The organism is Acinetobacter sp. V115_6 (assembly GCF_031799025.1).
Classification (GTDB): Bacteria; Pseudomonadota; Gammaproteobacteria; order Pseudomonadales; family Moraxellaceae; genus Acinetobacter; species Acinetobacter pittii.
In genome coordinates, this window is the sequence record NZ_JAVQNO010000021.1 from 288,358 (window position 1) to 346,028 (window position 57,671).

Here is a 57,671-nt window from a genome sequence, read left to right on the forward strand (position 1 = left end):
ATGCCAATCAGAAAGTGAGCTTTCATAGTAGTTTGCTGGATTATCTGCCGATGCACCTTCTACAGTTGTTGCGTCAAATTTTGCATGCTTTGGATTTAACCAACTCCACTCTTTGCCCACTTGTAGAGATTTACTTGGTTTATATTCCACGTCTTTTAAAAGTTGAGGTTTAGAAATAATTTTCATGACGAAGTTCCTTAAAAATTAATAAGCATTACTGATAGCAATACTTTGTTTTTTAATCGTTTTATAGATAAATAAAAGAATGCCCAAAGCTAACCAGAAACATCCAAAAATCAGTGAAGATGAGTCAAGATTAAGCCAGAGGCAAATAATGCTGATTACAGAGATAAGCGGTAAAAATAGGTTTAGAAATTTGTTTTTAAAACCTGCGCGCTGTTTATCTTTAATATAAAACTTCATAAAAACAGAGAAATTTACGGCTGTAAAAGCGACTAGGGCACCAAAGCTGATGAGGCTTACGACTTGGGCTAAATCTAGAAAAACCGCGGACATTGAAATAAGACCAACAAACAAAACCGAAAAAAATGGTGTACCTAATGAGATATGAATTGTCCCAAAATACTTTTTAGGGAAAATATTATCGGTACCCATTATATACAGTAAACGTGAAGCACTGGCATGAGAGGCAAGGCCAGAGGCGACAGTGTTCATAATTTGTCCGCATAAGAATACAGATTGGAAAAAAGCACCACCCACGTAAAGCACAATTTCAGGCAATGCTTCAGATGGATGCTGAAAGCGTAGATTGTTTGGAAAATAAAGTTGAATAAACCAAGCTGCTGTGAAGAAAATCAGTCCACCTGCAAGAGTCGTTAACATGACTGCGCGGGGAATATTTTTGGTGGGTTGTTTGGTTTCATTAGAAAGCGTGGTAACCGCATCAAAACCTAAAAATGAAAAGCACAAAACTGAGGCACCCGCAACGAGGGGGAGTAAAGATTGGTGCTCGTGCCAAAGTGGCGCCAAAGTAAGCACATGCTCATAACCTTGAGTCGAGCCAATACCCTTAATCACTAAATAAACAAAAATGACCATGAGTATGATAGGGGCAAATACAAACAACAGGCTTAAATTGGCGAGTAATCGAATGCGGAAACAATTCACTAAAGTGACTAGGCTTGCTGATACAAGCACCCAGAACCAGTAAGGCAGGCTTGGGATAAGGGCTGTGAGATAAATCGCAGCTAGCAAAACATTAATGAGGGGTAATAACAAATAGTCGAGTAGCGAACACCAACCGACAAAAAAACCACTTTTAGGCCCTAAACTTTCAGCGGTATAACTATATGCCGAGCCTGATTTTTCTGAATTTTGACTAAACCTTGCATAGCTCCAAGCGGTGAGTAGCATGGCGCCAAGTGCGAGTAAATATGCCAGTGGTACGTGTCCATTGGTAATTCCAGAGACAATACCGAAAGTATCAAACACCGTCATAGGGGTCATGTAGGCAATACCAATAATCGTGACTTGCCAAAGTGACAGTTTTTTTAAGGAAGACGTTTTATTTTCCATGTCATTTCAACCTCAAATTCGTTGTTTTGCTTTTCATCCGGAAAAGCGATGCTATTTTTGAGCCAAAACTTCCCCTAGACTTGAATAAACACGTCTATTTGGAGAAAGTTTGTACAAAAGTGGGTGGCTGTTTCGCCTTGGTGATGCCCTAAAGCAAGATCAAATACTTATATCTTTGATATAACTCTAGATCACGACCAATTGAAAAGATTGACACGGTCGTGAGAGAACCTGCTCGGGACTTTGGCCTTTAAATAATGTGCCTGTTCTGATGGTGATGTCATTTGAAGTAATCACTCGAGAAGAGTCGTTAATCACAATTGCTTTTTGTTTAATGTTTCTAAGCTTGGGCATAAGAATTTTTTCGAGTGCAGAAACTAAAATATCGGTAGCAATCACACCGATAAATTGATCACGAATCATGACCGGATGGGCAAGGGTGATGGTGTATGCACCATTGCAAATGTAGTCAACATAAGGCCCATGAATGCACGGACTCTTATTTTGAGCAGGTTTATGGAACCATTCAAAAGAGCGAAAATCTAAAAAGCGCTGAGCATTTTGATAGTTTTCAAGTTTGGCTTGTTGCAACTGATCTTCTTTTTTATACCACCATTCGAGTGTCCAATAATCTTGCTCTTCTTGCGTTGCAGGGCTATAACTTGCAAAACCAATACCCTGACTGTAATGGCTTTCCTGTAAGGCCTTTTTAATTTCCTTTTGCAAAGCTGAGCGCTCTGAACCTGAAAGCTTAATGTCTTTTGTTTTTTCAGGTTCATGTTTTGAAAGAATTTTGCTCGCTTTAGTTGCTAGCTTTTCTGTAATGGCTGTCGTTTCTTCAACCACCGTCTTTAACAAATTTTGAAGCTCTTCTATATCTAAATGTTGGGTCATTCCTATAACTCCTAAAATTCCGTATTTCTCACTCGATATTTTATAAGTGCTCTACTTTATTGTTTTTATTCAATAGATAACTTATATCGAAGCATTTGGTCTGTTAGCATCGAAATGATTTTTCGCGCTTGAATAACAGCATCATCTTCATTGCCTTGAACAAAAGATGATAAAAGTTGGTGGTATTGTGCGACCACCAATTGATGAAATTGATCATCTTGATAAAGCACAGCAATGAGCGGTGCCCATTCGGCTTGTATGGTTAACTCTTGATTTGCCAGTCGAGCTGATTGAGCAAAAGAGGTAAGTGTTAACAAACAACGTAAATCAAGTTGGGCACGTGTGTCTGGTTCAACGGCCTGTTCAAATTGATCAATAAGCTCTTTGATTTTACCCAGTTCATATTCAGTAGTTCTTTGTGCTGCCAAATATGCACCATGACTTAAAATTGCACTATGAAACTCGCCTAAATCAGCTAGATATTCATTGGAAGCTTGACGCAGAGGGTGCTTATTTAAGAGTAAATCGGAAGGTAACTCGCAAACAAAGCTTCCGCCGTTTCGCCCGCGTCGTGTATCAATTAAACCTTTTACGCGTAAAGTATTTAAAGCTTCACGGACTGTAATGGGTGACACTCCCATTAAGCGAGCTAGATCCGCCTCGTTAGGAAGCTGTTCATTGCTTTTGAGCAATCCAGAGATAATTGCATTTTCCAAGCGTTCTACAACTTGTTCCGATCGAGTTGCCTGAGCGATAGGTGCAAAAATTATCGTATATGCTGACATGGCGAATTCTCTAAAAGCTAAGTCAGAGACTTAGCTTAATGAAACGGATAAATGATTAAAACACGCCATATTGATGGACTGCCTGTTCATCTTCAGGCACAGCTGGTATTGCATCCCAAAGTTCAACAATTTTGCCATTATCGACTCGCCATAATTCAAAATAGGCATGTCGATTTCCGGCAATACTTCCTTCGGAATGTGTCAAGACAAATTGACCATCAGCAATGGAGCGATGCGTTTTGGAGTATACCAAACCTTGTCCTTCATTACGGATATTGTTCAAAAAATCAATGACTGCTTTAACACCATCGCCAATGTCTGGACTATGTTGAATGAACTGATCGTCGTGAGTGTATTCTTTAAATGCCTCATAATTGCCATCAATTAATGACTTCTTAAAGAACGAGGTCACAATCTCACGATTTTTCTCTGGATCATGGTGAGTGACGATTTCAGTCGGACCATCTAGTTGGGTTCTACCACTCACATTGGGTGCAGCTTCTGCCACCAGACCATCCCAATGTTCCACAATTTTGCCATCTTTCACTCGGTAAATATCAAAACCGACTAAAGGGTTTTCATCTAATCCTTGAAAGCGGCCATGAATTGCAACCAAGTCACCATCTGCCAATACACGCACAGCTTCATGTTGCATGTCGGGGCAGTCTTCTACCAATTGGCGAAGGCCTGAAATGCCATTTGCAACGAGTGGTGAGTGCTCTATAAAGTCTTCAGAAAAATAACGGTCCAAAGCAGTGGTGTCGTGCAAATTAAAGAGCTCGTGATGGGCTTTAGTCACCAAGTCTTTCATTTCTTGTTTATTCATTTTGATCTCCTTTCAAAACTCATTGTTATTATTCGTTTGAACTCATCACATGTTTAACGCGAGTATATTCTTCAAAACCATAGCCAGATAAATCTTTACCGTAACCTGATTTTTTGAAACCGCCGTGTGGCATTTCTGCGGTTAAAGGAATATGGGTGTTAATCCAAACTGTACCGAAATCGAGTTCACGAGACAGACGAGTTGCGCGGGCATGGTCTTTGGTCCAAACACTTGAAGCTAGGCCATATTCAACATCGTTGGCTTTTTCAATCGCATCATTTTCATCTGTAAATTTTTGAACGGTAATCACTGGTCCAAAAATTTCATTTTGAATTGCTTCGTCGTGTTGTTTTAAGCCACTAATAACAGTCGGTTCAAAATAGAAGCCTGGACGGTCTGCCTGTTTCCCGCCCGTTTCAACTTTAGCGTGAGCAGGTAAGTTGTCGATAAACGCTTTAACGTTTTTCAATTGGTTGGCATTGTTAAGTGGGCCATAAAGCGCGTCTTGATCATCGGGTTCACCAAAACGGGTATTTTTTGCAGCTTCAACCAACTTGCTTAAAAATTCATCATGAACAGATTCAGCCACAATGACACGTGTTGCTGCAGTACAGTCTTGGCCTGCGTTGAAATAGCCCGTTAATGCAATCATTTCAACTGCTTTATCGAGGTCAGCATCTTCAAAAACCACTACAGGCGCTTTACCACCCAGCTCAAGATGCGCTTTCGCCAGATTTGCTGCGGCAGAAGCTGCAACTTGTAATCCCGCACGAACTGAGCCTGTAATCGAAACAAGTGCAGGGGTTTTATGTGATACAACTTTTGAACCCACCTGAGCTTGACCTAACACTACGTTAAATGCACCTTTAGGGAAAAATGGTGCAGCAATTTCTGCCAGTAAAAGCGTACTTTCAGGCGTAGTATCACTTGGTTTAAGTACTACTGTGTTACCTGCGGCTAAAGCTGGAGCAATTTTCCAAACAGCCATCATGAGTGGATAGTTCCAAGGTGTAACTTGTCCAACTACACCGACAGGTTCGCGGCGAATAGAAGAGGTTAAACCTTCTAAATATTCACCTGAAGCAGTGCCATTGAGTAGGCGAGCAGCACCTGCAAAGAAACGAACCTGATCTGCTGATGCACCTACTTCCTCAGATGCGATTAAATGTTTTAACTGACCCGTATTACGACTTTGCGCTTCAATCAAACGATCAGCATTTGCTTCAATAGCATCTGCTAAATTCAGTAATGCTTTTTGACGAGTCGAAGGTGTACTGCGTCCCCAAATTTTAAATGCTTCTTTTGCAGCGGCATAAGCTGCATCAACTTCTGCCTCGGTTGCATTCGGTGATTGTGCATAAACTTCACCAGTCACTGGGCTTACCAAGTCGAAATAATCATTTCCTTTGCTAGCAACATATTCGCCGTTAATGAAGTGTTGTAGTTGAGTTTTAGCCATTTTTTATACCTTGTCCTTAGGTTTTAACATATAACATATAATACTATATGTATTATGTTTTAAATTTTCTGTCAAATGCTTTGATGAGGGGATTGAGTGAAAAAAGTTGGAATTTAAATCAAATTGGATTTTAAGTTTTTGATTTGATTATTTAAAAAATATTAAAAATTTGTGAAGATTTTTAATTGTTCTCTATTGATTCACTACTACAAGATAGTTCTGAACCTTTTTAGAGAGGGGAGGATGGAAGTTTTTGGAAAGGTAACATCATTTTCAAAAAGTTAAGTGAATTACTTCAGCTTTATATTTTAACTTTGTAGTTTTATTCAAAGATATTTTATATTTTAATGAGGATAATGAGTTAGAAATTCATTTAAATTCATATGATAAAATAAGTTTAGTAAAGATTTCTTTCTTATTAATAATTTATTGAAAGAAAAAATATCATTTTAAATGAGAATAATATATGGAAACTATGTATTTGGTATATCATGTTAGAGATAAAATAAGAAAAGATCCTAATTATATAAAAAAAGTTCAGGCTTTAACTTTAAATGAATTAAGACCAATGCATGGATTGAAAGGCACATATGGGCTATATGGTTCGCTTGAGTGGTTAAATAATTTAGAGTCGGGGACAATTCCACGTCAAGAAATATCAGGAACAATTCGGCGTATTTATACAACTGATATGGATAATGGCAACATACCAGACACTATGGATATCGAATTGAAAGATATTGGTAAAATTGTGAAGCAAGGTATTTTTTTAAATAATGAATCTGATATAAATCTCTTTATGGCAGGGAAGAGGATAGAGATTATCTATTATATAGAGGATATGAAAGCAATTGATCATGCAACTGGTAAAAATGTAAAGCATAAGTTTGTTCTTGAAATGAAAATTTCAAACTGATCATAGATAGTCTTTCAATATATTCTACAGAAAGAGATATCCTGTTCTGTAGAATAATATATTGAATATGTTTGTAGGTTATTAGCTTGCAAAAATAAGAAAACCTTTCATCTCAGGTCTTATGACTCGCAAGCAGAATGCTGGTTTCACTGTTATAAATACCTGAAATGTTCCTGATTCTCTCTAAAACTTTGTCGAAGTTTTCTAAAGTATCAGAGCGTAGCTCGACCAAAATGTCCCATTTGCCATTCGTTTTATGTAGACATTCCACGGCACTTTCTAGGCGTAGTTCTTTAATTACAGACTGCGCTTTGGTCCCTTCAACCATAATGCTCATCCATGCACGGATGACGTTCCGTTCCGCATTGGGTTTAAACCGTACCGTATATCCAGTAATGATGCCCGAAGACTCCAAATACTCCATTCTCTTTTTAATAGTTGCCCGTGAAACGTGAACTTTTTCGGCTAACTCTGTAACAGACATCCGTGCGTTATCTTTAAGCAAACCTAAAATAATTTGATCAATGTTATCCATATTGTAATTGTCAATTATCAGATTGGTAAAAATTAATTCATTTTTGACTGAATTACAAATTTTGTGAATCAATTTGATTTTGAATAATAGGGGCATCGGTTAAGCCTAATAATTCAATTTAATGGACTAGATAAGATGAATAATTTTGCAGTTTCTCGTAATGACTTTAACGAGTGGATGGTTCCAGTTTTTGCACCGGCAAATTTCATTCCGGTACGTGGCGAAGGTTCACGTATTTGGGATCAAGAAAATAAAGAATATATTGATTTTGCAGGCGGGATTGCAGTAAACGCATTAGGTCATGCGCATCCAGTGACAGTAAATGCTTTAACAGAACAAGCAACAAAACTTTGGCATGTAGGTAACGGTTATACAAATGAACCCGTTCTACGTCTTGCAAAACAACTCACCGAAAATACATTTGCAGATAAGGTTTTCTTCTGTAACTCAGGTGCAGAAGCAAACGAAGCTGCTTTAAAACTGGCTCGTAAAGTTGGACTCGACAGTGGTGTTGCTGGCAAAAGCGGCATTGTGGCATTTAACAATGCGTTCCACGGCCGTACCTTATTTACCGTTTCGGCGGGTGGTCAACCTAAATATTCACAAGACTTTGCACCTCTTCCAAATGGTATCAACCATGTTGCCTTTAATGATTTAGAAGCTGCAAAAGCGGTGATTAATGAGCAAACATGTGCCGTGATTGTTGAGCCAATCCAAGGTGAAGGCGGCGTTATTCCTGCCGACATCGAATTTTTAAAAGGTTTACGTGCACTGTGTGATGAATTTGGTGCGTTACTTATTTTTGATGAAGTGCAAACTGGCGTAGGCCGTACAGGCGCACTTTATGCCTACATGAACTCTGGTGTTATTCCAGATGTGTTAACGACTGCAAAAGCACTAGGCGGTGGTTTCCCGGTGGGTGCAATGTTAACAACAGATAAGTTTGCTCCGCATTTTTCAGTGGGTACACATGGTACAACTTACGGTGGTAACCCGTTAGCAAGTGCAGTTGCTGGTGCAGTATTTGAGTTTATTAATACGCCTGAAGTGCTTAATGGTGTCAAAGAACGTCATGACTACTATAAAAAAGCTTTAAATCAATTAAATGAAAAATATGAAGTCTTTAAAACGATTCGTGGTGAAGGTTTACTGATTGGTTGTGCCTTAAAAGACAAATTTGCAGGTAAAGCAAAAGATATTAATAACCTTGCGGGTGAAGAAGGTTTACTGAGTCTGATTGCTGGTCCAAACGTTGTACGTTTTACGCCGTCTTTAATTATTCCATTTGCTGACATTGATGAAGGTTTGCAACGCTTTGAACGTGCACTTGCTCGCTTTGTTGAAATTCAAAAGGATGAACAAGCAGCATGATGATTATTCGCTACATCGAACCTAAAGATGTTAACGATCTTTACCTGTTGGCGCAAAAAGCGGGTTTTGGTTTGACATCTTTGCAGCCAAATATGGAAAAACTTGCTGCTCGTATTGAGCGGGCGTGTAAAACGGTCGCAGGTGAACTCCCAAAGGCAGATCAGGTTTATTTATTTGTTTTAGAAGATACTGAACTCAACAAAGTCGTCGGTGTTTGCGGTATTGAAGTCGCACTTGGTTTAAAAGAGCCTTGGTACAACTTTCATGTAGGAACTCAAGTTCATGCTTCAGAACCTTTAAGTGTTTATAACGCTTTACCTACTTTGTATTTGAGTAATGACCATACTAACTGTAGTGAGCTTTGCACTTTATTTTTAGACCCTGACTATCGCTTAAATAAAAATGGCAAATTTTTATCTAAAGTTCGCTTCTTGTTTCTGTCAGCATTTCGCCAATATTTTGAAGAAACCATTGTTGCTGAAATGCGTGGATACTCTGATGCAAATGGGCAATCACCATTTTGGAATGCGGTAGGGCATAAGTTTTTTAATATTGAATTTACCAAAGCTGATTATTTGAGTGGAGTCGGGCAAAAGGCTTTTATTGCTGAGCTAATGCCAAGACATCCACTCTATGTCGATATGTTACCTGACGATGCGAAAGCTGCAATTGGCATTGTGCACCCGAATACTCGGCCAGCCTACAATCTCTTGCTTGAAGAGGGACTACGCTACAAAGGCTATGTCGATATTTTTGATGGTGGTGCGACCCTGCAAGCAGATATCGAAAATTTACGGGCAATTAAAGAAAGTCAGTCTGTAGCGGTAAAAATTGAACAACCTGAAAATATCGCTGTAGGGGATGAATCTTACATTGTGGCTAATGATGATTATGAAAATTATCGCGCCATTCTTGTGTATAGCAAACCTCATCAGAACATATTGCAGTTAACAAAAGAACAGGCAAAACAATTGAATGTCGAAAATGGCTCTTTAGTTCGTGTGCTAAGTGTCCATGTTAAACAGGTTTCGAGTCCAGAAGTGGTCAATAAACTCAAAGAGGTTAAACATTTGCGAATGGCTGTTAATTAAGCGGAGATTACTATACATTTCACCAAATTTAAGAAGGAATACTATATTATCGCTAGCGCAAGATGGGTATATGGATAAATACAATCTTGCTCGCTGAGCTGAGATTAATTAGTCTGTTTTTCTTTATAAAATTTAAATCAATAAAATATTTAATTAGTTTATATATTTTAGATGTTTATCGAAATTATATTTTGGAAATCAGGCTAATATAATAATGAAGGAAAGGATTGATGAATAATTTTTATTGTTATAGGTGATGGCTTTTAAAAAGGAATTTATAAGGTCTTAAGTGATTTAATAATATTTTTAGAATGGTTTAATGGACTAAATTAATAATCATATAATTTGTTTATTATTAAAGCATTTACGACGGTTGCTATAAATTGGAGTAAATATTACATGAGTAAGAATAACGGAAAGCAGTTCCTGGAAGGAGATCTTCTTGGTAGTCAACATATGACTGATCAAGAAGAAGAGAAATTGCAGCGCTCATTGACAAATCGTCATATTCAAATGATCGCAATCGGTGGTGCAATTGGTACTGGATTATTTATGGGTTCCGGGAAAACATTAAGTGTTTCGGGTACTTCAATTGTTTTAACCTATTTAATTATTGGTTTCTTCTTTTTCTTCGTGATGCGGGCAATGGGTGAATTGTTGCTTGCCAACACGAATTTTAAAACCTTCGCCGATTTTGCAACAGCTTATCTCGGTCCATGGGCGGGGTTTTTCCTTGGTTGGTCCTATTGGTGTAACTGGATTATTACTGCGATTGCCGATGTAATTGTAATCGGAGGGTACATGCAGTTTTGGTATCCCGATTTACCCGTCTGGATTCCAGCATTTACATCATTGGCCATCTTAACCATACTTAACTTTGTGGCCGTTCGATTGTTCGGTGAACTTGAGTTTTGGTTCTCACTCATCAAAATTACTGCAATTATTCTATTTATTCTGGCTGGTATTTATTTAATTGGTACTGGGTTTACTTCACCAAATGGTGTTAAGGCTTCAATGAGCCATTTGTTTGAAACAGAATCGATGTTTCCTTATGGTGTAACTGGTTTCTTGGCTGGCTTCCAAATTGCCATCTTTGCATTTGTGGGTATTGAGCTGGTTGGTACGACTGCTGCTGAAACTAAAGACCCGCATACTTCACTTCCAAAAGCCATTAACTCTATCCCTTTACGCATTTTATTGTTCTATGTGGGTGCATTGGTTTGTATTATTGCAGTCACATCTTGGGCAAAAGTTTCACCAGAAAAGAGCCCATTTGTGGAAATGTTTACTTTGGTCGGGTTACCAATTGCGGCAGGTTTAATCAACTTTGTTGTTGCGACTTCAGCTTTATCTTCTGCAAATAGTGGAATCTTTGCAACTAGCCGAATGTTATACGGTCTAGCGTTAGATAATGATGCGCCTAAAAGCTTTAGTAAACTGTCAAAAAGAAAAGTTCCAATTAGAGGACTCGTATTTTCAATGGCATGCGTAACGGTTGGAACATCTATTTTATTTATTGTGCCTAATGTTATGACTGCATTTACGATTATCTCAGCGCTGACTTCAATTTTATGTATTTTTACGTTTATGTTGATTGTGCTTTCATATATTTATTATCGTAAGAAAAGCCCTGAATTACATACCCAGTCAAAATATAAAATGCCGGGTGGTTTATTTATGGCATGGATGACCATGTTATTTTTAGTGTTTACTATCGTAATTTTGGCTTTAGACCATGATACTTTAATTGCACTTGAGTGTTCACCAATCTGGTTTATTGGTTTATTTATTGCCTATAAATATAAAAAGAAAAAGATGTTGCAGCTTGATATCTTAAAAGCTCAAAAGGTTGATTATATTTAAGTCGAGTATAGTTGTTTTTATATTAAAGCTAGGTGAGTGCCTAGCTTTTTTTATTTTTAAAATAATAATTTATGATTAAGATAATTTGTTTATGGTTACAATATTTAGTATAAAACTTACTCAGAAAATTTTTGTAATGTCTGAAATGTTTTTCAGGATTTTAAATATAGTCATAAATATTAAAATGAATTAAATTGATTTTAAAACTAAAGATTACAAGGTAAAAGGAATAGTAAACCCATGATACTTAAGTGTAATGATAGTGATTTGTACGATTTTACTATTGGGAAAAGATACATCTGTTTTGGGGTGCAATTTAATGAATATCGAAATGAAACAAAAGTATCTGTTCGCCGCGATTCAGATGGTACTCCTGTTATTGTAGAAATTTCTAAATTTGAAATAATTAATCCTAGTATATCTGAAGGTTGGGAAATTTCATTTTATAAACAGGAAGATACTATAACTACTACTATTGAACCTAAAGAATTTAGTGGAGCATTTTGGGATGACTATCATGATGGAAACCCTAAAATGGAAAAATTATTTGAAGATACTTATTTAAAGATCTGTAAATTCCATAATTTTTCTATTACGTCTGATTGATTAATTAAAAGCCGATAAAAAAGCCTCATAACGAGGCTTTTCTATACTCTTTATTTAATATTGGGATCGCCTTTTTTCAAGAAAAAGCGAATCGCTAGTTTTTGTAGGAATGTTCCATAAGGAGGGTGGAAAAGCTGAGTCGGGAAAAACCGATGGCGAATAAATACAGTTCTGGCATGAGAAAGTTCACGGAAACCTTCTTCACCATGATATGACCCCATACCTGAGTTACCGATACCACCGAAAGGAGCATCGTGGTTAACTACATGCCAGCCCCAGTCATTGATGGTTACACCACCTGAATGAGTTTCACGTAAAATACGATCACGTTCTACCGAGCTATGTGTAAAGCAATAAAGCGCTAAAGGTCGTTCGTCCGATTTCACATAGGTAATCGCATCATCTAAAGAATCATATGCAACCACAGGTAAAATAGGGCCAAAGAGTTCTTCTTTCATAATGCGCATATCTGGTGTGCAATTCAGCACAATCTGTACAGGCATTCTACGGCCTTGTTGGTCAAAGCTGTAAGTATCGCAAGGAATAATACGGGCACCTTTTTCTTGTGCATCGGTCAAGATATCTTGAATACGTTTTAAATGGCGGTCATTTACAATCGATGTGTAATTTTCATTGTTTGTGATGTTTTGACCAAACATTTTTATAAAGCTTGATTTTGCAGCATCTACAAACTCATTAATACTTTCTTTAGGAACCAATGCATAGTCAGGTGCTACACAGATTTGACCACTATTGGTTGCTTTACCATGGGTAATACGTTTTGCTGCATCGGCAAGCGGGTAATTACGGCTTACAATGGCTGGTGATTTACCACCTAATTCGAGTGTAACAGGTGTTAGATTTTCAGCAGCAGCTCGCATGACGACTTTGCCAATGGCAGGAGAGCCAGTAAAGACAATATGGTTAAATGGCAACGAGGTAAATCTTGCTGGGTCTGTAATTTCTTCACCAAATACGGCCACTTCATCTTCATTAAAGACTTCGGCAAGCATGCGTTTTAGCATGGCATTAGTATTCGGGGTAATTTCAGGGAGTTTAATCATGACTCGATTGCCCGCAGCTAATGCGGCAATGAGTGGGCCAAGTGCTAAATAAACGGGGAAGTTCCAAGGCACAATCACACCAACCACGCCTTTAGGTTGGTATTGCACACTTAAACGGTTTGATAAAAATAAAAGCTCGGTACGGCGTTTGCTTGGGCGCATCCAGCGTCGTAAATGATGAATCGCATGATCGGCTTCCAACACAGAGCCAAGCAAATCGAGTAATTTGGATTCATCAAGTGATCTTGAACTAAAATCGGAATTAATCGCAGCAGCTAAAGCATCTTGATAACGAATAATTTGTTTTTTGAGTTGATGCAGTTTTGTGCGGCGTGACTCAAGACTTGGGTAAGGATCTGCCTCAAAATTGGCACGTTGTTTGGAAAAAATAAGTTCCATATGTTCAGTGGCAGAGCCGCTATATTCTTTTAAGGTGGACTGTTCCATTATTATTCCTTCCATACTTTTGCTTATCATACTTTATGCTTGAAGCGTTGTATGGTCGATGTTAAATTGAGACAACAAGAGGTAGTTTAGTGCCATTATGCATGTCACTCTAGGGATGGTGTGAATTAAATGCCTAATAATGTTTATAAAAATACAAATGCGGTTATCGAAGGAAATTATGATAATACATCCTTAGGTGCTAATACATATTTGCTGGGTTTGACCAGTTTATTTGATGAAATGGGTACGCAAGGCCATTCAATATCAGATGTTCTATCTGACACAAATATTTCGCCAGATGCGATGAATCAATCCTCTTTCTATATTTCTCAAGTTCAAAAAATTCAGTTATTTCAAAATATTCAAAAGCTATCAAATGATCCACTCATTGGTCTGCGAGCAGGACAAAAGCAGCGATTGTCAGATTTTGGAGTGTATGGTTATGCGTTATATTCCTCACGTAATTTTAGACAAGCGGTAGAGCTTGGCATTCGACACATTAAGCTTGCAGGGCCTATTTTAAAGAAGTCTTTTTATATACGGGATGACGTTGCCGTTTTTGAAGGGCAGGACATTATTGCACTTGGTAAGCTTTTGCCTTTAGTGTGCGAGTTTTGGTTTAGCTCAATGCAAACTTTAATTGAACGGGTACTTGAAGGACCATTTCAAGCGAAGAAGCTTTTGTTGCCCTATCCAGCGCCTGACTATGCAGAAGAATATGAAAAAGTTTTTCATTGTCCCGTTCAGTTTAATGCGGGGGTAATGCAATGGCACTTTGATTTAAAGTGGCTCGATGTACCTTGCCCAAATGCCAACCCGATTACTGCGGACATGTGTAAGTCGTTTTGTGAGCGGATGCTAGGCGCTGCTGAACTTGAAGAGCCTGAGTTGGTGAAAACGATTCGTTTAATATTATTGGATGGAACAGGGCTTTTTCCATCGGCTCAAGAAATGGCTGAACGCTTACATATATCAAAGCGGACCTTACATCGGCGCTTGGCAGGTTTTGATTTAACCTATCAGGAACTGTTAGATGAAACTCGGCGCCGTCTTGCCGATGAATATTTGCGAGAGACAACTTTAACTATAGACGAAATTGCGGAGAGAATTGGCTTTTCAGATACCTCTAATTTTAGAAAAGCCTATCGCCATTGGACAGGCATTTCACCAAATGAGTATCGAATACAGTACCTAAATTAGATTAAGGTTTGTTTGTTATTTAAATCGAGAGAGTAACTTTTTCTGCAAAAATGGATTACAGAGCAAAATCGCAAATAAAATAATAAATATACCGATAATGCTAAACAGATCAGGTAATTCATGCCAAAAAACAAATCCCCATATCCCTGCAAAAATAATGGCAATGTAATTCATTGGGCCAATTTGTCCTGCTGGGGCTAGGCTATAGGCATAAGACATAAACAGTTGGCTTATATTTGCTAAAAGTCCTGCGGCAATGAGTAATGCTAGTTCATGCCAAGTGAAAATACGCCAATGCCAAAACATTGGAATAGAGGAAATTAAACTACCAAAAACACAAAAGTAAAAAACAATACGTTCAGGCGGCTCTGTACTGGTTAAAGCTCTTACAGTCACAAAAGCCATTGCTGATAAAAAGCATGCGCCCAAGCCAATAAAAGATAGTGCGTTAAATAGACCCTGGTCGGGTTTAGCGACAAATAAAACCCCAATGAGTCCAATCACAGCGGCAAAAATCATCGATTTGGTAATTTTTTCTTTTAAGAAAAGCCATGCAATCAGTGGAATAAAGATAGGAGATGAATAACTAAAAACCATGGCGTTCGATAGTTTTAAGTTCGCAATGGCATAGAAAAAACCATACATTGCGGCTAGCCCGACAATACTTCGCCAAGTATGCATCCAGAGTTTATCGGTTTTAATAAAATCTAGCCCCTGTTTAAAGAGCATCGGAATAAAAATAAATAAACCTACTGCATTTCTAAAAAACACGACGGTCGCATTGTCTACCGTTTCTGAAGCAAAACGAATGCACACTCCCATAATGGAAAATAATAATGCCGATGTCATAAGACAAAGCAGTGCTTTTCCAAGTTGAGTTGAGGGGAGGTTTGAAGCAGTCTGATTTTGCATAGAGAAATAGAGTTCTTAATTTTCGATGTTATTTTAGCAGCGATGTTAAGTTTTAGTGAAATGTGTCGTAATTAAGATGGGAAATGTGAAAAGATGAGGTGATATGCCTCATCTTTTAAACCTTATTAGGTCACGGGTGCAGGGTTAAATACAGCGAGTGAGTTATGAATACCCCAACGGTCCGACCACGTTTGTTTTTCGCCACTAGCCACTTGTAAAATCAGTTCAAAAAGTTCCCAGCCCACTTCTTCAATAGTTTTCTTTCCAATCGCAATATCGCCAGCACTGATATCAATCAGGTCATACCAACGGTTTGCAATATTGTTTCGGCTTGCCATTTTAATGACAGGTACGGCTGCCAGCCCGTAGGGTGTACCACGACCTGTGGTAAAGACTTGAACAGTAATACCAGATGCCATTTGCTGCGTACCACAGATAAAGTCACTCGAAGGGGTGGCCGCAAAAATTAACCCCTTTTTTGTCGGTCTTTGGCCCGGTGCGAGAACTTCTACAATCGGTGAGCGGCCCGATTTTGCAATTGATCCCATCGCTTTTTCTACAATGTTATTCAGTCCACCTTTTTTATTGCCCGGTGTGGTATTGGCACTTCGGTCTACTTGGCCTGCTGCTAAGTAATCGTCATACCATTTCATTTCCCGAATTAGATCTTTGGCAACTTGTTCATTTACTGCGCGTGGAGTAAGTAGGTGAATGCCATCGCGGACTTCTGTAACTTCCGAAAACATGACGGTGCCGCCACATTGCACAATCAAGTCAGCTGCGAAACCAACGGCAGGGTTAGATGTAACTCCGGAAAATGCATCACTCCCACCACATTGCATGCCTACAACTAAATTAGAAACTGGAACTTCTTCTCGAGTACGTTGATTAAGCTTTTTAAGGTGTTGTTCTGCCACGGTTAAAATATGGTTGACCATACTTTCAAAACCGTTATGGCGTTCATCTTGTAACTGAATAATGTCCTCATTTGCTAGAGGAATATATTTGTTTTCTTTAGGAATGTTTAGAAGACGTTCGGGTTGCATTTTTTCGCAGCCCAGACTCACAACCATAATTTCTCCACCAAAATTAGGGTTGAGTGCAAGATTATGAATTGTACGAATAGGAACAATTGCAGCGGGTGCATCGATTGCCACGCCACAACCGTATAAATGGTTTAATCCGACTACACCATCTACATTTGAATATTTAGGAAGTAAATCACGTTCAATAATTTTAACGACATAATCAACAATACCCTCTACACAGTTAACACTGGTCGTAATACCTAAAATATTTTTTGTACCGACACTGCCATCCTTATTTTTATAACCTTTAAATGTATATCCGGTCAGTGGAGGAAGCTTAGGATCGGGGCGAGTTGCTAATTCAAGATCATCTAGCTCAGGTGCCTCTGGCATTTGGGTAACGGCTTCATTTACCCATGAACCTGCGGATAAATCTTTATTTGCATAACCAATAATTTCCCCATAACGAACAATTGCTTCACCTTGCTTTAATGACTTTAATAAAACTTTATGTCCCTGTGGCACATGATCAACCAAGATGAGTTGGTATTCTTCAATATGTGTAGAAGGTGGTAAACCGCCGTCATTCACTACAATGGCTACATTATCAAGAGGACTAATTTTTATGAGGAGAGGCTTCAGCATGATCATTCCTTGTATACATTTGAAGAGAGGTCATAACGCTTAAGTTAGTTAAGCGTTATGACTTAAAGTTTTAAGAGGTAGGTTTTAACTCGAAGCGCTGGATTTTGCCCACAATAGCGGTATAGCAAATTACTGCTGCAATCGCATGCACACCGACATAAGTCAATGCAAGGTTGAAAGAACCAGTACTTGCTAAGATATAGCCGATCACAATTGGGGTCACGATTCCTGCCGTATTACCAAACGCATTCATCATTCCGCCTGATAAGCCCACCATTTCTTTTGGTGCAACATCAGACATGACTGCCCAACCTAAAGAGCCGATTCCTTTGCCAAAGAAAGATAAAGACATAAAGAATACGATTGCTGCTTGAGAGTCGACGTAATTACACATAATGATTGAGGTTGAAACCAAGAATCCGACTACGATAGGTAGCTTTCTTGAAAAGCTTAAGCTGTAATTCATTCGAATTAACTTATCTGAAATCAAGCCACCTAAAATTCCTCCTACAAAGCCGCAGAGTGCAGGTGCAACTGCTGCAAAACCGGCTTCTAAAATGCTGAGATGTCTTTCTTTGACAAGGTAAACAGGGAACCAAGTCAAGAAAAAATAGGTCAGTGTATTTACACAATATTGTCCAATAAAGATACCGAGCATCATACGTGAAGCAAGCAATTGTTTAACTTTACTCCAAGTAATTTTCTCTTTTTTACTATTTTGGCTATTTTCACCCATGTCGAGTAAAGCACCTTCTGAAGCAATATATTTTACTTCTTCAGGATTTACTGTCGGATGATTGGTCGGGCTATAAATAACCTTAAGCCATATAAAGGAAAGAATGATTCCAAGGCCACCCATGACCCAGAAAATAGACTGCCAGTGGACGGTTGCAACAAGCCAACCCATTAGGGGAGCAAAAAGTACGGTTGAGAAATAAGAGGATGAGTTAAAAATGGCAGCGGCAGTTCCACGTTCTTTGGTTGGAAACCACGCGGCAGCAATTTTACTGTTACCCGGAAAAGCAGGTGATTCAGACAAACCAACTAAAAATCTGAGTACAAAGAGTGAAGTAATGATGGTCGCAGTATCACCTAAAATGTCGGTAAAACCGATTAAAACAGTGAATAAAGACCATAAAAACAGACTCCAGAAATATACACGACGAGCACCAAACTTATCGAGTAGCCAACCACCTGGAATTTGACCAATTACATAGGCCCATGCAAAGGCTGAGAAAATATAACCCATGGTAACTGAGTCGATTCCCAGCTCATGAGACATTGGCGTTGCAGCCATTGAAAGGGTTGCACGATCACCGTAATTAAAAGCCGTGACCAAAAAAATCATCGCAAGAATGTAGTAGCGAGTTTTTGTATGTTTGGCTCTTTGCTGAGTCACTACAGCAATATTTGTTTGCAGATTATCCATATACAAACTCTTTTTAATAATCGACCTATTTGCATATCCGTGAAATAGGTGACGTCATGTCAAATTCATCGATAGAATAGATGAGAAAACGGAATTTTGTATCTACTCTATAGTCCTAGTTCTAAAACCGCGTCTTTAGATGTATGACATCATATGATTAAAAATATTATTTTGGCAAGTAGGGTCGAAAAATAATTTTTATATGGCTTTATATTGACAAGTTGTCTGATGTCTTATAAGTTTTGGTAATGAAAAAATAGTATCAGAATGCCAAGGAGTATTTTAATGGCGACCTCTACACCTATCGTTAAATCAATTCGAGCAATTCCTGTTGCTGGACATGACAGCATGCTGCTCAATTTGAGTGGTGCTCATGGACCTTATTTCACTCGTAACATACTTATTATCGAAGATAACTCTGGAAATATTGGTGTAGGTGAAATTCCGGGTGGAGAAAAAATTTTAGCGACATTAAATGATGCTAAAGCCTTGGTAGAAGGGCAGCCGATTGGCGAATATAAAAATCTACTTAAAAAAATTCAGCAAACTTTTGCTGATCGTGACAGTGGTGGTCGAGGCAATCAAACCTTTGATTTACGTACCACAATTCATGTTGTAACGGCTTATGAGTCAGCATTACTTGATTTGCTTGGCAAGCATTTAAATGTGAATGTCGCAAGCTTACTAGGTGAAGGTCAGCAACGTAGTGAAGTTGAAGTATTAGGATATTTATTCTTTATCGGCGACCGAAAACAGACTTCATTAGACTATGCGACTACACCTCAGCATAACCATGACTGGTATAAAGTCCGTCATGAAAAAGCGTTAACACCTGAGGCTGTGCAGCGTTTAGCAGAAGCATCTTATGACCGTTATGGGTTTAAAGACTTTAAGTTAAAAGGTGGCGTATTACAGAGCGAACAAGAAGCCGAAGCTGTTACAGCTATCGCGCGCCATTTTCCAGAAGCGCGTGTGACGCTTGATCCAAACGGAGCATGGTTTTTAGACGAAGCAATTGCTTTAGGCAAACATCTTAAAGGAGTGTTGGCCTACGCAGAAGACCCGTGTGGTGCAGAACAAGGTTATTCAAGCCGTGAAATTATGGCCGAGTTTAAACGTGCAACAGGCTTACCCACTGCGACCAATATGATTGCTACGGACTGGCGAGAAATGTCGCATAGTATTCAATTGCAAGCTGTTGATATTCCTTTGGCTGATCCACATTTTTGGACATTGGAAGGCTCGGTTCGAGTTTCACAACTCTGCAATATGTACAATTTAACGTGGGGTTCGCATTCTAATAATCACTTTGATATTTCACTTGCCATGTTTACACATGTTGCTGCCGCTGCGGTAGGTAAGGTAACGGCAATTGATACGCACTGGATTTGGCAAGAAGGTACAGATCAGCTCACTAAAGCACCGCTTGAAATTAAAGACGGTAAAATTCAGGTGCCAACCGCACCGGGACTTGGTGTCGAGTTGGACTGGGACCGAATTAACCAAGCCCATGAGCTCTATAAATTAAAAGGTTTAGGAGCTCGTAATGATGCCGATGCGATGCAATTTTTAATACCAAACTGGTCATTTAATAATAAAAAGCCTTGTTTGGTTCGTTAATGTTTTACCGATATCTTTGAAAAATTCGCTTTTTGAGTTTTCTTAATGCTTTGCTGTCCATATGGGCAGCTTTTTTTATGTCTAACGATTAGTCCTAATATTGAGAGTTTTTAAAGATGTTTTATAAAACAATAGGTTAAATTATTTTAGATAATGAACTTTGATCTTTTTAAAAAATTTAATTTTTCAGAGGAAAAATATATTGATTAAAATAAAATTTATGATGTAAGATGTCTGACAACATAAACATGTATGGATATTTTCTAATGGATGCTCTTGAGTTAAAAAACATTGTTTCTGATGGCCTTCTTTCTTTTCCGGTTACTGACTTTGACCAAAATGGGGACTTTAATAAATCTTCTTATGCAAAACGTCTTGAATGGTTAGCGCCTTATGGTGCAAGCGCATTATTTGCTGCGGGTGGTACAGGTGAGTTTTTCTCGTTAACTGGAAGTGAATACTCTGACGTGATTAAAACTGCTGTCGATACTTGTAAAGGTAGTGTACCGATTATTGCTGGGGCAGGTGGTCCGACACGTCAGGCGATTGAACAGGCAAAAGAAGCAGAGCGCTTAGGTGCACACGGTATTTTGTTAATGCCGCATTACCTAACTGAAGCAAGCCAAGAAGGTTTGATCGAACACGTTAAGCAAGTATGTAACTCAGTAGACTTTGGCGTAATTTTTTATAACCGTAGCGTTTCAAGATTAAATCTCGATTCAATCCAAAAGTTAGCTGAGATGTGCCCGAACTTAATCGGTTTTAAAGACAGCTCTGGTCAAATCGATATGATGACAGCAGTGACTCAGACTATGGGTGATCGTTTGTCGTATTTAGGTGGTTTACCAACAGCAGAAGTTTTTGCAGCGCCATATAAAGCCTTAGGTTGCCCAGTTTATTCATCAGCTGTATTTAACTTTATTCCAAAGACTGCAATGGAGTTTTATAACGCGCTTCGCAGTGATGACTTTGAAACAACGAATCGTTTGATTAAAGATTTCTTCTTGCCATTGATTAAAATTCGCGACCGTAAATCAGGTTATGCGGTAAGCATGATTAAAGCTGGTGCCAAAATTGTTGGGCATGATGCAGGTCCTGTGCGTCCACCATTAAGTGATTTAACTCAAGCAGACTATGAAGATTTGGCTGCCCTCATTGCGACACTCGGTCCGCAATAATTTTAACTGTTTAGGTATTGGAGCTTTAAAATGAGTAAAAATAACGGTCGGCAGTTTATTAATGGTCAACGTGTTGCTGCAAATGCGCCAGCCCTAGAAAGTATAGCTGCAAAAGATTATCAGCCAATAGGTTATGTATTTAGTCAGGCGACCCTTGAAGAAGTAGATCAGGCTGCTCAAGCTGCACATAACGCTTTTTTAGTTTATAGCCAAACTTCTCAAGAGCAACGTGCCTCTTTTCTAGAAGAGATTGCTCGCCAAATTGAAGCATTAGGTGCGAACTTGCAAGAAGTCGCTTCACTTGAAACAGGCTTACCACTTGCTCGTCTTCAAGGAGAGACAGGCCGTGTTACTGGTCAGCTTCGACTGTTTGCTGAACTTTTACGCCGTGGCGATTTTTATGGTGCTCGTATTGATGTGGCATTACCAGAGCGTAAGCCTTTGCCGCGTGTCGATTTGCGTCAATATAAAGTTGGAGTAGGACCGGTTGCTGTGTTTGGCGCGAGTAATTTCCCACTTGCATTTTCAACAGCAGGCGGTGATACCGTAGCTGCTTTAGCAGCAGGGTGTCCGGTTGTCTTTAAAGCACACTCTGGTCATATGGCAACTGCTGAGCTTGTTGCAGAAGCCATTGAAAAAGCAATCGAAGTTTGCGATATGCCTAACGGCACATTCAATATGATTTTTGGCGGCCGTATTGGCGCAAACTTGGTAGAACATCCACTGATTCAGGCAGCCGGTTTTACGGGTTCTCTTGAAGGCGGAATGGCACTTTATAACCTTGCGCAGAGCCGTCCTCAGCCAATTCCATTCTTTGCTGAAATGTCGAGTGTGAACCCTGTAGTGGTTTTATCTCAAGCGCTGAGTTCTCGTGGTGAACAAATTGCTCAGGATACGGTTGCCTCATTTAATATGGGATGTGGCCAGTTCTGTACAAAACCGGGGTTAATTTTAGGTGTAGAAGGACCTGAATTTGACAGTTTCGTAGCAGCTTTAGCTGAAAGCACGCAAAAAGCTGTGCCTCAGGTCATGCTGAATGAAGGAACTTTAAAAAGTTACCGTCAAGGTATTGATGCTCTAAACAGTGAAGCTGGTTTTGAAGTTATTGCGACAGGACAAGAGGCCGAGCTAGTTTCTCAAGCAAAAGCACATCTATTTAAAGCGGATCAATCTGTTTTATTGTCAGGCAACCCAAAACTACAACATGAAGTTTTCGGGCCAATGTCGATTGTGATTGGCGTAGAAGATAAAGCGACTTTGTTAAAAGGGATCGAGTCTTTAGGTGGACAGCTCACGGCAACCATTATTGGTGATGAAAATGAGTTGTCTGAAGCAGGCGAGCTTCTTCATTTGCTAACCGGTAAAGCTGGCCGTGTATTGTTTAACGGTTTCCCGACAGGAGTTGAAGTGTCTGATGCCATGGTACATGGTGGTCCTTTCCCTGCAACCAGTGATGCACGCGGAACTTCGGTGGGTACGGGAGCGATTGAGCGTTTCTTGCGTCCGGTATGTTTCCAAAATACACCACAAGTTTTATTACCCGATGCATTAAAAGATAGTAATCCACTACAGATTACTCGTCTGGTCAATGGGCAATTAACTCAGGCTCAAATTTAAAAGTTGTGCAGCTCAATCAATGGTATTGAGCTGCATATTTTTTAACTTATTCAACGCATTATTAAATATCAACAGAAGCATAAGTTGCTTACTTTTTAAATATATGTGAGAGCTAGATAAGGGAGATAAAATATTTTGATTTTAATAACTTAGAGGTATAAAAACCGAATATGACTATCGTCTAAGTTTATAGTAAAATGAATTTTCTAATTTTTTCAACATTTCATGAGTTCTTCAGATTATGTCTAGTGCAATTAAACCTAGATCAACAAAAAAACTAAGCCAGATTATTGTAGAACAACTGATCGAAAAAATTCAGTCTGGAGACTTCCAAGTCGGAGAGAAAATTCCGACCGAACTTGAATTAATTGAAACTTTTGAAGTAAGCCGTTCTGTTATTCGTGAAGCCATCACTGAGTTGCGTTCTTTAGGGTTTGTCGAGACTCGTCACGGGATTGGTACTTTTGTAAAAGAACAGACGGTTGAACAGAATTTTTTGCTGTCTAATGCCAGTTTAGAAACCATTAACGATATTGTTTCTTTACTTGAGCTTCGAATTAGCCTTGAGTCGGAAGCAGTTTTTTTAGCCTCAGAGCGCCGTAAGCAAATCCATATCGATAAAATGAAAGCTGCGCTTGAAGACTTTGAACGTCATATTTCATCAGATGCAAATGATGGCACAGTAAAAGCTGATTATGATTTCCATATTGCCATTGCTGAAGCTTCTGAAAACCAATATTTCGTTGATTTTCTAAAGTATCTGGGTGAAAAAATTATACCGCGTGCACGCTTAAAATCTATTGAGCAAAGTCCTGAAAACCGCGAAGAATATTTAAAAGCGGTTCATCATGATCATGTCAATATTTATAACGCAATTGTCGATCAGGATGGTTTGTTGGCTCGACAAATGATGCGAGCTCATCTGTCTAAAAGTATTAAAAAGTTTAAGCAGTAAAACTTGAGCTAATATTAAGATAAAAAAGAGAGCTTATTTAAGCTCTCTTTTAATTTTATAGGGTGTTATTTACAGCTAAAGTTTTCAGCTTTTTCGCTATTGCCTTGACCATTGTAACGAGCAATCAGTGGGTAAGGGCAAAGTGGACGGGTACGGTCTGGTGCCCAGTCTTGTGGAAGTTCAGTATTCACTTGACCACTTGGGTTACCTCCGCCGCGTGCGGTCGCAATGATTTTGTCAGGTGCTTGTCCATATTCCACCCAGTTAACTAAAGCAGTCAATGCATCAAATTGGTCGGTCGCAATGCCATCACGGGTATGGTTCATGCCCGGAACTCTAAAGAAACGTGCGAATTCAGGTGCTGTACCTTTTGCATCATTTTTATAGTGTTGTAGCAGTTGATCGTACCAATTTTGGGTGTCATCTACAGAGAAAACGCCGTCTGCTGTGCCTTGTACCACAATCATTTTTCCACCGTGATTACGGAGTTTATCTAGATTAAGTTCATCTGGTGGCATCATGAAAGACATCGAACTTTCAGTATAAACATTATTGGTTGCCGATAGTTTTGGATAGTCGGTATCGAAGTTAAAATTAAAGGCAAATTGTCTAGAATTTTGAGTCACAGTTGGGTCTGGCGGAACCTGAAAAAGAATGCCGACTGCAACCGGGTCACGCGCTATTCCCACCGAAGATTCGAATTTCCAGCTTGCCCAGTTGCTTCCTACTAAACCGGGGTCGAAAGGCTGGGTTGCATAGAGCGCTTGTCCAGCCGAATTTATAGGACCGCGATAAATGTTGGCTAATACATCAATTTGTTCGGTGCTTAGGCAGGTACCATCTCTTGTGCTTGAGCAAACAGGTACATCTTTGTGAATATCAAAAGCTGTACGGCAAGCTTCGACATCTTGAACCAAGCCATCTGCAACACCGTCTAGAGCATCGCATCGATCTAAAATCGCTTTTGCTAAAACTTTGCGCTCTGAAAGGGTAAGAGCCGTACTTAGGTCATTTTCATCTGTTGCGACACGACGAAGCTGCTGTGCTGTGTAGAGTTGAGCTGCGGCCGCACGAGGTAAATGAAAGCCCGGTGTACTTGCTAAAATGCCATCATATTGGTCGCCTAAACGGGTTGCGGCAATCATGGCATGACGCCCACCGTTAGATGTGCCGCCTGCATAGGAGCGATCTGGCAATTTACCATAGGCGGCTTTAATTAGGTTTTTTGCCATAGGCGTGAGTTTGGTAATTGCACCATAGCCATAGTTGATTCTGGCTTGAGGGTCTAAACCAAACATTGGATTTTGTGAGGCACTATGTCCAGCATCGGAAGAAATGACCGCAAAACCATCATGCAGGGCATTGGTGAGTGGACCGCCGCTGCCGACCTGACCCGTTGCAGGTACTAAATTACCATCGGTTCCGCCATTGCCTTGATAGAGAAAACGGCCGTTCCAGTCTATTGGTAAGCGCATTTCAAAACCAATTTGATAAGTTTGTCCATCGACAGGGCTTACCCGTTGATCCATATAACCTTTGACCAAACAATGTGCGCCAATCGGTTTGTTGGCGACAGTCAATGTGCCTGCTTCTTGAAGGGTGGCAGAGCTAATCACCGTATTGTTGTACTGAAATCCGAGTAAGTCTGAACAGCTTCCTGTCATTTTTACGCCCACAGCCGGAGACAACTGAGGTGGTTTTGTTGTTGAGGGAACCGTTGTGTCATCATTATCACTTCCACAGCCTGTCAAAGCGCCAAGCATGGCAAGCACTAAAGCGGAGTGGGTCAAAATTCGTTTATTGTTGGTGTAATTCATTTATTCATATCCTTATTGAATGAATGGTTGTAATTAATCTAAAACCAGAAAATTAGCAGTGCTTCGTGCAATCATTTTGTTGTTTTGCCAAGCTTCACTTTCGAGATTCAGTACAGTTTTGCCTTGTTTAATGAATCGGCATTTCGTAATGACTTCTCCCACAACACAGGGCCTTAAAAAATCCATTGTTAAGTTGATGGTGGTGGCGGGTTTACTGTCATTTGCAAGAAATGCAAAAAGCCCCATCACATCGTCAAGCATGGCGCAGATCATGCCGCCTTCAACGGTGCCGCGTGGATTGGTAAAGCTTTCTAGCGCCGTGTAGTGGATGGTGAGTTCAGTGTTTTTGTCATTCCAATGGATATTATGTCCACCCAAATGGTGATGGATGGGCGGTAAGTGTTTTAAAGTTTTTTGATCCATAATGAAGGCTCCATCCTTTTTGTAAGTGTTATAAAAATTATTATTTCAGGGTATAGGCATCATAAATAACCGCTTTGCCCAAGCGCATTGCACTACCTACCGCAACGGTCTGGTTAAGCCATGAGTATTTAGGTGAGCTGGTTTCAAACTGCATGGTAATTTTGAAATAGTAATTTTTCGGATCGACATCTTTGCCTTGGGCAAGCTGTTTTAGCGTTTCTGCCGAGCCATGGCGGTAACCTTTGGTTTGAAGGTAAATAAGCGCACCATCATCGGTTTCTAATAAATATCGCGTATCAATAATGGCTAGCCCTTTACTGTCGACAATTTGCCAATCTGCGCCATTATTTAAAATATGGCCTTTAAGTGATTTCCCTTCAAATGTCCCACCTGTAATAGGAATTATTCGGCGTTTACCTGCATCACTGGTCGTGCCTAATTCCCAAACAGGCGCATTTAGATCAACACTAAATTTTGCTAAAGGCTCAAGCTGAATGGGTGGTGGGCTATATTGCGTTTCGCCATGAGTCAGGCCAATGAAACAAATTCCGCAGAGTAGCGTTACAACTTTTTTCATGATGAATTTCCCGAAATAAAAAGAGGTTCTATGTGTGACAGAACCTCTCGTTTTGAATTATTTAAATTTCCATGTGTAGTCGATGTTGAGACGGGTTTCATTTACAGGTTTGATATTGGCTGTAGAGAGCATGTTGTTGTCATAAATGGCATAGCGTGCGCGTAACCCTAAATTTTTTAACCAGCCACTTTGAACGGTGTAGCCTAAATCAAAGTCTGTTTCGCGTTCTTTTAAATTGGTTCCGCCTAAGTTGGGTGCATAAATATTGTGACCTGTGGTGTAACGGGTCATAAAACGTAAACCCGGCACATAATCTTTAAAGTCATATTCATAACGGAAGCTATAGGCTTTTTCTTTTGGGTTTAAAAACTCGCCCGGCCATGTATCAATAAGAAGTCCAGTTTCACCACCAGTCAAATATGGAAAGGCGGTGTCGCCATGATGTTGGAAGGTTCCAAAAATAAATTTATGGTTTTGATGTTTTAGTTCGAAATGCGCATGATAAAGATCATTATCGACTAAACCTGCTTTTGCTTGTCCGTCATCTCGGCTGCGGTAGTAACGTAATTGTGAACTAAAATTAGTGGTGTCATTAATTTTGTGTTGATGTAAGGCACCGACCATGGTTTGGTTATAAAGATCATCAACATCCATGTAAAAAGCAGTGAGTTTTAGTGCGGGATTAAACTGATAGTTTCCACCTAAATAATAGAGTCCATCCGTTTCAGCACTTTTAAAGCGTCCATTCACCCCAGAAATTTTAATTTTTTCATAGTTGGTCGAATCACGATGATTCACTTTATCGAGGTAGGCCGCTTGTAAGTCGAAATCTTTAATATCTTTACTGGTCAGTGAAATTCCTCGATAAGTTTGAGGAAGTAGACGCGCGGGTGAAGCTACTAAAACAGGGTTCATTGGCATGAGTGTACCAATGCGTAGCTCAGTCTGGCTCATTTTAGCTTTTGCTGTGACCCCAATTTCTCCGTAAGAGTCAGCAGGTTCATTGGTGCGCGTGTCTCTAGGTAAGTTTCCTGTACCGCCATGCTCTGCATCGGCATCGAGTTTAAAACCCGCCGTTGCAAGCACATCCAGCCCAAAACCGACAGTCCCTTCGGTATAACCTGAATTGGCTTTAAGAATAAACCCTTGCGTCCAGTCCTTGGCAGCAGGGTAAGCAGATTGCTCTTGGTAATCGCGATCAAAATAGAAATTTCGTGTGGTGAGTTCTACTGAGCTGTTGTCAATAAAATTGCCAGCCCACACTGAACCAGAGAGCATAAGGGTAGAGTACATCCATAATTTCGACATAGCATTTCTTCCTGAAATAACATTTTTTTGTTTTAAACAAGGCATAGTTGTTGTGTCTGCCTTGTTTGGTTTTAAATCGAATTATTTTCCGAGCAGTTCTCGGGCCACGATTTCTTTCATAATTTCATTGGTTCCCCCATAAATTTTTTGTACGCGTGCATCAACAAAAAAGCGTGAAATCGGGTATTCCTGCATGTAACCGTAGCCGCCAAAAAGCTGAAGTAATTGATCAATCACTTCACATTGAGCATCGGTAATAAAGCATTTCAGTGCGGCAACTTGAGTGACGCTTAACTGGTGTTGTTGATACAGCGCTGCACATTGGTCTACAAAGGCTTGTGCGGCTTTTGCTTTGATTTGTGCGTTTGCCAGCACAAAGCGCGTGTTTTGCATTTGACTTAAAGGTTGTCCGAAAGCTTTACGTTCCAAAACATAGTCTTTAGTAATTTCAATGGCGCCTAAAATTGACCCCAACGCCATCATAGAAATACTCAAACGTTCACGCGGTAACTCTTGCATTAAATAAGCAAAACCTTGTCCCTCTTCACCCAAACGCTGAGTTGTAGGCACATAAACATCATCAAAAAATAGTTCGGCTGTATCTTGAGCATGTAGCCCGATTTTTTGTAATGAACGACCTTTTTTAACGCCGTCTAACGCAGCGTCGACTAAAAAAATGGAAATGCCTTTTGCTTTGGCTTGCGGATCGGTTTTCGCCACCAGAACGATCAGGTCGGCATGCAAACCATTTGAAATAAACGTTTTTGAACCATTCACACGATAGTGGTCATTTTTTAAAATGGCTTGAGTGCGTATGGCCTGTAAGTCTGAACCAGCATTCGCTTCGGTCATGGCAATTGCAGTGACGACTTCACCTGTCACCATTTTTGGTAACCAATAACGTTTTTGCTCTTCAGTTCCAATATTTTGCAGATAAGGTGAGACCAACTCATTTTGCCCACCAATGGCAACAGCTAAAGATGCAAAACCAGCTTGAGCAGTTTCTTGAACCAGCATGAGCGAGTAATGAATAGGAGCACCGTAGCCACCATATTCTTCGGGTACATCGACGCACAAAAAGCCATTTTCCCCAAGACGAAGCCACAGATCACGCGGGATGAGGCCATCGTGTTCCCATTGTTCGTAGTAAGGAGCAACCTGTTCTTTTAAGAACCTGCGGTAGCTGTCTCGAAATAGTTCAAATTCTGTATCGTGTGGCATGTTGAACCTTTTTTTAGGCAAAAGTGAGGCTAAGGCCCAAACCGAAGTTTGAGCTTCCTTTTTTATTTCAATTGCTTATTGTTTTAAGGTGGGCACCCGAATAATCAGCGGGTTATCAGTCTGCTTTTGATAAAGTTCATCAATTAAAGCTGCACGACGCTTGGTAATACTGCTTTGATTGAGGTTGCCTTTATCGGTCACTTCACCTGCATCGAGTTGAGGTGGTTCGATCATTAAATAAAGCATTGAGACTGTATTTGAACTGCCAGTCGCATCTTTATTAAAGGTCGTTAAAAATTGGCGGAACCATTGCTGGACTTTAGGATGCTGTAATATCTCTGTTGCAGAATGATCACCAAGGTTAAGACCTGCATGTTGAGCACAAGCTTCTAATTTTGGAAAAATCAGAAAACCCACAGCATTCAGGTTTGAACCAGTAATACAAACATCTTGAATCAGTAAATTACCTTGAATCAGTACTTTGTTGCGTAGTGTGCCCACATTCACAAAAGTACCCGTATTGAGTTTAAAGTCTTCGGCAATTCGTCCGTCGTACATCAGACCTTTAGTTGGATCATTCACATCGACTAAACGAACAGCATCTCCAGTATGGAAAAAGCCTTCATCGTCAAATACAGTGCTTTGTTGGTCTGCCTTTAAACGCCAATAACCTTTCATGACATGTTTGCCACGAACACAAAACTCAAGTTTGTCACCACATGGCACTAGCTTAATTTCGCATCCCGGAGCAGGGTATCCAATAAAGCCAGCCATCACGCGTGGACCAGTGGTAAAAGCACAAGAGGGTGCTGTTTCAGTCATGCCCAATCCGCTCATAATGCGAATTTTTTCTCCGCAATGTTGCTGAGCAATTTTATCGAGTCTGTTCCAGCCAGCTTCTGAAAGCGCTGCACCTGCAAAGAATAAAATTTTAACTTTGGCAAAAAAGCGGTCTCTTAATTCTTGATCTTTTTCTAAGGCTTCGGTGAGTTCTTCCCAACCTTTTGGCACATTTAAATAAACAGTTGGAGAAATTTCTTTGAGATTACGAATAGTTTCTTCAAATTTTCCTGCAACGGGTTTGCCATCATCAATGTAAATCGTACCGCCGTTATAGAGTGCGATGCCGACATTGTGACTGCCGCCAAATGTGTGGTGCCAAGACAGCCAGTCGAGTAGGACAGGCGGCGTTTCTTCAAACTCAGGGAAAGTTTGTAATAACATTTGCTGATTAACACACAACATTAAATGCGTGGTCGGCACAGCTTTAGGGAGTTTGGTTGAACCTGACGTAAATAAGAACTTGGCAATTTGGTTTTCATCAAGGGTTTGATAAAATTCTTGAACATTTGAAACAGGCGTATCTAATAGCGACTGAAAAGACGTACAGACCTGATCGCCTACAATCCCTTTATTCGTTACTACTTCAATATTAGGTGTAATACACGCTTGAATGGCTTTAGCAAAGGCTTGTCCATCGCTGGCATAGACCATACCAGGTGTAAGCACTTCAAACACATGTTTAAGTTTGCCAAAGTCTTGAGAAATAAGAGAATAGGCAGGGGAAATAGCCGAGAAAGGCACACCTGCCAACATAGCAGCCATAGAGAGTGTTAAATGTTCGAGATCATTACCACTTAAAATGACCAGAGGTCTTTCTTGGCTTAAATTACGATCATGCAAAGCTTGAGCAATGTGCCATGCGCGTTGTAGAACTTCTGCATAACTCAGTTTGACCCATTCGCCTTGAGCATTGCGTTTTGCTGCAAAAATATGGTCTGGTTTGGTTTGTGCAAAATGAATTAACCGATCTGTCAGTTTTTGTGGGTACGGTTTTAATTGCTCTTTGGGGCTGATATAGAGCGTGTCATCTTTATGGTGATAATGAATATCATGTTGCCCTAATTTTACGAACCGTTCGCGGTCTTGTGATTGAGTGGCATTCATTTGCATTTCTTTCACTCCATGGAAAGCGCATCACTGCGCTTTATTTTTTTGCATCATGCAATTTTTATTTAATATGTCGGTATTCGCATTAGCCTGACTAAATCGGGTAATGACGTGATTGGGTTTGAATGGTAATCCAGCGTAGTTCGGTAAATTCGGCAACAGAGACTTTACTACCAAAACGTCCGTAACCACTCGATTTTGTTCCGCCAAATGGCATTTGAGCTTCGTCATGTACGGTTGCGCCGTTAATATGACAAATACCTGAATCAATCTGTTTAGCGACTTCCAGTGCTTGCGAAATATTTTGGCTAAACACTGCTGAAGAAAGGCCGAACTCGCTGTCATTTGCCAGTGCTACGCCTTCTTCAATGCTTGAAAAACGTTGAACTGTGCATACAGGTCCAAATGATTCTTCATGGTAAAGCAGCATGTCAGGTTTAATATTGAGCACCAGTGTCGGTTGCATGGTGGTGTCTTCAATATGGATGCCTAAAGGTAAGTCAGCACCTTTGTTCTGGGCATCTTCTAGCAAATGCTGAATACGGCTTGCAGCACGGCGACTTTCTAAAACACCGAGTACATTGTCTTTTGAGGTTGGATTACCTGCCTGAATAGAGCGGGTTTTTTCAATCAGTTTTTCAATAAATTGGTCGGCAATATTGTCTTGAACCAAAACACGTTCGGTCGACATACAGATTTGCCCCTGATTAAAGAACGCTCCAAAAGCAACTGCATTTACGGCTTCATTAATGTCAGCTTCATTTAAAACCACGACAGGGGCCTTACCACCCAATTCAAGTAAAACAGGTTTTAAATATTTAGCCGCAGACTCGGCAATAATTTTTCCGACTTTGGTTGAACCGGTAAAATTAATGCGTTTCACGGCTGGGTGAGACACTAAACGCTCCACGATTTGTGGTGCATCTTCGGCGGCATGCGTAATCACATTGACCACACCTTCACCCAGACCCGCTTCATGTAACACTTCACCAATGAGACGATGTGTTGCTGGGCAGGCTTCCGATGCTTTTAACACAACCGTGTTACCACAAGCCAAAGGCATAGCAAGCGCACGTGTTGCCAAAATCACAGGGGCGTTCCAAGGTGCAATGCCAACAATGACACCGCAAGGAACCCGTACACCCATTGCTAGATTACCCGGCACATCTGACGGAATCAGGCTTCCGTCAATTTGTGTGGTCATGGCTGCGGCTTCACGTAACATGTTTGCAGCAAGGTGAACGTTAAACTCATACCATGTTGCAGTTGAACCTGTTTCTTGCATTCCAGTTTCAATGAATTGCTCGGTTTTTTGGTCCATTAAATCAGCTGCTTTTAATAAGCGTAAGCGACGTTCGGTAGGCGAGAGTTTCGACCATACTTTAAAAGCTTGTTGCGCCGAATCGATGGCACGGTCAACATCTTCCAGTGTTGCGGCAGCAGCTTTACTGGCTACTGATCCATCAATTGGGCTAATACGCTCAAAAGTTGCCTGATTTGATGCATCAACAGATCGACCGTGAATAAGTAACTGTACATTTTGCATGGGTTGCGTCCTTACATTGCCATTAAAGTATCAAAAGTTAACCAGTACGTTTATAACTCTGTAAACCCGGTTTAATTGATTTTTCATCTAAGAATTGTTTCAAACCTTCTTGGCGGCCATTTTCTGTATCGCGGTGGATACATTGATCAAGTTTGGCATATAAGTAGTCTTCGTTTTGGTCCCATGTCAGTTCGCGGCAACGCTTAAATCCATTTTTAGCGGTACGAAGAACCACAGGGTTTTTCTCAAGTAAGCAATTTGCAAGTTCAGTCACTTCTGCTTTTAATTGGGCAAGCGGTACGCTTTTGTTCACAAGGCCCATGGTTTCAGCTTCTTTACCGCTAAAGGTTTTACCCGTCATGATGTAGTACAAAGATGCACGGTGACCTACGGTATCTGCCATTGCTTTGCTTACAAGGTTACCCGGTGGGATTCCCCAGTTAATTTCAGATAAACCGAAAGTTGCTTCATCTGCTGCAATTGCTAGGTCACACGCCACTAAAGGTGAGAAACCGCCTCCAAAGCACCAGCCGTTGACCATAGCAATCGTTGGTTTTGAATACATGCGAAGAAGTTGCCACTGCCAGCGACAAGAGTCACGGCGAATACGTTCTTGGAAAATTTCAGGCTGAGTGTCGACTTCACGGAAATATTCCTTCAAATCCATACCCGCTGTCCAAGAGTCACCAGCACCCGTCAAAACTAAAACACGCGCATCTTGATCAAGCTCAAGAGTTTCGAGCACATCAATCATTTCACGATTGAGTGTTGGGCTCATGGCATTTTTCTTTTCTGGGCGGTTTAGTGTTACCCATGCAATTCCTTCTTCAACTTTAACATCTACTGTTTCCCAGCGGTTTTCATAACTCATCTTCATACTCCTTGAATGATTTTTAGCTGTTCTGGGATTTAATTTAATATCAGTTAAACTTACATTCAAGTGTTTTTTATAAAATTTCATAAATATTTTATAATCAATTGTATTTTAAATATTAATTAATTTTATTGATTATTTAATATAAAAATATGTTGATTTTTTAGTAAGTTTAACTGATATTTTTGGTGTGTTTAAACAATAATACACAAAGGGCTAAATGGAACGACTAGTCAATAAGGGATAACACAATGGAAAAGATATTAGGACAGTCTGCAAGGGCAAAAATCACGTTGCTATTATGCTTTGCAATAGCAATTTTTGAAGGCTTTGATCTTCAATCAATGGGGGTAGCCGCTCCACGAATGCGGGCTGAGTTTATGTTGGACAATGCACAGATGGCATGGGCATTTAGTGCTGCAATTTTAGGGACGTTACCAGGTGCAATATTAGGCGGTCGGTTTGCTGATATTGTCGGGCGTAAGAAAATTCTGATTTTTAGTATTTTACTTTTTGGAATTATGTCTTTGCTAACGGCTTATGCTGCTAACTTTAGTTTGCTATTACTCATTCGTTTTTGTACAGGTTTAGGAATGGGTGGAGCACTTCCGATGATGATTACACTTGCCTCTGAAGCTGTACCTGACCAGCACAAAGGCACCGCAGTGAGCATTATGTATAGTGGCATTCCTTTTGGCGGATTACTCACTTCGGTGGTTGCTATGTCGTTGGCAGGCGATGCAGAGTGGCGTCATATTTTCTATATTGGTGGGATTGCACCTATTTTACTCATTCCACTGATTATGCGCTTTTTACCTGAGTCAAATGATTACCTGCAACGTAAAGTTCAAGCGCAAAAAACGACACCATTCTTGGAGGTTTTATTTGCGAAAGAGCGTCGTATGTCAACCATTCAGCTTTGGGTCAGTTTTTTCTGCACATTAGTCGTGTTGTACTTCTTATTGAACTGGTTGCCGTTACTGATGGGCGCGCAAGGCCTATCAAAACTACAGGCAAACTATGTACAGATGGGCTATAACGTTGGTGGAATTTTAGGTTCGGTTCTGATGGGCGTATTGCTTGATAAATTACGCATGAGCTTTGTGATTAAGCTGATTTATCTCGGCATTTTATTTTCGCTTTGTTGTTTAGCAATATCCCCAACCGTTGCTTTACTTGCACTATCGGCAGTGGGTTGTGGCTTATTCATTGTGGGTGGGCAATCGGCGTTGTATGGCCTGGCAGCCATGTATTATCCAACCGAAATGCGTGGAACTGGAGTAGGTGCAGCAGTTGCAATCGGGCGTATTGGTTCTTTTGCAGGGCCTTTAATGGCTGGTTTTTTACTCTCGCTTGGACAAAGCTCGACCATCGTGATTGGTTCAAGTATTCCTGTGATTTTAATTGCAGCGATCTCTGCATTACTTCTTGTCAAAAAACCTAAACAGCCTGTACATTTAGTACAAAGCTCAGGTGCTCGCTAAGTTTTAACGAAAGTATGGGGTTAGTGCCTCATACTTTCACTACAGATTTTCTTATGATGATTGAAAGGTTATGGTACGTTCGAATTCAGTTCAAAAAAAAGTAGAAGATGAGCCTAAGTTAAGTTACATGATTGCTCGTGTTGACCGAATTATTAGTAAACATTTAACAGAACATTTAAAAGAGCTTGAGATTACCTTGCCGCAATTTACTGCGCTTTCTGTTTTAGCTTCAAAAAGTAATGTATCCAATGCCAAGCTTGCTGAGCGCTCTTTCATTAAGCCGCAATCAGCCAACAAAATTTTGCAAGATTTATTGGTGAATGGTTGGATTGAGAAAAAACCTGACCCAACACATGGCCGCCGTATTTTAATTACCCTGACCGAAAGCGGTGTTGAAAAGTTAAATAAATGCAATGAAGTGGTTTTAAAAGTTGAAGAAAAAATGCTTGAAGGCATTGATATTAACCTGGCTTATTTAATCCGCAATAATCTCGATATTATGGTCAATAATCTTAAAAACCTTTAATTGAATGTGGTTTTTAAATTAATTTATTAAAATCTACAGAAATGCTTAAGCACTGATTCACACAGAAAATTTATTTCATTTTGCAAATGAACTTGCTAGCATCGAAGTGACGTTTTTGGTGATGTGTGGCAGCGAATGTCTTCAGGACAACAAGTTTTACTTAAACTAAGAAAAATGATTATTTCAGGGGAACTTGAAGGCGGTGCCAGAATTGCCGAAATTCCGACTGCCGAGTTACTTGGTGTTTCAAGGCAGCCTGTTCGTATTGCCTTTCGCTTGCTCGAGCAAGAAGGCCTCCTCATTAAAAACCCAACTCGTGGTTACACGGTTCGTGAAATTTCAGAGCAACTTGTTCATGATGCGCTCGAAGTACGCGGTGTGTTGGAAGGGTTGGCTGCGAAAACTTTGGCAGAACAAGGCTTAAGCGAAGAGCAGAAAAAGACGCTGCAACATTGCATTCAAGAAACTGAAAAACTATTTAATGAAACAGACGAGTTTGGTGATGCTGAACTGGAACGTTATCACCATTTCAACGTCATTTTTCATGACACGATTATTGAAGGCGCGCAAAACGTCGCACTCATCCAAGCCTTAGCGAAAAACAATCAATTGCCGATGGCGTCTGCTCAAGCCATTACCTATGACCAGAATCAAGCTTTGTCTGAATATCGTCGTTTGCACTATGCGCATTTACAGCATTGTTCGATTTTCGATGCATTGGTACATCGTCAGGCAGGGCGTGCTGAAACTTTAATGCGTGAGCACAGTAGTGTGGTGATTTTGGGTGAAACGCTAAGAAATGTTCTCAGCGCTTAATGTGAAAGAAGTTCCTTTATTTTCGAATAAAGGAACTTGAGTATTAAAGCTCAATCACAAGATTTTTAGTTTTTGCACGAGAACAGCAGGGCGTAAATTGGTCGTTCAAAGCATGTTCCTCATCGGTCATAAACATATCTCGATGATCTGGTGTGCCTTCTACAACACGAGTAATACAGGTACCACAAATGCCTTGTTCACACGAAACAGGAATATCAAAACCATTTGCAATTAATGCTTCAGTAGCAGTTTGCTCTGGTAATACTTCAATTCGGCGGCCCGTACCTTTAACTTCAATGGTAAAAGCTTCATCGTTGGACGTATCTACTTTTTGCGCGACAAAATGTTCTTGATGTAATTGCTTGTTGTGCCAGCCAGCTTGTTCGGCCGAGCTCATTACAAACTGCATAAACCCTGTAGGTCCACACACATATAAGTGTTTATCAGATGAAGCTTGGCCCAAAACTTCTGCCATATTACATTCAGTGTCTGGTTGGTCTTGAATATGAAAATGAACTTGGGCACCAAAGTGCTCGGTTAAGTTGCCATAGAAAGCAATCATTTCATGGCTACGAACAAAGTAGTGCAATTCGAAAGGAATATTGGCCGACTTAAGCCGATATGCCATCGACAAAATAGGGGTAATACCAATACCCCCCGCAAATAAAACTGCCTGTTTGGTTTGTGGGTGAATCTCAAATAAATTACGCGGTTCACCAATTTTTAAATGGTCACCTTCACGATATTCAGTGTGGATGCAACGTGAACCACCGCGTGAATTGGCATCATGTAAAACACCAATGACATACCGATGCTTTTCAGTGCAGCAGTTTGAAAGTGAATATTGACGGGTGAGACCATTTTTAAGATGCACATCAATATGTGCACCTGCCTCAAAATTAGGTAGCTCCGTACCATTTGCTGCAACCAATTCAAATGCACGAATGGTCGGGGTAAGCTGGTGAATTTTTTGAATAATAACGTCCATGTTCATACTCCTTTAAATAATCCGAATGTTTGGAAACTTCTGTGCGGATGTTTCAGGAGGCGTTTTATTTTCTTCGGCAAGCAGTCGCTCAATCACCTTACGAGACTGGACACCGCCTGCGTCGATATTAAGCATCAGTAACTTGCGATGTGGGTTGTTTAAAATGTTTTGCTGCTGTTGCTCCAGCATTTCTAAATCTTCAGTAAAGATTTTGCCTTGTCCTTCACGAATTTGATCGGTGAGTTCAGCATTATCTGGCTGGAAATTACGCGCCATTCCCCAGAAATACCAGTGAGAGGTTTCAGTTTCCGGTGTAATAAAATCGACCACAATTGAGGAAACTTTTTTGTCTTTCGGTGCGTGGTAACCACCATGTCCAGCATGTGCGACACCCACTTCAATATGAACATTACTTGGAGCAAAGAAGTGACAACGTTGCCAACGATCAACTGGTACATCATCTGCTAAGTGGTTGCCGCGAAGGGCCATTTGCCAAAATGGAGGTGCGATCACATTTTCCATATAGCGTTCGGTAATCACATGGTGACCGTCAACTTTAGTCACAGGCAATGATTCATCAATCTCTTTTTGCCCAATACTGCTTGAGTGAACATAGGTCTCGTGGGTTAAATCCATCAGGTTGTCGACCATTAGGCGATAGTCGCACTGAATGTGAAACAGGCCTCCGCCATAGCTCCATTCAGGATGATCTGCCCATTCTAAAGTTGGCAGTTTTGCTTCATCTGCTAAAGCTTTCTCGCCTGGCCATATCCAAATAAAACCGAATTTTTCGACAACTGCATATGATTTATTGCAAGGGAAACCATTTACACGTTGAGCTGGCATTGAAACGGTCTTTCCGTCACACCCCATCACTAGTCCATGATAACCACACACGAGGTTGCCATCTTCGACATAGCCAAGTGAAAGAGGGGCACCACGATGCGGACAAAAATCTTCAACGGCTGCAACGTGGTTTTCTTTACCGCGATAAAAAACAATTTTTTCACCACAAATAGTGCGACCTAATGGTTTGTCTTGGATTTCTTCTGGGCGGCAGGCAACATACCAAGCATTTTTAATAAACATTTGTGACGACTCCTTATCACTTATTGGATCCAATTTATAATAAATAAAAATATTGGTCAATTGATAAGCAGTATATTTTTTAAAAAATATTGATCTTTTGATTTGGTTGTTTTGTGTATTTTTAATTGCTATTAAAGACTTTTATATTTACTTTGAATTTTAGAGTGAAATTTTTTATTCATCTTAATTTGGATCCATAATGGCTATGGTTAAGCCATTATGGGAGTGTAGAGATTTAGAAATTAACAGTGTGGTGAAGCATCATGCGCTGTTCATCCAGACTTTTGCCGTGTTTGGTATCGTAGTTAATATTTAAGAAAAGAAACTTAAGATTTTTAACCCAAGCATTGAGATCGTACTGAATTAATACATCACTTTCTTGCTCAAAATCATTTTGATTCATGGTTTGAAATGAATCGCCATAAATATATTTATAGGTCACTTTTAGACCCTTGATATAGTCTTTAAAGTCATACGAGGCAACGAAATGATAAGATTTTTCATCTGCTTTGGTAAACGCGCCTAAGGTCCAGTTCACCATGTGCGGGATGGGCATATTGTCGAGTTTTGGAATACCATCTTTGCTAAAGTTTTCTTGATAGCCAATTCCAGTTGTAAAGTTTCCATGTTTAATGAAATGCATGGCCCCTACAGATGTATTGTCATATTCACCAAGCTTTGATTTGCCGACATCATCGTGGCGAAACACACGTAATTTTGTGGTGTGCTGCTTTGTCCATTGATAATCAAAAGCAAAGTAACTTTGATTGATGAGATCTGTTAAGTAACCATTATAAAATTTCCAGTGGTACCGAGGTGTATTGCCGTCCCATTGAAAGAAATAGAGTCCGTTAGATTCATGTTTTGATATGGCGAGTTTGTGGTAGTCCTTCTCATTTTTTGGTGAATAACGGTTAATGAAACCCAGCTCGAAATTTTGTTGCGGCGCCTTATATTTTAATTGCAAGCCTTTATAGTTCACCCGTAATTGATGTGTATCGACTTGTGGCGTAAGTGGTGAATCGGGAGTGATTTCACCTACATTCATGCGAAAGTTTTGATATTCAACTCCAGCACCTAATCCATATTTAACTTGGTCTTGCGCTTGTTTCTTGGTGTTAGGGTCAAAGGGTATGACCATATCATTGGTGTGTTGGTCGCTACTTAGGCGATATGCATATTGGATGCTTGGATTGAGGTGTAGCTGAATATCATTAAGCTTGGTTGACCAGTCACCACGATAAATCAGACCTTGGCTCAAGCTATGAGTATCGGGACTAGTACCATTTTCATATTGTCTGTCGAAGTTGAATGTTTTTAGTGTGAGTGTATTTTGAAAATTAACATCTACTTCACTATGAGCTAAACAACAGGCAAGGGTTGTCCCTGAGAAGAAAATCCCATAAATAAAAATATGCTTCATTTTTAAATCCGTTTAAAAGCGTTTTACTGTTCTAAATCCGACATGGCTTGTGGCAAGGTCGAGTTCCTGTGGATGCCTCGCGGCAGCACGATAACGCGCGCAATAGTTGGTTGCGCATAAATAAGACCCACCTTTAATCGTGTATTGCAAAATCTGTTCGTGACTTTGCCGATATTTCGATGGATCTCCCATATGATGATCTCTTGGACCTGTATAGGGTGTTTGCGTCCATTCCCATACATTGCCAATCAAGTCATATAAACCAAATGGGTTTTTACTAAAACAACCCACAGGGGCAACATCCTTAAAACCATCTTCCTGAATGTTTTTATAAGGAAATTCACCTTGCCAGAAATTGGCTACAATATGACCTTTGTGGGTAGGACCAATATCGGAATTTTGCTGAAAACCTTTGGCTGCATATTCCCACTCAAGCTCAGTCGGTAAGTCATGACCTAGCCAGTTTGCATAAGCGTAAGCATCATTCCATGTCACCATACGAACAGGTTCATGAGGTGCTGGTTGTTTAGGGTTGTTTGGGCCCCATGGGTGTTTCCAATTGGCACCTTTTTCAAATTTCCACCACTGTAATTCTTCAACTGGATGATCTGGTTGTACAAACATGGCCGCACCGCCTTGCTTCTCTGCATCGGTGACATAACCCGTTTGTTTAACAAACTCTTGAAATTGAGCATTGGTGACTTCAGTTGCATCAATTAAAAAAGCGGAAACGGAAGTTGCCTGTAAATTTAATGGGCGTTCATCTTCATAACCTTGTGTGGTGCCTAAAATAATTTTTCCTTGCGAAAGCTTGACCATGCCTGCTTCTTTATTGTTAGGCCATCCCGAAGGAAGGCCTGAATAGGAAGAACATTTATCTTTAGTGCCTAGGTCGGGCAAAGGATTTTGTTCTAGTTGAGGCGTGGTTTTTTGGCATGCACAAAGTAAGAGGAACGATGAAAGCATCATGATCTGTTTCATCTGGTTTTCTCTACTTTTTGTTGTATTGCTCAAAATCCACAACACCATTTTCATCGGCATATCTTAAATATTTATCATTTAAGACTTTGACGATCTCAGGATGGGCTGCATAAACATTATGTTGCTCATTAAAATCTGTTTTTAAATTGTAGAGTTCCCAGCCATGGCTCTTAAATTTAGAAGGTGAGTTTTCAACAAGTTTCCATTCGTCAGTTTTAGCGTAGCGGCTGCCATGTAGTTCTTTAAAGTCATAATAATTAACAGGACGAATACGGGCAGTATTATCTTTAAACGCAGGAATTAGGCTAAAGCCCGACGGTTTAATTTTGGTGCTTGAAGTTGGATAAACCTGATTATTTTGAATCCCCGCTAGCTCCATCACAGTGGGGAAGATATCTCTGACTGTCGCAAAGTTATTGTTAATTCCACGTTGTTTGGAAATCTGCACAGGCGATTTAACAATAAATGGAACTCGTACTCCGCCTTCTGAAGCAGCTGACTTCCAGTGGGTAAATGGTGTGCTGCTCACTTCGGCCCAGCGTGGACCCATATAAACATATGAACTGGCGTTGCCTATATTTTCATAGCGATTGTCGGCATCACCCATTGGGAAATTGTGATCACCACCTTCAGCGCCGTTATCTGACATAAACACAATTAAAGTGTTGTCATATAAATGATGCTTTTTAAGATATTGAATGACATCACCCACGCGGTCGTCTAACTGGGTAACCATGCCCGCATAAACTTCCATTTTACGTGCTTCGTATTTGCGCTCTTGGGGGTTAAGTTCATTCCAGCTTTTGGTGCCTAAAGCTTGGTTGCCAAGCTCGACTGGGTATTCTGCGTTTGCTGGAATTAATCCTAATTGCTTTTGTCTAAGAAAGCGTTGTTTGCGAATCGCATCATAGCCTTGATCGTATTTACCTTTATATAAGTCTCTATAATGAGCGGGTGCTTGTAGTGGCCAGTGTGGAGCGGTATAGGCTAGGTAGGCAAAAAATGGTTTTTGCGCTTTATTTTTGTCTAAGTACTCAAACGCTTTTTGTGTAAAAAAGTCGGTTGAGTAGTAGTTGTCTGGCAATGTGACCTTTTGACCATTTTCTGTGTATTGAGTATTGCGCGGATAGTTTTTAGGCTGGTCTTTAAAATGTAAATCGAAGCCGTCGAGTAGAGCAAAAGATTGATCAAAACCACGGGCTTTAGGGTTTTGGTCGGGAGCATAGCCTAAGTGCCATTTACCGACCATGAAGGTATAATAATCTTTAGTCTTTAAAATTTCTGCGAGTGTGTAAGCATTTTGCGTTAAGTGACCTGAATATCCATCAATTTTGATGAGTGCGCGTGGGCTATCGGCTCCAACCAATTGTTCTTGTCGTTTTGAAGTTTCATACATCGCACCTAAACCTACCAAGTGGTTATCTGCACCCGTCATAAGCTGTGCACGAGTAGGTGAGCACATTGATGAAGCATGAAAATTAAAAAGCATTTTTCCTTGCTTTAACAGGCTATCAATATGAGGGGTTTTAATTTCGCCACCATAAGCACCAATATCTGAAAATCCAAGATCATCGGCCAAAATAATCATGATATTAGGTGGTTGTTGATTTTTTGGAGGTGCTGCTTGCGTTGTGTAAAACAATTGGCTGGCAAAAAAAAGTCCCAATGTAAGCTGACTTACTCTTTTGAGTTTCATAACAACAATCCTTTGATGTTTTAAAAATGCATCTTGCATTCCATAAAAATGAACTGAGCTTTTTTTTTGGCTAAAAAATGCTCTGGAATCGATCATAATAGATTTTTTAATATGGATCCATAAAAATATTTAAGCATTCTAATTTTATGTTTTTAATAATTTTATACTTATATAATTTATGTGTTTATATACTTTTTAATAATCCATTTATAATTTTAGTTGATTTTTTGGATCCAAATATTCAGTATAGAAAAAGAGCAGGATGCTCAAAAAATAAATATTCCTCTAGGTCATTATGGATACGGATATGCATAACCACCCAATCGCTCATATCAGCAATGTCGTGTGTATGTCTTATCCAAGGGAGATACACAAATGGAAAGAGACGTTCTAAGTGAGATCAATCAAAACAACATGAGCCGTTACCAATGGTTCGTCATTTTGATCTGTATTTGTCTCAATATTATTGATGGCTTTGACGTGATGGTAATGGCATTTACCGCTCCATCTGTGTCAGCAGAATGGTCACTTTCAGGCGCACAAATTGGTTTGTTGTTAAGTGCAGGCCTTTTTGGGATGGCTGCCGGTTCCATTTTTCTTGCACCTTTAGCCGATAAAATCGGTCGCCGTTTACTCATCTTAGTTTGTCTTGTCATTGCAGGTCTGAGCATGTTGGGCTGTGCTTTTGTACAAAGCCATGGCATGTTGGCAGCACTTCGATTTATTACCGGAATTGGGGTGGGCGGCATTCTTGCGAGTAGTAATGTACTGGCAAGTGAATATGCCAATGCTCGCTGGCGCAGTCTTGCAGTGAGTTTAATGTCTACTGGTTATGGAATTGGTGCGACACTTGGCGGAGTACTATCACTGGCATTGATTGAGCATTTAGGTTGGCGCTCAATCTTTTTAGCAGGTGGCATTACTACCATTGCAATGCTGCTAATCAGCGCATGGTTATTACCAGAATCTTTAGATTACTTACTCGCGAAACGACCAAAACAGGCACTAGAACGAATTAATGCAACTGTAAATCGTATAGGCCTTAACGAACTATCAGTTATGCCTCGTTATGAAAAAATCAGCATGCAAAATGGTAGTGAACTGGGCAAATTATTTGCTGGACAACTTGGATTTCAAACACTTTGTTTGTGGTTTGCCTTCTTTTTAGTGATGTTTGGCTTTTACTTCGTGATGAGCTGGACACCAAAAATTCTTATTTCAATGGGTATGTCGCCACAGCAAGGCGTAAGTACCGGTATTTTAATTAGTATTGGCGGGATTTTCGGGGCAGCCATTATTGGTTTATTGGCATCACGTATAAAAATCTTTTATGCCTTAAGCCTGTTTTTAGGACTAACCTCGGCATGTGTTTTCCTATTTGTCGCTGTCTCATCTCAAGTGAGCATTGCACTCATGGTGGGGTTATTACTTGGCACACTCATTAATGGCTGTGTGGCAGGTTTATATTCGATTTCTCCAACAATTTATGATGCTGAAATCCGTAGTCGCGGCGTGGGCTATGCGATTGGTTTTGGACGAATTGGGGCAATTTTATCGCCAACGGTTGCAGGCATTTTTTTAGATAAAGGTGTAGCACCCGCAACGCTGTATGCCTATTACGGTGTGGTGTTTATTTTGGCTATTTTCCTGATTTTAAGTTTGGGTAATGCTTTTTACCGAAGTAAGAAAGAGCAAAACTACTCTCTTAAAACAGCACCATAATCCATTAAAAATTAAATAGTTGAGATAAAAAATGAAAAAGACACCATTGTGGGTGGGGGTATGTTTGTGCCCATTATTTAGTCAAGTTGTACATGCCGAGTTTATTGCAGACAGTAAAGCTGAGTTGACACTACGTAATTTTTACTTTGACCGAGACTATAAAAAAGATCCATATCCCTATACAGCAGCCAGAGATTGGGCGCAGGGTCTAATTTTTAAAGGACAGTCTGGTTATACCGAAGGGACAGTTGGTTTCGGAGTTGATGTATTGGCAATGGCAGGTTTTAACCTGATGGGAAGCCGTGCTGATGACTATGCGCGTAGTGGCTTATTACCAGTGAATACCGATAACTCGCGTGATGATTATTATGGAAAAATCGGCATTACAGGAAAGGCTAAATTTAGGAAAAATGAGCTTTTTGTGGGGGACTTAGTTCCACAGTTACCGACCATTTTTTCATCGCCAGCGCGTTTGTTCCCTCAGACTTACCGTGGTATTCGCTTTGTTTCAAATGAAATTCCAAATCTTCAACTTGAAGGCTTTTATGTCGACGAAGTACGGCAGCGCGACTCAATCCGTTATACCGATGTTGGAACAGATAATATCAATCATCGTTTTGACAAAGCGGCAACCACCGATTCTTTTTATACATTAGGTGGAAGCTATCAGTTAAAGGATTATCGTCTACGGGCTTATCATGCTGAACTCAAAGACATTTATCAGCAACAATTTTTAGGTTTTAACGGCAAACAACCTTTAAATGATCAACTTAATTTTTTAAGTGATGTACGTTTTTTTAATAGTGAAGAAACTGGCAGCAAAAAAATAGGAGAGGTCGATAACCGACATATTAGTGGCTTATTTGGTTTGAACTATCAAAATCATACGGTTTCTTTGGGCTACATGCAGTCGTTTGGTTCAACTGGTTTACCATTTTTGTCGGGAACTGAAAGTCCAGTCGTGCTTGATTTTATGAGTTCGGATTATTCAAATAAAGACGAAAAAGTCTATTCGATTCGTTATGAGTATGACTTTAAAAATGCGCGGGTAGGTGATGTTTCATTAAACGGACTGCGTTTTATGACTCGTTACGCAAAAGGTGAAGACATTGATTTATTGCAATATGGCGACCAACGTTTTAAAGAGGAGTCGATGGAATTTGATTTGGGTTATAAAATTCCCGAGGGTAAGTTAAAAGGTTTGGGAATGCGAGCCCGTTTTTCTCACTACCGCAACGATATGCCAAGTAATATGACCTTTCACTCGACAAATGAAACACGTTTGAATGTCGATTACACCTTTAAATTTTAACGTTCAATATTTAACTAAATTCAAGACAAGTTAAAACATTGTGAGCAGCAATGTTTTAACTTTAGTTATCAACTGCACAAAATCCCTCTATAATACCGCCAATCTTATTAAAGCCACTTGAGTCGCTCATTAAACACATGGCTTTAATCTCTCATTTTTTTAAGTCAATTTCTTCGCTGTGATTCGGCTTATTTTTCAATATTTAGAATTTTATGTGTCTGTGCTGACACATAAAAATATTTAGGTGCCAGCATGGAAATCAAGGTTAATTATCTCGACAATCTTCGACAGGAAGCTAAGTTCGATGACTTTACGGTAATTGCCGATCAACCAATTCGCTACAAGGGTGACGGTTCGGCACCGGGCCCATTTGACTATTTTTTAGCATCGTCAGCATTGTGCGCAGCGTACTTTGTAAAAGTGTATTGTGCAGCTAGAGATATCCCAACCGATAATATTCGTTTATCGCAAAATAATATTGTTGATCCTGAAAACCGTTATAAGCAAACTTTTAAAATTCAAATTGAATTACCAGCCGATATTTCAGAGAAAGATCGCCAAGGGATTTTACGTTCGATTGACCGTTGTACTGTTAAAAAAGTCATTCAAACGGGTCCCGAATTTATTATTGAAGAAGTTGAAAGCATCGACGCAGATGCGCAAGCATTGTTATTGCCAAGCCTAACTTCAGAAAGTCATACCTATATTCAAGGTAAAGACCTACCGTTAGAAGAAACGATTGCCAATATGTCAGCTATTTTGGCAAATTTGGGCATGAAGATTGAAATTGCATCTTGGCGTAATATTGTTCCAAATGTATGGTCGTTACATATTCGTGATGCTCAGTCTCCGATGTGTTTTACCAATGGTAAAGGTGCAACTAAAGAAAGTGCTTTAGCGTCTGCATTAGGCGAGTTTATTGAGCGTTTAAACTGTAACTTCTTCTATAACGACCAGTTCTGGGGTGAAGAAATTGCCAATGCCGAATTTGTGCATTACCCAGATGAAAAATGGTTTAAACCGGGTCCAAATGGTGAATTACCCAAAGAAATCTTAGATGAATATTGTCTTGAGATTTACAACCCAGATGATGAGTTACTTGGCACGCATTTATATGACACCAACTCAGGTAACGTAGAGCGCGGCATTTGCTCGTTACCTTTTGTGCGCCAGTCGGACGGTGAAGTTGTCTATTTCCCATCAAATTTAATTGAAAACTTATACTTAAGTAATGGTATGAGTGCGGGCAACACTTTGGCAGAAGCCCAAGTTCAATGCTTGTCAGAAATTTTTGAACGTGCTGTTAAACGTGAAATTTTAGAAGGTGAAATTGCACTTCCAGACGTTCCTGAAGACGTATTAGCAAAATACCCAAGTATCGTTGCTGGTATTAAAGGCTTAGAAGAGCAAGGTTTCCCTGTATTAGTTAAAGATGCATCGTTAGGCGGCCAGTTCCCTGTAATGTGTGTGACTTTAATGAACCCGCGTACGGGTGGGGTGTTTGCATCTTTCGGTGCACATCCAAGTTTTGAAGTTGCATTGGAACGTAGTTTGACTGAATTACTTCAAGGTCGTAGTTTTGAAGGCTTAAATGATTTACCTCAACCGACTTTCCAAAGTAATGCAGTCACTGAACCGAACAACTTTGTTGAGCACTTTATTGACTCAAGCGGTTTGGTATCTTGGCGCTTCTTCAGTTCTAAATCTGACTATGACTTTGTTGAATGGGATTTCTCTGGCGAAGGCGAAGAGTCGAATGCAGAAGAAGCTGCAACATTGTTCGGTATTCTCGAAGAGATGGGCAAAGAAGTGTATATGGCAGTTTATGAGCACTTAGGTGCGACCGCTTGCCGTATTTTAGTACCGGATTATTCAGAAATTTATCTTGTTGAAGATTTGATTTGGGATAATACCAATAAGGCGCTTTCATTCCGTGAAGATATTCTAAATCTGCATCGTTTGGATGATGAACAGCTTGAAGCATTGGTTGAGCGTTTAGAAGAATGCGAGCTAGACGATTACACTGAAATCACTACGCTTATTGGCATCGAGTTTGATGACAATACAGTGTGGGGACAGCTCACCATTTTAGAACTGAAATTGCTGATTTATGTTGCTTTACAACAGTTTGAAGAAGCAAAAGAGCTTGTCGAAACTTACTTGCAATATAACACCAACACCGTTGAGCGTGGCTTGTTCTATCAGTGCATGAACGTGGTGCTTGAAGTGATGTTAGATGAAGAACTAGAGCTTGAAGACTACCTGACTAATTTCCGCCGTATGTTTGGTGATACACGAATGGATGCGGTATTAGGTTCTGTCGATGGTAGTGTTCGTTTCTATGGCTTAACACCAACAAGTATGAAATTAGAAGGACTTGATCGCCATTTACGTCTGATCGAGAGCTATAAAAAATTGCATGCAGCTCGCGCTAAAGCCGTAGCGATGTAATTTAAAAAGCGAAATAAAAAAGCCTATTTTTAAATAGGCTTTTTTTATAAAACAACTTGCTAGTTTAAGCAGAAGCTTTGGTGATCTCTATGGTTTCTGCCTCTACTCTATGATCCTGATGTTCATCCAAAGTATGTTTAGCGGGAATATAAGACATTGCACGTTCCGCAAGAGCTGTAATGGTAAGACTTGGGTTAACGCCCAAATTGGCACCTAACATTGAACCATCTACAACATATAAGTTTTTATAGTTAAAGACACGGTTTTGTCCATCTACTACGCCACGCTCTGGACTTGAAGAAATCGCACAACCACCCATACAGTGAGCTGTAAAAGGCACGTTAAATAAAATTTCGGTAATGGTCGTCATTGGGTGACCATTAAACATTTTTGCGACTTTTTCGGTAAATGCATTGGCCTGCGGAATATACACAGGTAGCTTTTTACCTTCGCTCGATAACACCTTGCCAAAAGGCCAGAACCAATTACGTTTCAAGCGCATGTTAATTGAGGCATCAGCTGTTTGCATCACCAAGAAAATTAAAGTCTGACGCGCAAAACTGACAGGGTTACTCATGCGAAGGAAAATAAATGGATGGCAAATGAGTGCCCATAACCAAAAGAAAATACGCGTCCAACCCGGTTTGCCTTTAGCCATGTAAGTACACATGAGGCCCATGGCATCTGAACCAGTTTGGTAACGAGTCGCTTCAATGTGAGTGTCATGGTCAAGGTAAATACTTGAACCAATGGCAACACCTTTACTCATGTCGATATCTTTACCAAAAAAGCGAACGCCTAAAATCGACTCGGCATTAGTACGAACGCGATTACCCAAATCATCAGAGATATTTGGCAGAGAACCTGATTGTTTTAAACGGAACAACATTTCTTGGGTTCCCAAAGAAGATGCCGAGAAAATCACGTTACGAACACGCCATGTACGACGTTGTTTGTTAAACCATGAACTCGAACATTCAGTCGTAACTTCATAGCCATCGCTGCCATCGGCTTTGCCATTGAGTGGTTTAACATCAACAACTTTGGTTTCTTCGTAAACCTTGGCACCATTTTTTTCGGCAAAATACAAATAGTTTTTATCTAATGTATTTTTTGCGTTGTGTTTGCAACCTGTCATACAGCCGCCACATGCGGTACAGGTTCCGCGGTCTGGACCTTCGCCGTTAAAGTACGGGTCAGGGTAGGTCTTTCCACCTTGTTCACCTTCGGGTGGAAAAAATGTTGCAACACGAGTCGGTTTAAACGTATGCCCAACACCAACTGCATCGCCCATTTTTTTGAGCATGTGGTCGGCAGGACCGAAAATTTTATTATCCGTCACCCCAAGCATACGTTCGGCTTCAGCATAGTGCTGTGGCATTTCATTTTTCCAGTCCGCCGCATCTGCCCATGTACCTTCATCCCAAATATGTTCAGGTGGAACCAGTAAGGTATTGGCATAGGTGATTGAGCCGCCGCCTACAGCATTACCGCAAATAATGGTGACATGGCGAAAAAAACGCATGTTGAAATAACCGAAAAGTTTCATGCCTGGGCGCCAAATCCAGCGACGGGTATTCCAGTTATTTTTAGCAAAATCTTTAGCTTCCCAGCGTCGCCCCATTTCCATTACAGCAACAGAGTAGCCCTTTTCGGTTAGACGGCAGGCAGAAACACTACCACCAAAGCCTGAACCAATAATGAGGTAATCATAGTCATAATTGTTTGTTGTCATGCCGAGGACTCCTCTCTGGCGATATTTTTATATTGACTGTGTATGTTTATCAATGAATTGCCCAATGCGCTCAATCGAGTCATTAGATTCATTTAGTATACCCGCGTGGAACTGAAAAACATGTCCGACTCGGTCATAAACCCTTAAGTTCGTCGGAATACCATACTTTTCGGTTTGTTCAGCGAGACGTTTTGCATCGTCTAATAAGACTTCTTCGGTACCGACATGAATCAAAATAGGCGGTAGACCAGTTAAGTCAGCATAAAGTGGAGAACAGGTTGGATCGGTTGCCGATTTTTGTCCGCAATAGTTTTTTGCACACCAAGCTAACCATTCCTCTGACAACATCGCATCTTGAGCAGCATGAGTTTTGATGCTGCTTCCAGAAAGGCTTAAGTCAACCCACGGTGAAAGTAAAGCTAATGCCGCTGGTAACGGTAACCCCGCATTTCGTATTGCAATTGCAGTACTTAAACTCAGTCCGCCGCCAGCAGAGTCACCAGCGATCACGAGTTTTTTCGGGTCTTGTCCTTGAGCAAGTAAAGCTTTATAAACTGCAATTACCTCTTCAATAGCAGCAGGGCTTGTGTGCTCTGGGGCTAGGCGATATTCAGGTAACCAGACTTGTGCTTGAGCTGCATGTCCGATTTGAGCAGCAAGCTTAGTGTGACTTTTTGAGCTACCCACCACATAGCCTCCGCCATGTAAATACAAAATGCCGCGTCCTGATTGAGTCGTTTTGGGCTGAATATGGACTGTCGGTACTTGCGCAATGGTTTGCTTTTTTGTTTTATAGCCACGTGGCCCAAGCACAATTGCACTGGCTGCATCGCTACAAAAACGTTGTAGCTTTAGTGGTGTTTTAGGGGATAAAGCTGGACGTAGTGTGGTACGAATAGTCCATGCAAGAAGCTGCTTCATAATAAGGACTCATACTAAGCATTTAATATCAGTCAGCATCTCTTAAAATGAAGAGTATGCTGACCACTGTTTTTATTTTGCTGATTTGTTGAGTAGACGGGTTTGCAAGGCAGTGGCAGTTGCAAAAATCTTTTGGTAACCCTGTGGAAGAATACGTTGAATCACATCAACGGCTTTCGCATCGGCTCCGATCAGTAAGCGGCGACGGTCCTTACGAACAGCTTCTAAAATTTGTTGAGCTGCATCATCAGCAGGGGTGCGAAGTAATTTATCGAAAGCATCCTGACTTTTTAAAGGATCCATTCCTAAAGACTGGACGCTATTATTCATGCGGGCAGCTTTGGCAATATTGGTACGAATACCACCCGGATGCACACAGGTCGCACTCACTCCAGCATTTTGTAGATCAAGTTCTTGGCGTAGGGATTCAGTGAAGCCACGAACGGCAAATTTACTAGCGTTATAAGCACTTTGAGTTGGTTGAGCTGTTAAGCCGAACATACTGGAAATATTAATAATATGCCCCTCACCACTTTGCTTTAAGTAAGGTAAAAACTCTTTGGTGCCATAAACTACGCCCCAAAAATTAATACCAATGAGCCATTCAAGGTCTTCGTAGCTCACACCTTCAGCCGTACTACCAATTGCGACACCAGCATTATTAAAAATCAGGTTAACTTGGCCATGTTCATCTACTACTGTCTTTGCCCAAGTTGCAACTTCATCACGTTTAGCCACATCGACTTTTTGTGTGGTTACTTTGACTGAATAAGGCGTTAACAGCTCGACTGTTTTAGCTAATCCCGCTTCACTAATATCGGAAAGTGCCAGATGGCAACCTTGTTTTGCGAGTGCTATAGCAATTGCTTGTCCAATACCAGAACCCGCGCCTGTCACAGCTGCGACTTTATTTTTAAAAGACTTCATAAAATTCTCCGTTTATTTTTCTCATTTCCTATGGTGAAGCTTGTTTAAGAAATAGCCGCAACCTGAGTGTAGTTTTCAACATCGAAGCGACGAGTACGTTGTCGATATTCAAGGGTAAAACCTGGCCAGTTATTGGTATTTTTTCCATCCGCAGTCTGATACCAACTGGTACAGCCTTGAGCCCATACGGTTTTTTTCATTTTTTCTTGAATACTTTGATTAAACTCATGTTGAACTTCTGCACGAACATTGGTGAACAGAAGTTTGTTTTGTAGGGTTGTTTGAATGGCATCTAAAATATAATTAACTTGGCTTTCAATCATATACACAATTGAGTTGTGCCCAAGATTGGTGTTTGGACCATAAAGCATAAAGAAGTTTGGAAAGCCGCTCACAGTTAAGCCGAGATAAGCTTCTGCACCATCTTTCCATGTGTCTTTTAAGGTGCGACCATCAAGACCTGTAATCTGCATAGGCGCCATAAATTCCGTTGCGGCAAAGCCTGTACCATAAATAATGGTATCGACTTCACGCAGATTTCCTTCCGTATCTAAAATGCCGTTTTCAGTAATTTCTTGAATGCCCGTATTAATCACATCAACATGAGGTTGGGTCAGCGTTTCATACCAGTGGTTAGAGATTAAAATACGTTTACAACCAATAGGATAATCCGGCATTAAACGATGGCGTAACTTCCCATCTTTAACGACTTTACGGATGTGACGCTGGAATAAATATTCCACCAACGGCATTTCATTGAGTGAAGTTGTAAAAGCAAGTAGGCGAATTTCATGGTGTCCATATTGCAAGGCGCGGTCTAGACTTTGCAAAATTGGCAGTTTGCGGAAAGCTTTTTTCTCTAAAGGTTGATAAACACGATCCGGTTTTGGAATAACATACGGCGCCGAGCGTTGATAAACATCGAGATGAGCAACCTGTTTAGCAATTTCAGGTACGAACTGAATTGCGCTTGCACCTGTACCAATCACAGCGACACGTTTGCCAGTTAACTCATAATCATGATCCCAACGCGCTGAGTGAAATGCCTTACCTTTAAAGTTTTCAATACCTTTAAGTTTTGGATAGGCAGGGCGGTTGAGTTGGCCTACAGCGCCCACTAAAAATTCAGCTTCAAATTGTTCGCCAGTCGTGCTTTGAATGTGCCATACACCTTGCAGCGCATCAAATTCGGCACTGGCTATTTCAGTATTAAATTGAACATGTGGACGAATATCATATTTATCCGCACAGTGGCGTAAATATTGATAAATCTCTTGAGATGTTCCGTAACGATTTTTCCAGCCTAGTTCTTGCTCAAAAGAAAAGGAATACAGATGAGAAGGCACATCACAGGCAGCGCCCGGATAAGTATTGTCACGCCAGACACCGCCAACATCAGCAGCTTTTTCAAAGAGGGTAAATTGTTCAAAACCTGCTTGTTTGAGACGAATGGCAAGTCCTAGACCACCAAAACCAGTGCCAATAATGGCGATGCGTACATTTTTATTTGAATTAGACGACGAATTAAACATGGGCTGCTCTAAATCCTTAAAAACAGTGAGCGAAAAAATCGCAATTTCCTGTATGCAGAATAGACGTTTATTAACTTGATTTAGAGGATGGATGAGGACAAAATATTGTGATTCAAGGACATTCTGAGCAATACAGTGAAGTATGCATGGGCTTTTGAACGCAGTGTACATAGTGTTCGGTTAATGGCTGATTTTGCGGTGGAATCAGGCATTTCTTATCAGACGATTTTAAAAGGAACTGGGCTTAGCCAACAACAATTACTCGACCCTAATATGGTAGTGACAGGCCATCAGGAATTACAGCTGATTCAGAACTTGGTTGAGCAACTAGGAAACAAGCCCACATTAGGCTTAGAAGTGGGCACACGCTATCATTTCACCACATTTGGGCCATTAGGCATGGCTCTGATGAGTAGTGCTAGCATTCGTGAAGCACTAGATTTGGCTTTAACCTATTTCACTTTAACTTTTGCTTTTACTCGCTTTGATGTGTCGGATACACCGCAAGGAATCCGTATCGAAATTGATGAGCAAGATATCCCATCTTCAGTGCGTCAATTCATTATTGAACGAGATGCCGCTGCACTCATTACGGTACAGCGAGATTTGGTGCAGGACAATTTTTGCCAATATTTGGCTTTTTCTTTCCAACCCAAAGGTGATGCCGAGCCTTATCAGAACTTATTTGGTGTGATGCCTGAATTTGGTGCTGCGAAAAGCTTTGTAATTCTTGACCCGCAAAAAGTAGATCAAAAGCTACTTATGGCAAATGATTTGGTGCTACATACAGCCGAAGAACAGTGCCGTCAAATATTAGAAAAACGCCAATCACAAAATAAATTTACAACCTTAGTGCAACAGCAACTTATGAATGTGCGAGGGGAAATGCCTTCTATGGAAATAGTCGCTGACCGATTGCATTTAAATGTTCGTACTTTACGCCGTCATTTGGTATTAGAGGGGATGACTTTTATTCAGATACGTGAAGAAGTCAGGCAAGTTCTAGCTGAGCAATATTTGGCATTACCAAAAGCTTCAGTTGAGCAGATTGCCGAGTGGTTAGGTTATGCAGAACCTGCCAGCTTTATTCATGCTTATAAAAGATGGCATGGGAAAACACCTCATGCCATGCGTTTAGTACAAAAATAAAAAAATGAAGGGTGCTTTTGCTTTCCCTTCATTAAAGAGCAGTTTATTTAATAAAGCTTAGTTGCTTACTGATTTTTTCTAAAATCGGTGCTTTCTTGGCTTGAAATTCAACTTTGTTTTGTTGAATCAGGTTGTTGCCTTTGGTGTCGATAGAAATAATGAGCGGACCAAATTCTCTCACACGGTTAATCCAAAGGGTTTCTGGCATACCTAGGTCTTGCCATTCAGCGCCTTCAATCTCTTCAACCAAAGTTGCTGCGAGCACTGCGCATCCACCTGGAAAAATGGCATGAACCGCAACATTTTCCTGACAGCCGGCAGCTGTTTCTGGCCCCATGCCGCCTTTACCCACAATAAGCTTAACGCCAGTTTGTTTGATAAATTCTCGTTCAAATTTTTCCATTCGCATACTGGTTGTTGGGCCAATCGAAACCATTTCGAAGTCGTTTTCACCTTTCTTACGCACAATAGGGCCGGCATGAAAAATCGCTCCGCCTTCAAGGTTAACTGGCAGTTCTCGACCTTGTTCGATTAGTCTGCGATGGGCAACGTCACGACAAGTTACCAAACGGCCAGTCAAATAAACGACATCACCGACTTTAAGGTCTAAAAGATCTTCATCTTTAATAGGAGTTGTCAGAATTTTTTTCATAGTACAACTCCTTCATGAGACAAGATTTCATACGACATATCTGGGTTAATCTTAATTTTGCCACGGCGATGTGCCCAGCAACCTGTATTTACGGCAACCCCAATGGTTGATGGGTGGCGTGCAGAAGATTCAATATTGACTCCCATTACGCTGTTATTCCCTGTGAGCCCCTGAGGACCAATACCAATTTCATTAAGACCTTGTTCTAACAGTTGTTCCATTAAAGCAGCGCGTGGGTTCTCACTTGTTGAGTCAACCGGACGCATAATCGCGAGTTTAGAAAGACGAGCTGCGGTTTCAACCGAAGTTGATACGCCTACACCAACCAGTAACGGTGGACAGGCATTTACCCCACGTTCGGTAATAACATCCATCACAAATTCAGCAACGCCTTCGTAGCCTTGACCTGGCATTAAAACTTTTGCCGCACCCGGTAGTGTACAACCGCCACCAGCCATATAGACATCAATGGTACAAGTGTCGAGTTCAGGCACAATACGCCAGTCTAACCATGGAATTTGAGTACCTGTATTTGTGCCCGTATTTTTTTCATCGAAGGTTTCCACAGCGTTGTGACGTAAAGGGCCTATGCGTGTTGCTTCAGCAGTTGCTTCGCTCAAAATATCTTGAAGTTCACCAAGCAAAGGGAAGTTAGCACCTGCTTCAACAAAATATTGAATGACACCCGTGTCTTGGCAGCTTGGGCGGTTGAGTTTATCCGCAGCTTGCTGATTTTCTTCCATCGAGTCATAAACTGATTTAGCCAATGGATTGGTTTCTAAAGTACGCAGTTCAATTAACTTGCTTTTCACATCTTTAGGTAGGCGTTTTCCAATATAAGCCGTAAATTTGGCCATGGTGTCCGTAAGGGACTGGACTGCAATATCTTTGTCCATGTTGTGCTCCTTGAAGAAACTTGTTCAGATCTAATTGGTGTAAATAGAGTTATTGGGTTGCTTTGGCAGCGTTTACTTTCACTTTTTGGGAGAAGCTCAGCACTAGTGTTAGTAAGGTCGAGATAATCAGTAAGCCCGCAACAAAATAGAGCCCACCTGTGAAATCCCCAGTTTGATCTTTAATCCAGCCGATCATGGCAGGGCCTGCAAAACCACCTAAATTCCCAATTGAGTTAATCGTGGCGATGCCTGCTGCTGCGGCTGATCCTGACAAGAACATGGTTGGCATGCTCCATAGTGGTGGTTTGGCACAGCTAATACCGACATTCACAATGGTAAGTGCTGCAATTAATCCAATGACGTTATGTGTGCCTGCTGCAATTGCGAGACCAACCGCTGCGGTTAAACATGCGAGAGCAACATGCCATGTACGTTCATTGGTGCGATCAGAGTGTCGAGACCATAAAACCATGGCAATGACAGAAATGATTGGTGGAATGGCATTTAAAAGCCCCACAGTCATAGACGTTACACCAAGTTGTTTAATAATTTGTGGTGCCCAGATACCGAGGGTATAAAGTCCAGCCGATGTTCCGAAATAAATCAATGCGAGAGCAAGTACCCGTGGGTTGGCAAGACCGCGAAGAATGCTGTGATGCTGAGGTGCATTTTTTCCTACATCTTCTTCCTTCATAGTTTTTACAAGCCATTCGCGTTCATCCTGTTTTAACCAAGTAGCTTGTTCAGGGCGGTCAGTCATATATTTAAAAACCACAACGCCTAAGATGAGTGCTGGTATAGCTTCAATAATGAACATCCACTGCCAGCCTGCGAGACCCCAAATTCCATGCATTTCAAGTAACGCGGCAGAGATTGGTGAACCAACTGCTGTGGCAATTGGGGCGGCTGCCATAAATAAAGCAATCACACCAGCGCGATGTCGTGCAGGAAACCAGTAAGTTAAGTACAGAATAATGCCGGGAAAGAAGCCAGCCTCGGCAACACCGAGTAAAAATCGCATAACGTAAAAGCTGGTTGAGCTTTCTACAAAGGCCATACCGGCTGCAATCAAACCCCATGTCACCATGACTCGAGCAATCCAGATACGGGCACCGACTTTATGCAAAATAATGTTGGATGGGACTTCAAATAAGAAATAGCCCAAAAAGAAAATTCCGGCACCAAAACCGAGAACCGAGGCTGTAAATCCTAAGTCTTCTTTCATGGTGAGTGCGGCAAAACCAATATTGACGCGGTCGATATAGGCTATAAGGTATAACAACATAATAAACGGTACGATTCTCCAAGTAATTCGACGTAACGTTCGCTTTTCAATATCCATTTCCATGTCATGACTCCATATTCATGACTACCAATCCTGATTGGTAGTTTTCGCTTTCTTTACCGCTATTGATTCGGCTAGATGGCTTTTTCCCATTCACCCACAGCATTCCTTCTGCGGACATTGTTATGCTCTTAAATAAGAGATGGCTTATGTCGGGAAACATTGAAATGGATGTTAAACCCTTTAAAAAACTGATGAATCGATATAAAGTTAAATCACTATTGCAAAAAACTTAATAATCATGAACGCAGATACGGAATTAGCTTTCTTTTGTTTATTGGTTAAACAAGGAAGTCTTGTCGCGACGGCACGAGAGTTAAACTTGACTCCACC

Annotated in this window: 49 protein-coding genes (2 of these 49 only partly in view); 18 read left to right on the forward strand and 31 right to left on the reverse strand. The window is 40.5% G+C overall.

Annotated features, from left to right (window positions below; translation table 11 throughout):
* The 6 genes from RMA94_RS09745 to RMA94_RS09770 form a co-directional block, all read right to left on the reverse strand.
* Window positions 1-186: the 5' portion of an FAD-binding oxidoreductase gene (locus tag RMA94_RS09745; RefSeq protein ID WP_044099646.1), read on the reverse strand. The gene continues 1,260 nt to the left of window position 1, outside the view; 186 of the gene's 1,446 nt are visible here — the first part of the coding sequence; the start codon lies at window positions 184-186; its stop codon lies off the left edge, out of view.
* Between the two features lie 18 nt (window positions 187-204).
* Window positions 205-1,536 carry an APC family permease gene (locus RMA94_RS09750; RefSeq protein ID WP_002120563.1) on the reverse strand — a complete coding sequence of 444 codons (1,332 nt, stop codon included), beginning with the start codon at window positions 1,534-1,536 and terminating at the stop codon, window positions 205-207.
* Between the two features lie 186 nt (window positions 1,537-1,722).
* Window positions 1,723-2,430 carry a cache domain-containing protein gene (locus RMA94_RS09755; RefSeq protein ID WP_311082709.1) on the reverse strand — a complete coding sequence of 236 codons (708 nt, stop codon included), beginning with the start codon at window positions 2,428-2,430 and terminating at the stop codon, window positions 1,723-1,725.
* A gap of 65 nt (window positions 2,431-2,495) precedes the next feature.
* Entirely contained in the window at window positions 2,496-3,215 is a 720-nt protein-coding gene (locus RMA94_RS09760) for a FadR/GntR family transcriptional regulator (protein WP_001277426.1), read from the reverse strand.
* Window positions 3,216-3,270: 55 nt separating this feature from the next.
* Window positions 3,271-4,041, reverse strand: a complete 771-nt coding sequence (locus tag RMA94_RS09765) for a nuclear transport factor 2 family protein (RefSeq protein WP_016802970.1) — start codon at window positions 4,039-4,041, stop codon at window positions 3,271-3,273.
* Between the two features lie 28 nt (window positions 4,042-4,069).
* Window positions 4,070-5,500, reverse strand: a complete 1,431-nt coding sequence (locus RMA94_RS09770; RefSeq protein ID WP_002120548.1) for a gamma-aminobutyraldehyde dehydrogenase — start codon at window positions 5,498-5,500, stop codon at window positions 4,070-4,072.
* Window positions 5,501-5,966: 466 nt separating this feature from the next.
* Here RMA94_RS09770 and RMA94_RS09775 point away from each other — a divergent pair, with 466 nt between their 5' ends.
* Window positions 5,967-6,416: a hypothetical protein gene (locus tag RMA94_RS09775; RefSeq protein WP_311082712.1), complete on the forward strand. Its 450-nt coding sequence runs from the start codon at window positions 5,967-5,969 to the stop codon at window positions 6,414-6,416.
* A 112-nt stretch (window positions 6,417-6,528) separates the two neighbouring features.
* Here the strand turns inward: RMA94_RS09775 and RMA94_RS09780 are convergent, their stop codons facing one another.
* Window positions 6,529-6,951: an Lrp/AsnC family transcriptional regulator gene (locus RMA94_RS09780; protein WP_002001056.1), complete on the reverse strand. Its 423-nt coding sequence runs from the start codon at window positions 6,949-6,951 to the stop codon at window positions 6,529-6,531.
* A gap of 135 nt (window positions 6,952-7,086) precedes the next feature.
* Here RMA94_RS09780 and RMA94_RS09785 point away from each other — a divergent pair, with 135 nt between their 5' ends.
* The 4 genes from RMA94_RS09785 to RMA94_RS09800 all read left to right on the forward strand — a co-directional run bounded on the left by RMA94_RS09785 (window position 7,087) and on the right by RMA94_RS09800 (window position 11,882).
* Window positions 7,087-8,322, forward strand: coding sequence for an aspartate aminotransferase family protein (locus tag RMA94_RS09785; RefSeq protein WP_311082714.1), 1,236 nt, complete (start codon window positions 7,087-7,089; stop codon window positions 8,320-8,322).
* Window positions 8,319-9,413, forward strand: a complete 1,095-nt coding sequence (astA, locus tag RMA94_RS09790) for an arginine N-succinyltransferase (RefSeq protein ID WP_311082716.1) — start codon at window positions 8,319-8,321, stop codon at window positions 9,411-9,413. The genes RMA94_RS09785 and astA overlap by 4 nt, the downstream gene beginning before the upstream one ends.
* Window positions 9,414-9,812: 399 nt before the next feature.
* Window positions 9,813-11,276 carry an amino acid permease gene (locus RMA94_RS09795; RefSeq protein ID WP_311082718.1) on the forward strand — a complete coding sequence of 488 codons (1,464 nt, stop codon included), beginning with the start codon at window positions 9,813-9,815 and terminating at the stop codon, window positions 11,274-11,276.
* A gap of 240 nt (window positions 11,277-11,516) precedes the next feature.
* Complete coding sequence (locus tag RMA94_RS09800; RefSeq protein ID WP_311082719.1) at window positions 11,517-11,882, forward strand: hypothetical protein; 366 nt, start codon at window positions 11,517-11,519, stop codon at window positions 11,880-11,882.
* A gap of 50 nt (window positions 11,883-11,932) precedes the next feature.
* On the opposite strand, the gene RMA94_RS09805 is transcribed toward RMA94_RS09800, so the two are convergent.
* Window positions 11,933-13,393: a coniferyl aldehyde dehydrogenase gene (locus RMA94_RS09805; RefSeq protein WP_311082720.1), complete on the reverse strand. Its 1,461-nt coding sequence runs from the start codon at window positions 13,391-13,393 to the stop codon at window positions 11,933-11,935.
* Between the two features lie 129 nt (window positions 13,394-13,522).
* Here RMA94_RS09805 and RMA94_RS09810 point away from each other — a divergent pair, with 129 nt between their 5' ends.
* Window positions 13,523-14,593, forward strand: coding sequence for an AraC family transcriptional regulator (locus tag RMA94_RS09810; RefSeq protein WP_311082721.1), 1,071 nt, complete (start codon window positions 13,523-13,525; stop codon window positions 14,591-14,593).
* A 15-nt stretch (window positions 14,594-14,608) separates the two neighbouring features.
* Here RMA94_RS09810 and RMA94_RS09815 read toward each other — a convergent pair whose 3' ends face one another.
* The 3 genes from RMA94_RS09815 to RMA94_RS09825 form a co-directional block, all read right to left on the reverse strand.
* Window positions 14,609-15,505: a DMT family transporter gene (locus RMA94_RS09815; protein ID WP_001181009.1), complete on the reverse strand. Its 897-nt coding sequence runs from the start codon at window positions 15,503-15,505 to the stop codon at window positions 14,609-14,611.
* A gap of 125 nt (window positions 15,506-15,630) precedes the next feature.
* The gene (gene garD / locus RMA94_RS09820; RefSeq protein WP_130173955.1) at window positions 15,631-17,178 is read right to left on the reverse strand and encodes a galactarate dehydratase; all 1,548 of its coding nucleotides are present in this window, start codon (window positions 17,176-17,178) and stop codon (window positions 15,631-15,633) included.
* A gap of 70 nt (window positions 17,179-17,248) precedes the next feature.
* Complete coding sequence (locus tag RMA94_RS09825) at window positions 17,249-18,607, reverse strand: MFS transporter (protein WP_002120540.1); 1,359 nt, start codon at window positions 18,605-18,607, stop codon at window positions 17,249-17,251.
* Window positions 18,608-18,892: 285 nt separating this feature from the next.
* Between RMA94_RS09825 and gudD the strand changes: the two genes are divergently transcribed.
* The 4 genes from gudD to RMA94_RS09845 all read left to right on the forward strand — a co-directional run bounded on the left by gudD (window position 18,893) and on the right by RMA94_RS09845 (window position 23,977).
* Window positions 18,893-20,227, forward strand: a complete 1,335-nt coding sequence (gudD, locus tag RMA94_RS09830) for a glucarate dehydratase (RefSeq protein WP_130173956.1) — start codon at window positions 18,893-18,895, stop codon at window positions 20,225-20,227.
* Between the two features lie 266 nt (window positions 20,228-20,493).
* On the forward strand, window positions 20,494-21,405 hold the full coding sequence (kdgD, locus tag RMA94_RS09835) for a 5-dehydro-4-deoxyglucarate dehydratase (RefSeq protein WP_009387806.1): 912 nt from the start codon (window positions 20,494-20,496) through the stop codon (window positions 21,403-21,405).
* 30 nt (window positions 21,406-21,435) lie between these two features.
* Window positions 21,436-23,022 carry an aldehyde dehydrogenase (NADP(+)) gene (locus tag RMA94_RS09840; RefSeq protein ID WP_202732792.1) on the forward strand — a complete coding sequence of 529 codons (1,587 nt, stop codon included), beginning with the start codon at window positions 21,436-21,438 and terminating at the stop codon, window positions 23,020-23,022.
* A 241-nt stretch (window positions 23,023-23,263) separates the two neighbouring features.
* A complete protein-coding gene (locus RMA94_RS09845) occupies window positions 23,264-23,977 on the forward strand; it encodes a FadR/GntR family transcriptional regulator (RefSeq protein ID WP_005042034.1) in 714 nt (237 codons plus the stop codon).
* A 65-nt stretch (window positions 23,978-24,042) separates the two neighbouring features.
* On the opposite strand, the gene RMA94_RS09850 is transcribed toward RMA94_RS09845, so the two are convergent.
* The 8 genes from RMA94_RS09850 to RMA94_RS09885 all read right to left on the reverse strand — a co-directional run bounded on the left by RMA94_RS09850 (window position 24,043) and on the right by RMA94_RS09885 (window position 33,696).
* Window positions 24,043-25,794, reverse strand: coding sequence for a tannase/feruloyl esterase family alpha/beta hydrolase (locus tag RMA94_RS09850; RefSeq protein ID WP_311082725.1), 1,752 nt, complete (start codon window positions 25,792-25,794; stop codon window positions 24,043-24,045).
* A 33-nt stretch (window positions 25,795-25,827) separates the two neighbouring features.
* Complete coding sequence (locus RMA94_RS09855; protein WP_068563212.1) at window positions 25,828-26,217, reverse strand: PaaI family thioesterase; 390 nt, start codon at window positions 26,215-26,217, stop codon at window positions 25,828-25,830.
* A 40-nt stretch (window positions 26,218-26,257) separates the two neighbouring features.
* On the reverse strand, window positions 26,258-26,794 hold the full coding sequence (locus tag RMA94_RS09860) for a DUF3237 domain-containing protein (protein ID WP_311082728.1): 537 nt from the start codon (window positions 26,792-26,794) through the stop codon (window positions 26,258-26,260).
* A 57-nt stretch (window positions 26,795-26,851) separates the two neighbouring features.
* Window positions 26,852-28,102 (reverse strand): OprD family porin, encoded by a 1,251-nt coding sequence (locus RMA94_RS09865; RefSeq protein WP_017400398.1) that lies wholly within the window; start codon window positions 28,100-28,102, stop codon window positions 26,852-26,854.
* A gap of 81 nt (window positions 28,103-28,183) precedes the next feature.
* Window positions 28,184-29,323: an acyl-CoA dehydrogenase family protein gene (locus tag RMA94_RS09870; RefSeq protein ID WP_068611519.1), complete on the reverse strand. Its 1,140-nt coding sequence runs from the start codon at window positions 29,321-29,323 to the stop codon at window positions 28,184-28,186.
* A gap of 75 nt (window positions 29,324-29,398) precedes the next feature.
* Window positions 29,399-31,285, reverse strand: a complete 1,887-nt coding sequence (locus tag RMA94_RS09875; protein ID WP_262448742.1) for a feruloyl-CoA synthase — start codon at window positions 31,283-31,285, stop codon at window positions 29,399-29,401.
* Between the two features lie 82 nt (window positions 31,286-31,367).
* Complete coding sequence (locus tag RMA94_RS09880; RefSeq protein WP_311082729.1) at window positions 31,368-32,819, reverse strand: aldehyde dehydrogenase; 1,452 nt, start codon at window positions 32,817-32,819, stop codon at window positions 31,368-31,370.
* A gap of 37 nt (window positions 32,820-32,856) precedes the next feature.
* Window positions 32,857-33,696: a p-hydroxycinnamoyl CoA hydratase/lyase gene (locus RMA94_RS09885; protein ID WP_170825830.1), complete on the reverse strand. Its 840-nt coding sequence runs from the start codon at window positions 33,694-33,696 to the stop codon at window positions 32,857-32,859.
* Between the two features lie 248 nt (window positions 33,697-33,944).
* Here RMA94_RS09885 and mhpT point away from each other — a divergent pair, with 248 nt between their 5' ends.
* The 3 genes from mhpT to RMA94_RS09900 all read left to right on the forward strand — a co-directional run bounded on the left by mhpT (window position 33,945) and on the right by RMA94_RS09900 (window position 36,519).
* Window positions 33,945-35,177: a 3-(3-hydroxy-phenyl)propionate transporter MhpT gene (mhpT, locus tag RMA94_RS09890; RefSeq protein WP_262448740.1), complete on the forward strand. Its 1,233-nt coding sequence runs from the start codon at window positions 33,945-33,947 to the stop codon at window positions 35,175-35,177.
* A 70-nt stretch (window positions 35,178-35,247) separates the two neighbouring features.
* Window positions 35,248-35,703, forward strand: a complete 456-nt coding sequence (locus RMA94_RS09895) for a MarR family winged helix-turn-helix transcriptional regulator (protein ID WP_005070428.1) — start codon at window positions 35,248-35,250, stop codon at window positions 35,701-35,703.
* Between the two features lie 123 nt (window positions 35,704-35,826).
* Window positions 35,827-36,519 carry a GntR family transcriptional regulator gene (locus RMA94_RS09900; RefSeq protein ID WP_005802836.1) on the forward strand — a complete coding sequence of 231 codons (693 nt, stop codon included), beginning with the start codon at window positions 35,827-35,829 and terminating at the stop codon, window positions 36,517-36,519.
* Window positions 36,520-36,562: 43 nt separating this feature from the next.
* On the opposite strand, the gene RMA94_RS09905 is transcribed toward RMA94_RS09900, so the two are convergent.
* The 5 genes from RMA94_RS09905 to RMA94_RS09925 form a co-directional block, all read right to left on the reverse strand.
* Window positions 36,563-37,507: a PDR/VanB family oxidoreductase gene (locus RMA94_RS09905; protein ID WP_262448739.1), complete on the reverse strand. Its 945-nt coding sequence runs from the start codon at window positions 37,505-37,507 to the stop codon at window positions 36,563-36,565.
* 12 nt (window positions 37,508-37,519) lie between these two features.
* Window positions 37,520-38,596: an aromatic ring-hydroxylating dioxygenase subunit alpha gene (locus RMA94_RS09910; RefSeq protein WP_311082730.1), complete on the reverse strand. Its 1,077-nt coding sequence runs from the start codon at window positions 38,594-38,596 to the stop codon at window positions 37,520-37,522.
* Window positions 38,597-38,831: 235 nt separating this feature from the next.
* Window positions 38,832-40,019 (reverse strand): OprD family outer membrane porin, encoded by a 1,188-nt coding sequence (locus RMA94_RS09915; protein ID WP_311082732.1) that lies wholly within the window; start codon window positions 40,017-40,019, stop codon window positions 38,832-38,834.
* 12 nt (window positions 40,020-40,031) lie between these two features.
* On the reverse strand, window positions 40,032-40,985 hold the full coding sequence (locus RMA94_RS09920) for a formylglycine-generating enzyme family protein (protein WP_311084024.1): 954 nt from the start codon (window positions 40,983-40,985) through the stop codon (window positions 40,032-40,034).
* 25 nt (window positions 40,986-41,010) lie between these two features.
* Window positions 41,011-42,696: an arylsulfatase gene (locus tag RMA94_RS09925; protein ID WP_311082734.1), complete on the reverse strand. Its 1,686-nt coding sequence runs from the start codon at window positions 42,694-42,696 to the stop codon at window positions 41,011-41,013.
* 375 nt (window positions 42,697-43,071) lie between these two features.
* Between RMA94_RS09925 and RMA94_RS09930 the strand changes: the two genes are divergently transcribed.
* The 3 genes from RMA94_RS09930 to RMA94_RS09940 all read left to right on the forward strand — a co-directional run bounded on the left by RMA94_RS09930 (window position 43,072) and on the right by RMA94_RS09940 (window position 48,181).
* Window positions 43,072-44,418 (forward strand): MFS transporter, encoded by a 1,347-nt coding sequence (locus RMA94_RS09930; RefSeq protein WP_311082736.1) that lies wholly within the window; start codon window positions 43,072-43,074, stop codon window positions 44,416-44,418.
* Between the two features lie 31 nt (window positions 44,419-44,449).
* Window positions 44,450-45,730, forward strand: coding sequence for an OprD family outer membrane porin (locus tag RMA94_RS09935; RefSeq protein ID WP_311082738.1), 1,281 nt, complete (start codon window positions 44,450-44,452; stop codon window positions 45,728-45,730).
* A 252-nt stretch (window positions 45,731-45,982) separates the two neighbouring features.
* Complete coding sequence (locus RMA94_RS09940; RefSeq protein ID WP_062849011.1) at window positions 45,983-48,181, forward strand: OsmC domain/YcaO domain-containing protein; 2,199 nt, start codon at window positions 45,983-45,985, stop codon at window positions 48,179-48,181.
* Window positions 48,182-48,245: 64 nt separating this feature from the next.
* Here the strand turns inward: RMA94_RS09940 and RMA94_RS09945 are convergent, their stop codons facing one another.
* From RMA94_RS09945 to RMA94_RS09960, 4 genes are all read right to left on the reverse strand, one after another.
* Entirely contained in the window at window positions 48,246-49,916 is a 1,671-nt protein-coding gene (locus RMA94_RS09945) for a GMC family oxidoreductase (protein WP_167563910.1), read from the reverse strand.
* Between the two features lie 27 nt (window positions 49,917-49,943).
* Window positions 49,944-50,837: an alpha/beta hydrolase gene (locus RMA94_RS09950; protein ID WP_068563229.1), complete on the reverse strand. Its 894-nt coding sequence runs from the start codon at window positions 50,835-50,837 to the stop codon at window positions 49,944-49,946.
* 72 nt (window positions 50,838-50,909) lie between these two features.
* Window positions 50,910-51,764, reverse strand: a complete 855-nt coding sequence (locus tag RMA94_RS09955) for an SDR family oxidoreductase (RefSeq protein ID WP_068528176.1) — start codon at window positions 51,762-51,764, stop codon at window positions 50,910-50,912.
* A 44-nt stretch (window positions 51,765-51,808) separates the two neighbouring features.
* On the reverse strand, window positions 51,809-53,296 hold the full coding sequence (locus tag RMA94_RS09960; protein ID WP_311082741.1) for an NAD(P)/FAD-dependent oxidoreductase: 1,488 nt from the start codon (window positions 53,294-53,296) through the stop codon (window positions 51,809-51,811).
* 135 nt (window positions 53,297-53,431) lie between these two features.
* Between RMA94_RS09960 and RMA94_RS09965 the strand changes: the two genes are divergently transcribed.
* Window positions 53,432-54,445 carry an AraC family transcriptional regulator gene (locus RMA94_RS09965; protein WP_311082743.1) on the forward strand — a complete coding sequence of 338 codons (1,014 nt, stop codon included), beginning with the start codon at window positions 53,432-53,434 and terminating at the stop codon, window positions 54,443-54,445.
* Between the two features lie 43 nt (window positions 54,446-54,488).
* Here the strand turns inward: RMA94_RS09965 and ttdB are convergent, their stop codons facing one another.
* Genes ttdB through RMA94_RS09980 form a run of 3 tightly spaced genes read right to left on the reverse strand, consistent with a single transcriptional unit; the run spans window position 54,489 to window position 57,341 of the window.
* Window positions 54,489-55,097: a L(+)-tartrate dehydratase subunit beta gene (gene ttdB / locus RMA94_RS09970; RefSeq protein ID WP_005077020.1), complete on the reverse strand. Its 609-nt coding sequence runs from the start codon at window positions 55,095-55,097 to the stop codon at window positions 54,489-54,491.
* Complete coding sequence (gene ttdA / locus RMA94_RS09975; protein ID WP_000356537.1) at window positions 55,094-55,993, reverse strand: L(+)-tartrate dehydratase subunit alpha; 900 nt, start codon at window positions 55,991-55,993, stop codon at window positions 55,094-55,096. Before ttdA ends, ttdB begins: the two co-directional genes overlap by 4 nt.
* Before the next feature lie 49 nt (window positions 55,994-56,042).
* Entirely contained in the window at window positions 56,043-57,341 is a 1,299-nt protein-coding gene (locus RMA94_RS09980) for an MFS transporter (protein ID WP_069119543.1), read from the reverse strand.
* A gap of 238 nt (window positions 57,342-57,579) precedes the next feature.
* Here RMA94_RS09980 and RMA94_RS09985 point away from each other — a divergent pair, with 238 nt between their 5' ends.
* Window positions 57,580-57,671, forward strand: partial view of a LysR family transcriptional regulator gene (locus RMA94_RS09985; protein ID WP_311082747.1) — the beginning only. 829 nt of this gene lie beyond the right edge of the window; 92 of the gene's 921 nt are visible here — the first part of the coding sequence; the start codon lies at window positions 57,580-57,582; its stop codon lies beyond the right edge, outside the window.

Excerpts from the sequence above, each read along its gene's own strand:
- RMA94_RS09930 (WP_311082736.1), top strand. The coding sequence starts at position 43,072 with ATGGAAAGAGACGTTCTAAGTGAGATCAATCAAAACAACATGAGCCGT.
- RMA94_RS09950 (WP_068563229.1), bottom strand. The coding sequence starts at position 50,837 with ATGAAGCAGCTTCTTGCATGGACTATTCGTACCACACTACGTCCAGCT.
- RMA94_RS09860 (WP_311082728.1), bottom strand. The coding sequence starts at position 26,794 with ATGAAAAAAGTTGTAACGCTACTCTGCGGAATTTGTTTCATTGGCCTG.
- kdgD (WP_009387806.1), top strand. The coding sequence starts at position 20,494 with ATGGATGCTCTTGAGTTAAAAAACATTGTTTCTGATGGCCTTCTTTCT.
- RMA94_RS09750 (WP_002120563.1), bottom strand. The coding sequence starts at position 1,536 with ATGGAAAATAAAACGTCTTCCTTAAAAAAACTGTCACTTTGGCAAGTC.
- mhpT (WP_262448740.1), top strand. The coding sequence starts at position 33,945 with ATGGAAAAGATATTAGGACAGTCTGCAAGGGCAAAAATCACGTTGCTA.
- RMA94_RS09870 (WP_068611519.1), bottom strand. The coding sequence starts at position 29,323 with ATGCCACACGATACAGAATTTGAACTATTTCGAGACAGCTACCGCAGG.
- RMA94_RS09960 (WP_311082741.1), bottom strand. The coding sequence starts at position 53,296 with ATGTTTAATTCGTCGTCTAATTCAAATAAAAATGTACGCATCGCCATT.
- RMA94_RS09920 (WP_311084024.1), bottom strand. The coding sequence starts at position 40,985 with ATGCTTTCATCGTTCCTCTTACTTTGTGCATGCCAAAAAACCACGCCT.
- RMA94_RS09895 (WP_005070428.1), top strand. The coding sequence starts at position 35,248 with ATGGTACGTTCGAATTCAGTTCAAAAAAAAGTAGAAGATGAGCCTAAG.
- RMA94_RS09945 (WP_167563910.1), bottom strand. The coding sequence starts at position 49,916 with ATGACAACAAACAATTATGACTATGATTACCTCATTATTGGTTCAGGC.
- gudD (WP_130173956.1), top strand. The coding sequence starts at position 18,893 with ATGGCGACCTCTACACCTATCGTTAAATCAATTCGAGCAATTCCTGTT.
- RMA94_RS09865 (WP_017400398.1), bottom strand. The coding sequence starts at position 28,102 with ATGTCGAAATTATGGATGTACTCTACCCTTATGCTCTCTGGTTCAGTG.
- RMA94_RS09825 (WP_002120540.1), bottom strand. The coding sequence starts at position 18,607 with ATGGATAATCTGCAAACAAATATTGCTGTAGTGACTCAGCAAAGAGCC.
- garD (WP_130173955.1), bottom strand. The coding sequence starts at position 17,178 with ATGCTGAAGCCTCTCCTCATAAAAATTAGTCCTCTTGATAATGTAGCC.
- RMA94_RS09815 (WP_001181009.1), bottom strand. The coding sequence starts at position 15,505 with ATGCAAAATCAGACTGCTTCAAACCTCCCCTCAACTCAACTTGGAAAA.
- RMA94_RS09805 (WP_311082720.1), bottom strand. The coding sequence starts at position 13,393 with ATGGAACAGTCCACCTTAAAAGAATATAGCGGCTCTGCCACTGAACAT.
- RMA94_RS09955 (WP_068528176.1), bottom strand. The coding sequence starts at position 51,764 with ATGAAGTCTTTTAAAAATAAAGTCGCAGCTGTGACAGGCGCGGGTTCT.
- RMA94_RS09980 (WP_069119543.1), bottom strand. The coding sequence starts at position 57,341 with ATGGAAATGGATATTGAAAAGCGAACGTTACGTCGAATTACTTGGAGA.
- RMA94_RS09845 (WP_005042034.1), top strand. The coding sequence starts at position 23,264 with ATGTCTAGTGCAATTAAACCTAGATCAACAAAAAAACTAAGCCAGATT.
- RMA94_RS09885 (WP_170825830.1), bottom strand. The coding sequence starts at position 33,696 with ATGAAGATGAGTTATGAAAACCGCTGGGAAACAGTAGATGTTAAAGTT.
- ttdB (WP_005077020.1), bottom strand. The coding sequence starts at position 55,097 with ATGAAAAAAATTCTGACAACTCCTATTAAAGATGAAGATCTTTTAGAC.
- astA (WP_311082716.1), top strand. The coding sequence starts at position 8,319 with ATGATGATTATTCGCTACATCGAACCTAAAGATGTTAACGATCTTTAC.
- RMA94_RS09800 (WP_311082719.1), top strand. The coding sequence starts at position 11,517 with ATGATACTTAAGTGTAATGATAGTGATTTGTACGATTTTACTATTGGG.
- RMA94_RS09855 (WP_068563212.1), bottom strand. The coding sequence starts at position 26,217 with ATGGATCAAAAAACTTTAAAACACTTACCGCCCATCCATCACCATTTG.
- RMA94_RS09880 (WP_311082729.1), bottom strand. The coding sequence starts at position 32,819 with ATGCAAAATGTACAGTTACTTATTCACGGTCGATCTGTTGATGCATCA.
- RMA94_RS09765 (WP_016802970.1), bottom strand. The coding sequence starts at position 4,041 with ATGAATAAACAAGAAATGAAAGACTTGGTGACTAAAGCCCATCACGAG.
- RMA94_RS09755 (WP_311082709.1), bottom strand. The coding sequence starts at position 2,430 with ATGACCCAACATTTAGATATAGAAGAGCTTCAAAATTTGTTAAAGACG.
- RMA94_RS09760 (WP_001277426.1), bottom strand. The coding sequence starts at position 3,215 with ATGTCAGCATATACGATAATTTTTGCACCTATCGCTCAGGCAACTCGA.
- RMA94_RS09940 (WP_062849011.1), top strand. The coding sequence starts at position 45,983 with ATGGAAATCAAGGTTAATTATCTCGACAATCTTCGACAGGAAGCTAAG.
- RMA94_RS09935 (WP_311082738.1), top strand. The coding sequence starts at position 44,450 with ATGAAAAAGACACCATTGTGGGTGGGGGTATGTTTGTGCCCATTATTT.
- RMA94_RS09775 (WP_311082712.1), top strand. The coding sequence starts at position 5,967 with ATGGAAACTATGTATTTGGTATATCATGTTAGAGATAAAATAAGAAAA.
- RMA94_RS09925 (WP_311082734.1), bottom strand. The coding sequence starts at position 42,696 with ATGAAACTCAAAAGAGTAAGTCAGCTTACATTGGGACTTTTTTTTGCC.
- RMA94_RS09795 (WP_311082718.1), top strand. The coding sequence starts at position 9,813 with ATGAGTAAGAATAACGGAAAGCAGTTCCTGGAAGGAGATCTTCTTGGT.
- RMA94_RS09905 (WP_262448739.1), bottom strand. The coding sequence starts at position 37,507 with ATGGACGTTATTATTCAAAAAATTCACCAGCTTACCCCGACCATTCGT.
- RMA94_RS09840 (WP_202732792.1), top strand. The coding sequence starts at position 21,436 with ATGAGTAAAAATAACGGTCGGCAGTTTATTAATGGTCAACGTGTTGCT.
- RMA94_RS09910 (WP_311082730.1), bottom strand. The coding sequence starts at position 38,596 with ATGTTTATTAAAAATGCTTGGTATGTTGCCTGCCGCCCAGAAGAAATC.
- RMA94_RS09780 (WP_002001056.1), bottom strand. The coding sequence starts at position 6,951 with ATGGATAACATTGATCAAATTATTTTAGGTTTGCTTAAAGATAACGCA.
- RMA94_RS09785 (WP_311082714.1), top strand. The coding sequence starts at position 7,087 with ATGAATAATTTTGCAGTTTCTCGTAATGACTTTAACGAGTGGATGGTT.
- ttdA (WP_000356537.1), bottom strand. The coding sequence starts at position 55,993 with ATGGACAAAGATATTGCAGTCCAGTCCCTTACGGACACCATGGCCAAA.
- RMA94_RS09915 (WP_311082732.1), bottom strand. The coding sequence starts at position 40,019 with ATGAAGCATATTTTTATTTATGGGATTTTCTTCTCAGGGACAACCCTT.
- RMA94_RS09850 (WP_311082725.1), bottom strand. The coding sequence starts at position 25,794 with ATGAATTACACCAACAATAAACGAATTTTGACCCACTCCGCTTTAGTG.
- RMA94_RS09810 (WP_311082721.1), top strand. The coding sequence starts at position 13,523 with ATGCCTAATAATGTTTATAAAAATACAAATGCGGTTATCGAAGGAAAT.
- RMA94_RS09770 (WP_002120548.1), bottom strand. The coding sequence starts at position 5,500 with ATGGCTAAAACTCAACTACAACACTTCATTAACGGCGAATATGTTGCT.